Origin of the sequence: Yoonia sp. (genome assembly GCF_036770585.1) — a bacterium.
Taxonomy (GTDB): Bacteria; Pseudomonadota; Alphaproteobacteria; order Rhodobacterales; family Rhodobacteraceae; genus Yoonia.
Window position 1 is genome coordinate 1 of record NZ_DAIPIW010000001.1, and the last position, 57,671, is coordinate 57,671.

The 57,671-nt window shown below is 62.3% G+C and carries 49 protein-coding genes, 1 tRNA gene and 2 pseudogenes (1 of these 52 running past the window's edge); 34 read left to right on the top strand and 18 right to left on the bottom strand.

Annotated elements, in window-relative coordinates; translation table 11 throughout:
• Positions 1–653, top strand: a pseudogene (locus tag V7N12_RS00005) (DUF932 domain-containing protein); the annotation flags it as partial.
• A gap of 188 nt (positions 654–841) precedes the next feature.
• Positions 842–1,583: pseudogene (locus V7N12_RS00010) on the top strand (IS5 family transposase).
• An 18-nt stretch (positions 1,584–1,601) separates the two neighbouring features.
• Here the strand turns inward: V7N12_RS00010 and V7N12_RS00015 are convergent.
• Genes V7N12_RS00015 through V7N12_RS00025 form a run of 3 tightly spaced genes read right to left on the bottom strand, consistent with a single transcriptional unit; the run spans position 1,602 to position 5,339 of the window.
• A complete protein-coding gene (locus V7N12_RS00015; protein ID WP_333711794.1) occupies positions 1,602–2,498 on the bottom strand; it encodes a glycosyltransferase family 2 protein in 897 nt (298 codons plus the stop codon).
• A 22-nt stretch (positions 2,499–2,520) separates the two neighbouring features.
• Positions 2,521–3,453 (bottom strand): alpha/beta hydrolase family protein, encoded by a 933-nt coding sequence (locus V7N12_RS00020; protein ID WP_333711795.1) that lies wholly within the window; start codon positions 3,451–3,453, stop codon positions 2,521–2,523.
• Positions 3,450–5,339: a glycosyltransferase 61 family protein gene (locus V7N12_RS00025; RefSeq protein WP_333711796.1), complete on the bottom strand. Its 1,890-nt coding sequence runs from the start codon at positions 5,337–5,339 to the stop codon at positions 3,450–3,452. The genes V7N12_RS00020 and V7N12_RS00025 overlap by 4 nt, the downstream gene beginning before the upstream one ends.
• Positions 5,340–5,529: 190 nt before the next feature.
• On the opposite strand from V7N12_RS00025, the gene V7N12_RS00030 reads away from it, so the two are divergent.
• From V7N12_RS00030 to V7N12_RS00040, 3 genes are read left to right on the top strand one after another with little or no spacing between them, the layout of a single operon-like run.
• Complete coding sequence (locus tag V7N12_RS00030) at positions 5,530–7,242, top strand: hypothetical protein (protein WP_333711797.1); 1,713 nt, start codon at positions 5,530–5,532, stop codon at positions 7,240–7,242.
• Positions 7,239–8,759, top strand: coding sequence for a glycosyltransferase family 32 protein (locus V7N12_RS00035; RefSeq protein ID WP_333711798.1), 1,521 nt, complete (start codon positions 7,239–7,241; stop codon positions 8,757–8,759). The genes V7N12_RS00030 and V7N12_RS00035 overlap by 4 nt, the downstream gene beginning before the upstream one ends.
• Positions 8,756–9,550: an alpha/beta hydrolase gene (locus V7N12_RS00040; protein ID WP_333711799.1), complete on the top strand. Its 795-nt coding sequence runs from the start codon at positions 8,756–8,758 to the stop codon at positions 9,548–9,550. The genes V7N12_RS00035 and V7N12_RS00040 overlap by 4 nt, the downstream gene beginning before the upstream one ends.
• Here V7N12_RS00040 and V7N12_RS00045 read toward each other — a convergent pair.
• The 6 genes from V7N12_RS00045 to V7N12_RS00070 all read right to left on the bottom strand — a co-directional run bounded on the left by V7N12_RS00045 (position 9,547) and on the right by V7N12_RS00070 (position 17,587).
• Complete coding sequence (locus tag V7N12_RS00045; protein ID WP_333711800.1) at positions 9,547–10,254, bottom strand: FkbM family methyltransferase; 708 nt, start codon at positions 10,252–10,254, stop codon at positions 9,547–9,549. The genes V7N12_RS00040 and V7N12_RS00045 overlap by 4 nt on opposite strands.
• Positions 10,247–11,056: a hypothetical protein gene (locus V7N12_RS00050; protein ID WP_333711801.1), complete on the bottom strand. Its 810-nt coding sequence runs from the start codon at positions 11,054–11,056 to the stop codon at positions 10,247–10,249. Before V7N12_RS00050 ends, V7N12_RS00045 begins: the two co-directional genes overlap by 8 nt.
• Positions 11,057–11,126: 70 nt before the next feature.
• The gene (locus tag V7N12_RS00055; protein WP_333711802.1) at positions 11,127–13,427 is read right to left on the bottom strand and encodes a sulfatase-like hydrolase/transferase; all 2,301 of its coding nucleotides are present in this window, start codon (positions 13,425–13,427) and stop codon (positions 11,127–11,129) included.
• A 4-nt stretch (positions 13,428–13,431) separates the two neighbouring features.
• Positions 13,432–14,217, bottom strand: coding sequence for a hypothetical protein (locus V7N12_RS00060; RefSeq protein WP_333711803.1), 786 nt, complete (start codon positions 14,215–14,217; stop codon positions 13,432–13,434).
• On the bottom strand, positions 14,210–15,697 hold the full coding sequence (locus tag V7N12_RS00065) for a hypothetical protein (protein WP_333711804.1): 1,488 nt from the start codon (positions 15,695–15,697) through the stop codon (positions 14,210–14,212). Before V7N12_RS00065 ends, V7N12_RS00060 begins: the two co-directional genes overlap by 8 nt.
• Positions 15,698–15,778: 81 nt before the next feature.
• Positions 15,779–17,587: a glycosyltransferase family 2 protein gene (locus tag V7N12_RS00070; protein ID WP_333711805.1), complete on the bottom strand. Its 1,809-nt coding sequence runs from the start codon at positions 17,585–17,587 to the stop codon at positions 15,779–15,781.
• A gap of 251 nt (positions 17,588–17,838) precedes the next feature.
• Between V7N12_RS00070 and V7N12_RS00075 the strand changes: the two genes are divergently transcribed.
• On the top strand, positions 17,839–18,972 hold the full coding sequence (locus tag V7N12_RS00075) for a glycosyltransferase family 2 protein (RefSeq protein ID WP_333711806.1): 1,134 nt from the start codon (positions 17,839–17,841) through the stop codon (positions 18,970–18,972).
• A gap of 225 nt (positions 18,973–19,197) precedes the next feature.
• Here V7N12_RS00075 and V7N12_RS00080 read toward each other — a convergent pair whose 3' ends face one another.
• Positions 19,198–19,509, bottom strand: coding sequence for a hypothetical protein (locus V7N12_RS00080; RefSeq protein WP_333711807.1), 312 nt, complete (start codon positions 19,507–19,509; stop codon positions 19,198–19,200).
• Between the two features lie 520 nt (positions 19,510–20,029).
• Between V7N12_RS00080 and V7N12_RS00085 the strand changes: the two genes are divergently transcribed.
• The 6 genes from V7N12_RS00085 (at position 20,030) to V7N12_RS00110 (ending at position 27,062) form a co-directional block, all read left to right on the top strand.
• Positions 20,030–20,947, top strand: a complete 918-nt coding sequence (locus tag V7N12_RS00085; protein WP_333711808.1) for an AAA family ATPase — start codon at positions 20,030–20,032, stop codon at positions 20,945–20,947.
• Positions 20,947–22,158, top strand: a complete 1,212-nt coding sequence (locus V7N12_RS00090; RefSeq protein ID WP_333711809.1) for a vWA domain-containing protein — start codon at positions 20,947–20,949, stop codon at positions 22,156–22,158. The genes V7N12_RS00085 and V7N12_RS00090 overlap by 1 nt, the downstream gene beginning before the upstream one ends.
• A 96-nt stretch (positions 22,159–22,254) precedes the next feature.
• Positions 22,255–23,169: a GAF domain-containing protein gene (locus tag V7N12_RS00095; protein ID WP_333711810.1), complete on the top strand. Its 915-nt coding sequence runs from the start codon at positions 22,255–22,257 to the stop codon at positions 23,167–23,169.
• A gap of 215 nt (positions 23,170–23,384) precedes the next feature.
• Positions 23,385–23,882 carry a (2Fe-2S)-binding protein gene (locus V7N12_RS00100; RefSeq protein ID WP_333711811.1) on the top strand — a complete coding sequence of 166 codons (498 nt, stop codon included), beginning with the start codon at positions 23,385–23,387 and terminating at the stop codon, positions 23,880–23,882.
• 10 nt (positions 23,883–23,892) lie between these two features.
• Entirely contained in the window at positions 23,893–26,253 is a 2,361-nt protein-coding gene (locus V7N12_RS00105; protein WP_333711812.1) for a xanthine dehydrogenase family protein molybdopterin-binding subunit, read from the top strand.
• An 11-nt stretch (positions 26,254–26,264) separates the two neighbouring features.
• Positions 26,265–27,062, top strand: coding sequence for an FAD binding domain-containing protein (locus V7N12_RS00110; protein ID WP_333711813.1), 798 nt, complete (start codon positions 26,265–26,267; stop codon positions 27,060–27,062).
• A 130-nt stretch (positions 27,063–27,192) separates the two neighbouring features.
• Here the strand turns inward: V7N12_RS00110 and V7N12_RS00115 are convergent.
• Positions 27,193–27,279, bottom strand: a tRNA-Leu gene (locus tag V7N12_RS00115).
• Between the two features lie 155 nt (positions 27,280–27,434).
• On the opposite strand from V7N12_RS00115, the gene V7N12_RS00120 reads away from it, so the two are divergent.
• Positions 27,435–28,415 carry a complex I NDUFA9 subunit family protein gene (locus tag V7N12_RS00120; protein ID WP_333711814.1) on the top strand — a complete coding sequence of 327 codons (981 nt, stop codon included), beginning with the start codon at positions 27,435–27,437 and terminating at the stop codon, positions 28,413–28,415.
• A gap of 2 nt (positions 28,416–28,417) precedes the next feature.
• On the opposite strand, the gene V7N12_RS00125 is transcribed toward V7N12_RS00120, so the two are convergent.
• The gene (locus V7N12_RS00125; RefSeq protein ID WP_333711815.1) at positions 28,418–29,764 is read right to left on the bottom strand and encodes a hypothetical protein; all 1,347 of its coding nucleotides are present in this window, start codon (positions 29,762–29,764) and stop codon (positions 28,418–28,420) included.
• 190 nt (positions 29,765–29,954) lie between these two features.
• Here V7N12_RS00125 and V7N12_RS00130 point away from each other — a divergent pair, with 190 nt between their 5' ends.
• Complete coding sequence (locus V7N12_RS00130; RefSeq protein ID WP_333711816.1) at positions 29,955–30,461, top strand: CAP domain-containing protein; 507 nt, start codon at positions 29,955–29,957, stop codon at positions 30,459–30,461.
• On the opposite strand, the gene V7N12_RS00135 is transcribed toward V7N12_RS00130, so the two are convergent.
• Positions 30,458–31,261 (bottom strand): undecaprenyl-diphosphate phosphatase, encoded by an 804-nt coding sequence (locus V7N12_RS00135; protein WP_333711817.1) that lies wholly within the window; start codon positions 31,259–31,261, stop codon positions 30,458–30,460. The two genes, V7N12_RS00130 and V7N12_RS00135, sit on opposite strands and share 4 nt — an antisense overlap.
• A gap of 216 nt (positions 31,262–31,477) precedes the next feature.
• On the opposite strand from V7N12_RS00135, the gene V7N12_RS00140 reads away from it, so the two are divergent.
• The 8 genes from V7N12_RS00140 to V7N12_RS00175 all read left to right on the top strand — a co-directional run bounded on the left by V7N12_RS00140 (position 31,478) and on the right by V7N12_RS00175 (position 43,039).
• Complete coding sequence (locus V7N12_RS00140; protein ID WP_333711818.1) at positions 31,478–32,905, top strand: NAD(P)-dependent oxidoreductase; 1,428 nt, start codon at positions 31,478–31,480, stop codon at positions 32,903–32,905.
• 98 nt (positions 32,906–33,003) lie between these two features.
• A complete protein-coding gene (locus V7N12_RS00145; protein WP_333711819.1) occupies positions 33,004–33,675 on the top strand; it encodes a hypothetical protein in 672 nt (223 codons plus the stop codon).
• A 58-nt stretch (positions 33,676–33,733) separates the two neighbouring features.
• Complete coding sequence (gene gltB, locus V7N12_RS00150) at positions 33,734–38,266, top strand: glutamate synthase large subunit (protein WP_333711820.1); 4,533 nt, start codon at positions 33,734–33,736, stop codon at positions 38,264–38,266.
• 73 nt (positions 38,267–38,339) lie between these two features.
• Entirely contained in the window at positions 38,340–39,107 is a 768-nt protein-coding gene (gene mtgA, locus V7N12_RS00155) for a monofunctional biosynthetic peptidoglycan transglycosylase (protein WP_333711821.1), read from the top strand.
• Positions 39,108–39,172: 65 nt separating this feature from the next.
• A complete protein-coding gene (gene fzlA / locus V7N12_RS00160; protein WP_333711822.1) occupies positions 39,173–39,838 on the top strand; it encodes an FtsZ-binding protein FzlA in 666 nt (221 codons plus the stop codon).
• Positions 39,839–39,869: 31 nt separating this feature from the next.
• The gene (queG, locus tag V7N12_RS00165) at positions 39,870–40,907 is read left to right on the top strand and encodes a tRNA epoxyqueuosine(34) reductase QueG (RefSeq protein WP_333711823.1); all 1,038 of its coding nucleotides are present in this window, start codon (positions 39,870–39,872) and stop codon (positions 40,905–40,907) included.
• Between the two features lie 3 nt (positions 40,908–40,910).
• A complete protein-coding gene (locus V7N12_RS00170) occupies positions 40,911–42,065 on the top strand; it encodes a PQQ-dependent sugar dehydrogenase (protein ID WP_333711824.1) in 1,155 nt (384 codons plus the stop codon).
• Between the two features lie 53 nt (positions 42,066–42,118).
• On the top strand, positions 42,119–43,039 hold the full coding sequence (locus V7N12_RS00175) for a DMT family transporter (protein WP_333711825.1): 921 nt from the start codon (positions 42,119–42,121) through the stop codon (positions 43,037–43,039).
• Here the strand turns inward: V7N12_RS00175 and V7N12_RS00180 are convergent.
• Positions 43,036–43,659, bottom strand: a complete 624-nt coding sequence (locus tag V7N12_RS00180) for a hypothetical protein (RefSeq protein ID WP_333711826.1) — start codon at positions 43,657–43,659, stop codon at positions 43,036–43,038. The two genes, V7N12_RS00175 and V7N12_RS00180, sit on opposite strands and share 4 nt — an antisense overlap.
• 214 nt (positions 43,660–43,873) lie before the next feature.
• Here V7N12_RS00180 and V7N12_RS00185 point away from each other — a divergent pair, with 214 nt between their 5' ends.
• Complete coding sequence (locus tag V7N12_RS00185; protein WP_333711827.1) at positions 43,874–44,059, top strand: hypothetical protein; 186 nt, start codon at positions 43,874–43,876, stop codon at positions 44,057–44,059.
• A gap of 57 nt (positions 44,060–44,116) precedes the next feature.
• Here the strand turns inward: V7N12_RS00185 and V7N12_RS00190 are convergent, their stop codons facing one another.
• Positions 44,117–44,986: a branched-chain amino acid aminotransferase gene (locus tag V7N12_RS00190; RefSeq protein ID WP_333711828.1), complete on the bottom strand. Its 870-nt coding sequence runs from the start codon at positions 44,984–44,986 to the stop codon at positions 44,117–44,119.
• A gap of 150 nt (positions 44,987–45,136) precedes the next feature.
• On the opposite strand from V7N12_RS00190, the gene V7N12_RS00195 reads away from it, so the two are divergent.
• From V7N12_RS00195 to V7N12_RS00225, 7 genes are all read left to right on the top strand, one after another.
• The gene (locus V7N12_RS00195) at positions 45,137–45,643 is read left to right on the top strand and encodes a MarR family winged helix-turn-helix transcriptional regulator (protein ID WP_333711829.1); all 507 of its coding nucleotides are present in this window, start codon (positions 45,137–45,139) and stop codon (positions 45,641–45,643) included.
• Positions 45,640–46,341: a response regulator gene (locus V7N12_RS00200; protein WP_333711830.1), complete on the top strand. Its 702-nt coding sequence runs from the start codon at positions 45,640–45,642 to the stop codon at positions 46,339–46,341. Before V7N12_RS00195 ends, V7N12_RS00200 begins: the two co-directional genes overlap by 4 nt.
• Before the next feature lie 47 nt (positions 46,342–46,388).
• Complete coding sequence (locus tag V7N12_RS00205; RefSeq protein ID WP_333711832.1) at positions 46,389–47,312, top strand: histone deacetylase family protein; 924 nt, start codon at positions 46,389–46,391, stop codon at positions 47,310–47,312.
• Positions 47,309–47,542 (top strand): exodeoxyribonuclease VII small subunit, encoded by a 234-nt coding sequence (locus V7N12_RS00210; protein WP_333711833.1) that lies wholly within the window; start codon positions 47,309–47,311, stop codon positions 47,540–47,542. Before V7N12_RS00205 ends, V7N12_RS00210 begins: the two co-directional genes overlap by 4 nt.
• Positions 47,535–48,437, top strand: a complete 903-nt coding sequence (locus tag V7N12_RS00215; protein ID WP_333711834.1) for a polyprenyl synthetase family protein — start codon at positions 47,535–47,537, stop codon at positions 48,435–48,437. The genes V7N12_RS00210 and V7N12_RS00215 overlap by 8 nt, the downstream gene beginning before the upstream one ends.
• 11 nt (positions 48,438–48,448) lie before the next feature.
• On the top strand, positions 48,449–50,362 hold the full coding sequence (dxs, locus tag V7N12_RS00220) for a 1-deoxy-D-xylulose-5-phosphate synthase (RefSeq protein ID WP_333711836.1): 1,914 nt from the start codon (positions 48,449–48,451) through the stop codon (positions 50,360–50,362).
• Between the two features lie 160 nt (positions 50,363–50,522).
• Positions 50,523–51,374, top strand: coding sequence for a sterol desaturase family protein (locus V7N12_RS00225; RefSeq protein ID WP_333711837.1), 852 nt, complete (start codon positions 50,523–50,525; stop codon positions 51,372–51,374).
• Here the strand turns inward: V7N12_RS00225 and V7N12_RS00230 are convergent, their stop codons facing one another.
• Positions 51,375–52,148, bottom strand: a complete 774-nt coding sequence (locus V7N12_RS00230) for an ion transporter (protein ID WP_333711839.1) — start codon at positions 52,146–52,148, stop codon at positions 51,375–51,377.
• 134 nt (positions 52,149–52,282) lie between these two features.
• Between V7N12_RS00230 and V7N12_RS00235 the strand changes: the two genes are divergently transcribed.
• Positions 52,283–52,939, top strand: coding sequence for a hypothetical protein (locus tag V7N12_RS00235; RefSeq protein ID WP_333711841.1), 657 nt, complete (start codon positions 52,283–52,285; stop codon positions 52,937–52,939).
• Here V7N12_RS00235 and V7N12_RS00240 read toward each other — a convergent pair.
• Positions 52,905–53,765 carry an SDR family oxidoreductase gene (locus V7N12_RS00240; RefSeq protein ID WP_333711842.1) on the bottom strand — a complete coding sequence of 287 codons (861 nt, stop codon included), beginning with the start codon at positions 53,763–53,765 and terminating at the stop codon, positions 52,905–52,907. The two genes, V7N12_RS00235 and V7N12_RS00240, sit on opposite strands and share 35 nt — an antisense overlap.
• Positions 53,766–54,042: 277 nt before the next feature.
• Positions 54,043–54,792 carry a class II aldolase and adducin N-terminal domain-containing protein gene (locus V7N12_RS00245; RefSeq protein WP_333711843.1) on the bottom strand — a complete coding sequence of 250 codons (750 nt, stop codon included), beginning with the start codon at positions 54,790–54,792 and terminating at the stop codon, positions 54,043–54,045.
• Positions 54,793–54,863: 71 nt separating this feature from the next.
• Between V7N12_RS00245 and araD the strand changes: the two genes are divergently transcribed.
• The 3 genes in view from araD to V7N12_RS00260 are tightly spaced (at most 16 nt apart) and all read left to right on the top strand, a layout consistent with a single transcriptional unit that may run on beyond the window.
• A complete protein-coding gene (araD, locus tag V7N12_RS00250; RefSeq protein WP_333711844.1) occupies positions 54,864–56,621 on the top strand; it encodes an L-arabinonate dehydratase in 1,758 nt (585 codons plus the stop codon).
• Positions 56,621–57,532, top strand: coding sequence for a Gfo/Idh/MocA family protein (locus V7N12_RS00255; protein WP_333711845.1), 912 nt, complete (start codon positions 56,621–56,623; stop codon positions 57,530–57,532). Before araD ends, V7N12_RS00255 begins: the two co-directional genes overlap by 1 nt.
• 16 nt (positions 57,533–57,548) lie before the next feature.
• A protein-coding gene (locus V7N12_RS00260; RefSeq protein ID WP_333711846.1) for an NAD(P)/FAD-dependent oxidoreductase crosses the window boundary here: on the top strand, positions 57,549–57,671 show its beginning. 1,032 nt of this gene lie beyond the right edge of the window; 123 of the gene's 1,155 nt are visible here — the first part of the coding sequence; it begins with the start codon at positions 57,549–57,551; the stop codon falls past the right edge of the window.

Below are 57,671 nucleotides of genomic sequence, written 5' to 3' on the forward strand. Positions count from 1 at the left end.
GCTGGAAGGTGCCGGGCGTGCTCGACTGGTCGACCGGGGTCTACAACCCCGATGTTGAGATCAGCCGCGACACAACCACGCTCTATGCCTCGGACCGCGACGTGTTTCTGTTCCTGGTCGATGATCGCAACCCGATCGAAGCGGGCAAGCTGCCGGATGGCTCGCCCGATCTCTACTTCCGGGGCTTCTACTGCTGGAACTCCGAGGTTGGCGCGAAGACCCTCGGCATGGCGAGCTTCTACCTGCGGGCGGTGTGCCAGAACCGGAACCTCTGGGGCGTCGAGGATTTCCAGGAGATCACAATCCGGCACTCGAAATACGCGGCCTCCCGCTTTGCCCATGAGGCGACACCGGCGCTGACGCGATTCGCCAATTCCTCGCCGCAGGGCTTCGTGAACGGCATCAAGGCGGCGCGGCAGCAGATCGTGGCGCGCAGCGACGAGGATCGCGCGGATTTCCTGAGGAAGCGGGGCTTCTCGAAAGCCGAGTCCGGCAAGATCATCGAGAAGGTGCTGATGGAAGAAGGCCGCCCGCCCGAGAGCATCTTCGACTTCGTGCAGGGCATCACGCGGCTTGCGCGCGACAAGACCCAGCAGGATGCCCGCCTCGACATGGAAGGGCGCGCCAAGAAGCTCCTCGACCGGGTCGGCTGAATTGGAGGCCAAGTGCAAACATTTGCACTTGGTCTAATTCTCCAAGCTGCCCGCTTCAACTATTTACTGCGCGCAACCCTTCGATGAGCGGGTGCTCCATGTCCAGTCCCAAGATGCTCTTTCTAGGGTCAGGACCCATTGAATTCAGTTCCTGAGCGTGATTCACCGCCCGAAAGCGGAGCGGTGATCTGTCTGATCTTTTCTGGCTGACTGATGCACAGATGGCGCGTCTGGCGCCCTATTTCCCAAACTACCACGGTAAGCCATGTGTGCATGACCGGTGCGTGTTGAGCGGGATTATCTTCATCAATCGCAATGGTTTACGATGGCGTGATGCGCCCAAGGAGTATGGCCCGCACAAGACGCTCTATAACCGTTGGAAACGGTGGAGTGAGAAGGGCATCTTTGCGCAGATGATGGTTGGCCTCGCAGCCGGACACGGCGAAGAGAAAACCGTGATGATCGACGCGACATATCTCAAGGCACACCGAACGGCGACCAGCATGGGCGTGAAAAAGGGGGGGCGGATGTCTGATTGGGCGCACGAAGGGCGGCATGAATACCAAGCTTCACGCCATCTGCGACAGCCATGGACGGCCCCTGCACCTGTTCGTCACGGCCGGGCAGGTCAGCGACTATATCGGCGCAGGGGCTCTCTTCGGCAGCTTGCCTAAAGTCGGCTGGCTGCTTGGGGATCGCGGCTACGACGCTGACTGGTTCCGAGAAGCGTTGCAAGACAAAGGGATACGCGCCTGCATGCCAGGGCGGAAAAAGCGAACGACAAGCGCCGCTATAAACGCCGCAACCGGATCGAGATCATGTTCGGCAGGCTTAAGGATTGGCACCGCGTGGCCACACGGATACGACAGGTGCCCGAAGGTCTTTCTGTCAGCCATCGCCTTTGCCGCTCTCGTCATCGACTGGCTTTGAAAGTCAATGAGTCGAGGCCTAGAAAACACCGCTAAACCGCTCTGGCAATTGATAGTTTTCGGGTGGGCGGCCGCCGCCCATCAGGGTGAAAGGGGGTCGCAGGATGCGGTCGTCCAGCATCGATTGCCGAAAGGCCGGGTGGTCGATGGTTTCCGCGACGGGGTGCTGTTTCGACAGGGCCTCGAAGGTCTTGTCGACGCTCGCCCAGCCCCATTGTCCGCTTTTCATCTGCGCCTGTTCCTCGGCCGATTTGCCTTCAAGCCGCCGCTTCAGGCTCTTTTCGAAACGGCCCATGCAATAGTCGTAATCCACGAAACGCAGATGGAAATTGTAAAGATGGGGGTCGATGTAGATTTCATCGTGGTTGCCGCCATGGCCACCGGCCTTGAATTCGATCGGGCGGTTCACGATGCAGGGTTTGGCATAGTTCGCGTTCAGCCGGTAGATGCGGCGCGGCCCGAGAATGGGCTGGCCCGGGATGATCGGATCGGGTTCCAGCGCGGGGACATGCACCATCTCGATGGCGAATGCCGTGATGGCGGGCGGCACATGCGGGCGGGCCGCGATTTCGGACAGGTAGCCCGGCAGATCGTCCGAAACCGCAGGGTCCAGCACGACGAATTCGTCGATATCATTGCAGATGACCCAGTCGTAAGACTGCGTCAGGCCCGAGGTGAAGAGCGACAGGATCTGCCACCGCCTTTGGTTCACGCTTTTCTTCAGCCTGTCGTAGGGCAGCGTGATTTCATTGCAGCCGCGGACCAGTTCCGAGACCTGTGCATCCGCGCCGTGGTTGATGACGTAGATATGGTCGTCCGGCAGGAAACGTCGCCAGTAGGACAGCCAGCGTTCGAGGAAAAAATCCTCGGTATGGACCATCGTCAGGGCCGCGATCGGGGCTTTGGGGGCTGGCAAGAGGTGTCTCCGGTGATCCGCCCTAGTGTTCGCCCAATTCGGGCCGCGCCTCAAGCAGTTCGCGGCGGGCCTGTATGGCGAAAAGGTAGTTCTTAGAGGCGATCAGCCGGTCATAGGCGCGCAAGGCCAGCGTCGTGTGATGCGAGGCGGCCAGATTATCGACAAGCGCCCGCGCCCATTTGCGCGTCTTGCGCCGCCCCCGCATGGCCAGCCGGAAGCCGGGCCCGAGGCGACCTGTATCGATGAACTCGCGCAGCATGACCTCGAAGGCGCCGGATTTCATCACGGTCCGGACAGCCTCGTGTGTTGCATGGGGCACCGGTGCAAGCTGCACGTTCGGGCCGGACAGGCGCATGGCATGGGCCTTGTCCGCATGGTCGAAGGGGTCGAAGACGACGGTTGCCTGCGGGATATCCGGCATCGCATCGGCGGCATCGAGAAACCGCGGATGGGTCCAGTCGCTATTGCGCACGGCCCATGGAAAGCGGTTCTCGAAAGGGGCGATGCGCCTGTTCATCGTCGATTGCGGCGAGAGCGCAAGAACCGTCGCGCGCGGCACCAAAGGGGCATAGTTGATCGCCCCGAACCCGCCCATCGAGGCGCCGACAAAGACGATCCTCTCGAAGCCGTCGAAAAAGCCCTTGTCTCGCAGCGCGGTCAGAAGCGCGGGCACATCGGTGCCCCGAAACCAGTCCTTGCGCTGACTTTGCACACCCAAGAACGCATGGCCCATCTGGCGCAGGTGGCGGGCCACCCAAGGCTGGCGGGGATAGGGATGGTCAAGTGTGGCAAGGTTGTCGAAGGGAACGACAAGGGTGGATGACCCCGGTTCATACCAAAGATAGGATGTCTCGCCGATGATCCGGAACGGGCGGTTTGGTGTCGCATCCGACATTTCCTGAACCGGCGGCGCTTGGGGTGTCTGGGTAAGCGTTGCTGACGTGGGTTCGGTCATTTTCGACTGAATGGGACTAGTGTTGGCGCCTCATCGGGACGGGCATTCAGAATTTCTTCAATTTGGTCATCAGAGATCGCGGAAATTTCGCCATCCGGCTCGCAGAATCCAGCCATGGCCAGTTCCCGTTTCACCTGCTTGAAGTCCAGACGCCCAAAAGAGCTATAGTCGATGCGCCTGCTTTGCTCATGCACCCACATTTCCTTGATTGCATCAATCACAGTCACTTCCGCCCCGCAAAAGCGATGAACATGGCGCGCCATATCGTCAGGCAGATCGGAGATCCGGCGCTTGATGATGGCCACTTTCGCACTGCCCTGCGCCGCGAATGCAGCGAAATGGAGCGGCGAACCGTCAAGCGAAACGATCAGCTTTGCAGCCGCGTAACGCGCGAGTTGCACTTCAGCAGGATACCGCTGCGGATGGAAAATCTCGTATCCCTGCTTTGAGAGAAAGTCTTCAAGATACTCTTCGCCGATGACGCCACCCCGCTTGTAACCAAGCCCCGTGCGCGAGATATAAAGCCGCTCTGGGCCATCAGGCACAATCTTCTCGGCCACCTTTTCACGCACAAACCGGATGTATTCCGGGCTTCCCTGCATCCTGGCGCGATGACCGAAGCCGGGTTCAGGAACGATCAGACGCTCGACAATGGCGGGTCGGTTCTGCGGGATGACCGGGGTTTCATCCGCAAGCAATCGCAGGATCGGCGCATAGGTCTTGCGGGTCCGCCAGATGGTTTTCGGCCCATATGGAATATAGAGGATGCCGTCAATTTCGCCGTCGTAAGCATTCAGCCCCCAAAGGCGCGCTGTCGATTCTGCAAGAAAATGCCCAAAATGAGGGTGAAGCCATCCACCGTAAAGATATGTTCCGGAAAGCTGCTGAAACTCTTCGTCGTGCCTTTCGAACTCTGGTGCCGGCATCCGGCGCTTTACCCATCTGTACTCGGCCGAGTGCGCGCAGAAGCGACCGATTTCATCAGTGACACCACAGGAATTTGTCTCGGGGTGAAGCGGGAAGACTTTTGCCTTCTCGATCACTTCGATGCGGTCATTCAGGATGTTCTGATTGTAGCCAGGCAGCCTCGTTGCAGGCAGCTTCATCGGAGACAGCATTTCGTCGGGTCTTGTCGCCTGTTCGACCTCCCATTTGAGAGCACCGGTTTCAGGCACCCTGGTAGCCCGAACGACCAGCGTGCGGTGCCGGTGACGGGCAATGCGGATTTCCCCTTCTTTAGCGACTGGAAGTGGCAAGTGGGTTTCGTCGTAGCGCGCTTGTGACTGTTTGGATTTGATTTGCAGTTCCGGCGCTTCTGCGAACATCGGATTGCGAAGGGCATAGACGTTCAGGTCCGGCATCGCGAAAGCGTAGCGGACATCGATCCCCGTATCTCGGTTGAATGCCTTTTTCAGTTCGCTGCGATATCGTGTCCGACCTTTCTCGGACATGATCAGGATTGCCATGGCAGAGATCATCGATGAAAGGCGCAGGTAGTGGTCGTCAAAGACCTCGGCGAGCGCCAATCCCTGATAGGCATTCAAACCAAATCTAGCCTTGTTTTCGACAGTGTCCGGAAGACAACCCAGTTGGCTGTTGGCCAAATAGATGACATCGGCACCTTCTGGAGGATCGGGAAGGATGCAATCGTCCCAAAGAAGTTCCTGGTCATCTTCGAATATCAGAAATGGACAGGCCTTTACTGTGTCGAATGCGTTTGCGTGGGCTGCCGCGACGTTTTTCTTCTTTCCAAACCTTGTAACACCGGGGACGAAGTCATGCGGCATGCCCAGTCTCGAAAACAATCCGGTCATGTAGTCGCGTCGGTGTTTATCCTCTGGCAGATTCACGATCACCGATGGAACATCGCGTAGATCCAATGCCATACTGATTTCCTTTGGCGGCGCCACTCGAACTTGACTCGGACCAGGAAGGGCGGTCCCTCTCCCGTCTGACCAGTCATATTTGGCTTGCTGCCGGTATTCAACGCGATTGATTTTTCAGGTCCCCGTGCTGCCGGCGTTTGCAACGCGCCCGACTGTTTGAAATAAGTGCAAGAAGCCAAAGGAAGACCGGATGATGCCCAGCCTGACACTCTATTTCATCATCCAGCCGCCGCAGTATCTTTATATGGCCTGTCATCTTGCGGCATCGATCCGGACGCATTTCCCGCCGGAGGTCGAGGTGATCGGCTATTGCCCGGCACCCTACCATGACCAGATGGACAAAGCCCCGCTGGAGGTCCTGCGCCGCCTGCGGGTGCGGGTCGAGCGGCTAGAGACAGACGGTTTCTTCGACCCCGATTATCCTCACGGAAACAAGCTGATCGCCCTTCTTGCGCCGAAATCGACGGACTATGCCGCCTTTCTGGACTCGGACATGGCGTTCCTGCGGCCCTGCACGGTCGAGGAACTTGCCGCACCCGGGCAAGTCGGCATGGTGCCTGCCACGTCAATGCGCTGGGCGGACCAGTCAATCTGGGACGACATCTATGGTGTCTTCGACATGCCTGTCCCGTCCGAGCGCATCACGATGACCCGCGACCAGCGGCTTGACGTCGTGCCCTACTTCAATGCCGGTCTGATCGTCACGGACGAGAATTTCCGCACCCCCGATGGCAAGCGCTTTGCCGAGGTCCTGATGGAGACCGCCCAGACAATCGACCGGCACAGCTTCATTCCGCACAAGCGCCCCTACCTTGACCAGATGGCCCTGCCGGTGGCGACGCTGCGGGCGGGGATGACATGGAACATCCTGCACGAGCGGTATAACTACAGCATCGGGGGGATCCTGCGCGGCAAGAAGCTGCCGCATGATGCCGATGTGACCCTGCTGCATTACCGCAACCGCGATGTGCTGGGGGATGCGGGACGCAAGAAAGACCTCGACAGGATGCTGAACCAGCAGATCGGAACCCGACTGGTCCGCTGGGTCTTCGATGTGCCAGAGGAACTGGCATTGCCGCTTCACTACCAGCCGGAAGAGGCGGCAAGCATCACAGCGCCGGACCCTTCGCCGATTGCCGTCCCCGATCCCTCGAAGGCGCCGATGGCGGTGGTGACGGTCGCTGACGGCGATGTCGCGAAACTGGGCCGGTGGCGGCGCTACTATGGCGCGGTCTTCGGGGAAAGCAGCCTCTATATCCTGAACCCGGGCAATGACCCTGATGTGGCCAAGGCCGCCGAAGGGGCCAATCTGATCCCCGTGCCCGAGGGCATCAGTGAGGCGGCGATCCTCGCCTCGGTGTGCAGTTTCGCCTCGGGGCTGACGCTCTATTTCAACTGGGTCGCCTGCGTGGCGGTGGACGAATTCCTTGTGGTCGATCCGCTGCGCGCCAAGGACCTTGGGGACTACCTGTCGCAGCTGACGGCACGGGGACGCGTGCCGGCTGTGTCCATGCCGCTGACGCTGCACCTGACCGCACTGCCGGATCAGGGGCCGCTTTATGTGCGACTGGACGAAGATCACCAGAAGGCTTGCATCACCCGTGGGCGCATTGCCTTTACGGACGCAGGGAAGGCCTGCAACGTAAAGGGCTTTGCCGTCGATCCGCACCTTTGCCTGATCCGGTTCTGCGACGCGAAAGGTGCCGCCGCCTCCGATGATCCTGTGACCGCGCCCGAAACGATGGACCTGCCCGAGGTCCGCAAGGCCCTTGCCGCTGCCAAGGTGGAAACGGACGATGGGTTCTGGCGCGTCGCGGCCACCGGTCAGGGGCGGCTCTATCGTCTTCCCGCCCGGATGCGCGATGTCCTGCTGGGCATTCAGGCCGGAAAGACCGCGACATGAGCGCCATTCCCAAACGTCTGGGCCATATCTGGATCGGGCCCAAGCCCGCACCCGTCAAGTGGATGCGGACATGGCCCGAAAAGCACCCCGATTGGGAATACACCGTCTATGACAACGACTTTCTTGTCGGCTTCCCGTTCCGGCTGCGCCGACAGATCAACGACTACTTCTGGCGCGGGCTTTATGCCGGTGTGCAGGACATGATGCGGTATGAGATCCTCTTCCATTTCGGCGGGTTCATGGCGGACGCCGATGCGATTTGCCTGCATGCCGTAGATGAACTGTTGGACAAGCCGCGCGCCTATACCGTCTACGATCGCCCCGAGACCGACCCGTTCCGCGGTGTTTGCCCGTTCCTTGCCTGCGAACCGGGCAATCCCTTCATCGGCAGGATCATTGACACCCTCGCCGAGACCCCGCCCGAGGCCCTGCGCAAGGCGGAAGTCTCGACCGGCAACCGGTTTCTGATGGGGCGGATCAGGGAATGGCAACCGGACGAGGACGTGTTGAAGATCTGGCCGACACATTACTTCGTCCCATGGCAAAAGAGCGACCCGAGCGCCTATTACGACGGCCCCGACAAGGTCTATGCCGAACAGAAGTGGGCGACCTCTACCTATGCCTACAACCGCGCGGACGGCCCGGGCGAAGAGGTCTTGTCGCCCCCTGAACTGGAAGCGCGCCGGACCGAGGTGCTGGACCGTCTGGCGGCCGGCGTGGGGCGGCGGTTATCGCCTGAACGCGCTGACGATCATGCGCTCATGGCGCGCGTGACTGAATTGGCGGGCAAGGTAGAGGCGGTTCTGGAAGCGCCTGAATGCCGCAAGGACTTTGCCGATCTGAACCGTCAGTTGACCAAGGCCGTGCAGCAGACCGGCCGCGAAGACCAAGCGATCCACGGTCTGCATTTCTACCGCCATATGCAAAACACCCCCCTGACCGGTAGCAAGTTGCGGACGCGATCCAACGGGATCCGGGCAAGGCTTGCCGGGTGGTTGGCGCAAGCGAATAGAGCATTGATTGCCGGCTTTGACACCGGGCATTTGCCTGCATTGGCGATGCACCTGAACCCGTCGTTGCAGCTTGTCGCTATGGACAGTGCCAGATGGCGGCGTGACAAGGACCGGAATCCCCCTGCCACCCAAGCCTATGTTCCTGCTGCCGCAGCATGGCTGAACGCGCGTTTCAATGGTAATGCTGTTGCCGAGGTCTCGCAGGAAGTGGACGCAATGAAACGACTTGCCGAAACAGCATCCAATCTCGGTGCCTTCGATCTTTTGATGATGCCCGCCAGCGACGACATGAGTCTGGGTATTCTGAAGGCTGCGCTGCCGCTCTTGTCAGAGGATGCAATCGTTGTGTGCGCAAGCGCGGAACATCCGACCGGCGCAATGCAGGCCAACCGCTTTGAGATGCAGGACCTTGCCTATGTCCCGCTGGAACTTGAAGACTATGGCACGCAGAACGGGTCACTCTGCGCGTTCCGGCCAAGACACAAAAGCCGCGACGGCGGATGAGCAACTTTCCCGAAACGCTCGTTTATCGCCCGCCGCATCTTGGTCTGGACCTTTGGCGGCCTTCAGGTGATCCGAAGGGGCTTGTGGTCCATGCACATGGTGGCGGGTTCGTGCACGGGTCACGCAATGACCGCATCGCACGGCACTTCGGCCCGCTGTTGGCCGAAATGGGGCTTGCATTTGCAAGCATCAGCTATCGCAAAGCCGGTGCCCCCCGAAGAGCTTTCGGTCCCGACATGCTAGAGCGCATCCATGCAGCCGCGGCACAAAGTACCGCATTCTACCAGACGATCAGGCCTTCCCTGCTTGGCCCCGCGCTTTATCGAGCTGCGGTCGACTATGCCGATGCCGCGCGTTTTCTGTTGAGAGATGATCGAACCGGACTGGCGAACCTCCCATGGATAGCCATGGGAAATTCGTCAGGGGGTCTGGCAGCGATATCCGTCGCACACGGGCTTTCGGACTGGACGCGGCCTGCTGATCTGCCCGCGCCACGCAAGAGTATTGCGATTGCTGGTGTCGTGCCTCAGCCATGGGTGGTGGATGCGAATGGGCCTGATGTCGCGCTCTTGTGTGCCCGCGGCGACGAAGTCCTCCCGATGGGCGAGGTTGCCAAGTTACAGGCATTCACAGAACAACACGGTCTCCCCGTTTCGATCCAAAAAATCCCCTACGGAAAACATACAAGACCAATCAAGGAAATCCTGCCGTCCAAGGACTCGTCCACAGGCAAATGGTGCGATTGGTTTCTGGATGAAATTGCCGCCACGTTCATGATCGGCGCCCGCTAGATCCAGTCCAGGTTCACATGTTCGGGCTTGTATTTGGCTGCGAAGTCACGGCGCAGCGCGGCAAATTCGTTTCTGAGGTCCCTGAACTTCTTTTCGTGGGTCTCGACCACCGTGCACCGGATGTGCGGGAACAGATCGGCGGCCTCCATCGCACGCAAGAGATCCAGTTCCGCACCCTCGATGTCGATCTTGAGAAAGGCGATCTCGCCGCGTTCGGCGATGCAGTCCCGCAGGAAAGCGACAAAGTCGATGACGCGCACGTCGACGGCGCTGCCGGCCTCGTAGTCGATCATGCGGCCACCGCCGACAATCGTGCTTTTGACCGAGGCGTTCTTTTCGTTGTCGTCGAAATTGCCCGCGCGATAAAGCCGGATGGTGCCTTCGGCGGTGCCGACTGCCGCATTGTGCAGGGTAAAGCGCGTCTCGCCCTTGAAGCGGTCGGTCAGCTTTTCGACCGCCCAAGGTTCGGGGTCAAAGGCGATGACATCCGCACCGCTTGCCAGCAATCTTGCCGAGACGTCGCCGACATTCGCGCCGCAATCGATTGCGAGGTCTTCGGGTTTCAGCATCCCGCAGACCGCTGTCAGAAACCCTTTCGCCCATGCGGCGCGTTCATTGCGCTGCTGCCTACGCCGCAATCGGTCAAGCTTGCGTTGAAGCACGTCTTGGGGGCTTTCGGGCTGGTCCTGCATGCCGTCAGCCAAGCGCCAATCCGGGGTCGATCCCGACCTCCTGACACATCCGCCAGGCATAGGAATTCTTCAGCGGCTTGTGCTTGCGCCACCAAGGCTTGGTCCCGTTCGTGTAAAGATGCACCGAGACCGTGGCATCCGTGAACCACCCCTCGACCCGTCCGTGCGGGTCATAGAAGATGTCGTTCAACTGGAACGGGACGGGGTAAAGAACATCCGGCGTCATCGCCTTGTCGAAGTCGCCGGTTTCTTTCGCGAAATGGGTAAAGGCCTGCGGGCCAAAGGCCGTCCGCTCGGTCTTGTAGATCTTGACCGCGTGGGAGTCGTTGCCCTTCATCTTGTCCATTTTCCGGCGTTGGTTGGCATTCCACCACGCGGGGTAATCCGGCAGGTTGTCGTAGTAGTCGATCAACCGGTCGATCAGTTCGCATTGTTGCGGCAGGCCGACGACGCCGCAATTCAACGCGCCGCGCATCCCGTGACCGGCATAGATCCATTCCCATTCATCGGGGAAGGGCTTGTGGCAGAAGGCGTCGCAGTCGATCCAGATTGCATCGGTCTTGCGGATCATCTTGTAGCGGAACACGTTCGACAGAAACGAAGCCGAGGTCGCCTCGACGATATCCATCGGCACATCCATGATCTCGGAGGCGGGCCGGATCTCGACCCCTTCGGGCGCGTTGGTGACCTTGTCGGTGCAATAGAGCGTGACCGGATGCCCGTGCCGCAGATGTGATTTCAGGCAAAGCTGGTTGAGATACTGAAGCGTCTCTCCGATCCAGAGAGAGGCAACAGGGCGGCGGTCGAGTGTCATGGGCGGGCCTTGATCCGAAAGAGTGCAAGCCGGCGGACTATCGGCGATTCACACGACGAGTGCAAAGGGATTAGCCGCGCGTCTCGATCTGGTCGCGCAGTCTTTGCGCATCCGTGACGCCTGATATCTCGACAATCGACAGACCGCAGCGCAGGCGGGTCTGTCCGTCCGGATAATGCGTGATCGTTGGCAAATCGGGCCAATCGCTGAGGTCGTAGGTTTGATCGGCGCTCCAGCCGCGGATGATGGTGATCCCGCCATAGCGGATGCGGAATGTCACGGCGCCTGATCCGGGGTCGATCTGGTTGATGCCGGTGCCCACGATCACCTCGTCATCGCCGTGGCTCAGCGTCACGATGTTCTGCCCGGGTCCGGTATCCACGAATGAAGATCCGTCGCCGTCATGGATCTGGTCGTTGCCATGCCCGCCATAAAGCCTGTTGTTCCCGCGCCGCCCATGGATCACGTCGTCGCCCGTGCCGCCGTCCAGCAGGTCGTTCCCCGGTCCGCCCGACAGATAGTCGTTTCCCGCCTCGCCGTAGAAAAAGTGTCGTGCGTTGTCCATCGTGGCTTTGGCGATCAACTGGTCGTTGCCCGCCCCGCCATAGAAGGTCGCGCCCCCGTATTTCGGGCCAAACATGATGTCGTCCTTGCTGGACCCCGTGACATCGACAGTGACGCGTTCAGAGGTCTCGAATTCGATGGGGCTGTCGGGATGCGCGACGATCTGGATCGTTTTGCCGGTGCTCCCGTCCGCCTCTTTGCGAGAGACGACGGTGGCGATGCGGATCTTCTCGACGTTGGCAGGGCAGTGCAGGACATAGTCGTCGGGTCCCGCCATGTACCACAGCGTATCGGTGCCGCCGTCCTTTTCCTCGCGGATCTTCTCGGCGTCGCTGCCATAGGCCCAATAGTGGTTGTCGCCACCGCCACCGGCCAGAACGACGCTGCCATCGACGGCCATCATCGCGTTGACGCCCTTGGCGGGGTTTTCGAACCCGCGCAGGTCAAGGCCGAGGTCAAGCGCGCCGTTCACCAATTCGCTTCGCAGAAAATCCATCGGCGCGGTATCGACCAGATTGGTCGTCTCGCCGGGGTCGCCCACGATGTCGTAGACGTGTTCCTCGCCGTTGGGATAGCGGAAATAGCGCAGGTGTTCGTAACCTTCGACGGAAGGTCGCACCGAAAGCGTGCCGAAAACGCAGGTCACAGGGGATTTGCTGCGGTCGAAGGTCCCGAAAGCGGGGTCGATCAAGGGCAGCAGGCTCTGCCCGCTGGTCCAGTCTGGGCGCGGCGGCAGGCCCGCAAGCTGCATGATGGTCTTGGGGATGTTGTGCAAGGATACCGGAAGGTCGATCTCTTGCCCGCCCTCCATGCCGGCATGCCAGATGCCAAGCGGGATATGCGCGGCACTGTCCCACTGGCTCATCTTGTGGAAACTGTCGTGATTGCCGAGGTTGAAGCCGTTGTCCGACAGGAAAACCACGGTCGTATTCTGCCCGACAGGCGAGGCGCGCAGGGCATCCAGAAAACGCCCGATCTCGTGGTCCACATGGCTGATCGCGGCGAAATAGGCGCGGACGACCTGCCGCCATGCCTCGTCCCCCGATTTTTCCGGTGTCCAGCGGCCGTTGGCGATATAGGCGGCCTCGTAGACGGCAAAACCGGGTTGCGGGCCGTGATAGTCCTCTTCGGCTGCGATGGCGGGCCAGGTGATGCCGCGCACGTCATACTGCTGATAAAAGCGGTCGGGACAGTCGAGGTTGTAATGCGGATGCTTGAAGCCAAGCTGGATCAGGTTGCGGCGGGTTGGATCGACGCGGGACAGAAAGTCGATGGCATTCTGGGCGACCTGAAAGTCGTAGAACTTGTCGTCCTGTGAACCATCGTCATTGGGGTGGTTCACCCCGCGAATACCGGGGCCGCGCCCCAGATAGTCGTGCACGCCGTCTCGGTTGGAATTGTCGACCGCGCGCATATCCTGATGAAACAGGATGCGCCGGTATTCTTCGGGCATGGGGCGGTAGTTGCTGTCCACCTTGCCGGTGGTGAAGTTGTAGAACCCCGCGCGGCGCAGGTCATAGGCCCATGCCTTTTCCGGCGGAAAGACGTCGCGCCAGAACCGGTTGAGATCGACCAGCCCGCTGCGGAACGGGGAAATCCCCGTCGCCAGCTCGGCACGGCAAGGCGCGCAAAGAGGGACCGTCGCATAGGCATTGGTGAACCGCACGCCTTCGGCCATGAACCGGTCGAGGTGCGGCGTCTGGATCGTGATCCCGAAGGTGTCGCGCCATGTGAAGACGTCGATCATGTCATCGACCCAGATCGCGCAGATGTTCCCGCCCTTTACGCTGTCGGCATTGAAGGCCATGGCGTCAATACTCCCAAAGGAAGTAGCGTTTGAGATCGAGATAGGCGGCGGTGTCCTCGGCCCCGCGCGGGGTCAGAAGCGCGTGTTTCGGCCAGAATAGCACCTCAAGGATCGTGGCGCCGCCAAGGGTCTTCTTCAGCCCGCTGCGGTGACTGCGGCAGCCGATGAAGAGGTCGGCACCGGTCCGCATACCGGCATCCGCGCCTTCCGCGATCGTCGGGGGCGCGAGGTTCTCGGCCACGGCCAGCCTGTTACCGCAAAGCGTGACAACCGCCATGCGCAGACCATCGGGTGAGGACGTGACGGGGGCCACGACCTCGACCGCGCCGCGGGTGTCTTTCACGGTAAAGAAGTCGCCTGCGTCCGAGAGGTAAAGATAATTGCTGTCCGCATCCGTGCCGCCTGTGTAGCCGGTGTTGACGGTCAGCAGGGTCTTGGCCTGATCTTCGGCCGGGGGATGATAGATGACGGCCATCGAAAACGTGCCGGCACTTTCGGTGACCTTTTCGGCGACAAGACCGCAGTTGACCTCGGGCACGCAGCGCAGGCCCGAATAGGGGCCGACTTCCGCCAGCAGCCCGTGCCCCTCATTGGGGTTTGCGGGGGTGGCTTTGGCATTGCCGTCGGCACTGCGCCATTCCTTGATCGCGCCAGAGGCATTGTCGATCTCGAAAGCGTCCCAGTCGCCGCGAAACCAGATCGCGCCGGTTCTGGCAATGGCCTCGGCAAAGGCTGCACGTTCGGACCCGATCAGCGCGCCTTCGGGCAGGGTGGCGTCAAGTTCAAGCATCGCCACCCCCCGCTTGCAGCGGCAGAAGACATGGCAGCGCCCAGCGGTTCAGCACACGGCCCGTGGCGCTTTCAAGCTGCCAGCTATCGCGGACCGCACCGCAGTTGGCGGGGAAGCTGCCCGCGCGCGGCGCGGCGCCATGGGCATAGGCGACCTTGACGGCGTCGCCTGTCGGAGCGGCCGACAGTGTCAGCAGGATTGCGTTGCTATCCGCAGGATCGACGGTGACCGATGTGATCTCGACTGCGTTTTCCGCAGCCAGAACCCGAAAGCCTGCCGCCGGTCCGGCCTCGAAAGGGTCATAGGCGTCGACGACCAGATCGGTCGGGGCGCGGGCGGTGATACGGATGACCTTGGGGTCCCTGGTGCGCTCGGCCAGGTAGAAGGTCGGGCATTGCCAGCCCTCGGGGTCGGTGACGGCGGCGGCTGTCATCTCGGCCATTTCGCGCCGTGCCTGCGGTGTCGGACGCTCGAACCTGTCGTGGGCGAACATGTAGGATGGCGCGGAATAGAGGAACCGGTGCGCGCCATGGTTCCAGCCAAGCTCCCATTGGCCCTCTATTGCGGCGGCATCGGTGATCTCGGCGGTGCCGCTTTCCATGCGGGCAACGAACAACGGGTTCTCGAAGCCCAGCTTGAACAGCGCGTCTTCCGCACGGGCCATCAGCGCCAGCATCCCGTCGCGATAGGCGGTCGGATCGCCCGAGGTATCTTCCAGACTGTAGTCGAGCTGCACGCACATCAGCTTGGGCTTCTTGCCCATGCGTCTGGCGGCCAGTGCCAGATTGCTGGCGGCGGTGATCATGTTGCCGAAGGCCTTGCCGCCCGCGAGGTCTGCGGCGGTGGCCGAACTATCGGTTTCGATCCGCGTCATGAACAGGGGGAAGGCCTCGTGTTTTTCCATCTGCCAGCGGATGAAGGTTTCGGCCACCAGCGCCTCATGCGTGACCTCGCGCAGATGTTCGAGGCTGTCGCATGGCTTGGCATCCTCGACGCCTGCGTGACCGACGGCACCTATATCATCGGCAGGGGCAAGGATATGTTGCGGATACTTCGACGTCTCGCGCGTGGCGATGGCGGCGCGCGGTCCGCCGATCCCGAGAATCCCATAAAGCGGACCGGGCGCGTCGCCAAGGATCGCGCCGCCCGCCACCAGCCGCCGGAAGCCGCGCACGCCCTGATCGCCGGGCAGGTTCGCGGAAAAGAACAGCCATTCGCCCTCTTGTCGCAGGTCCCAGGCATCGACACCTTCGAGGTGGTCGTGCGGGTCGGCCCGCTGGATAGGCGAGGTCGCGGTTTCACCACCGGAGGCGGTCAGGTTCAGTTTGCCCGACAGGCGCAGCGCGATATCGTCGATCACCTTGTCCGACAGGCGCATGACCAGACCGCTGGGATCATAGCGGATCACGTCGCCATTGCGGGCAACAACGATCACCCCATGACCGGGTGTCTTGTCGGTCTCCCTGGATTTGCGTGCCAAGCGGGTGCCCCTTGTTCTTGTGGTGTTTCCCTGTCGCGCCTCATCTGAAACGAACGTCGCGGACAAGGCAAGCCGTTCGCCCTATTCCAGCCTGTCGAACTGGAGCGAGCCTGCGGCATCGCGGCCTTCGACCTCGTGCAGCCCTGCCTTGGCAAGCAGGGGTCCATAGGCGGCGCGATAGGTGTCGCGGGCGGAATTGTCGTGAAACGGGATGATCACGCGGCGGACATGGCGCAGGTCGGCCTTGGCCAGAACATTCGGCGGCAGATCGGGCGCAGACCCAAGACGCAGCGCATCGGGCCGGAAATCCCGCAGGTAGGCCGCAAGCCCGCTTGCCGCCCCGTCCTTGTCGGCGGGGAAGACCAGATCGGCGTCAGAGAATTTCAGCCGGGCCGTGTCGCCGATCCCGTTTCGCAAGGCGATGTCCTTGGCCATCCTGATCAATGCCTTGCGGCCATCCTGTGCCATCACGACAAGGCCCTCGGTATCGCGCACGGCCTTGATCGCAAGGAAGCCGACACCGGTGCCGATTTCCAGCAAGCGGTTCATCCCTTCGAGATATCCGCCGATATTACGCGCGTTCTTGCGGTCGAAGCGGCCCGACAGGACGGCATTCAGCGCCTCGGGGTTGAAGATGCGCGGATCGGCGGGCAGGGCGATATCGTGGTTCGGCACCCAATCGACCGGGATATCGCCCGAGAGGTCGATCGTTTCGGTCACATAGTGATAACCCCCGGCGTGCCCCCAGCCCTCGATAGTCTCGTGGCGGCGGTCTTCTTTCGGTTGGTCGGCGACGCTCTGTTCCACGCGGCTCATCAGGGCGGCGATCTTGGCGGGATCGCGGGCGACGGGGGGCTTGGCGACGACTTGCGTGATGGGCACCTCGCCCGCAGCGATCAGGCTGTCACGCAAGGCGCGATAGCTTTCGGTTTGCTTGTATTCGGCCAGCCGCGCCTCGATCCGGTCGAGTGCCTTGTGGTGAAGGTGGTTCAGGACGGGATCCTTCAGCAATTCGTCCATGATCGCACGCCGTCTCTTTGCATGGCGCAGGATGACGCGGTCCTCGACCTCGTTGCGGTCCTGCAAGGACCAATAGTCTGCGTTGTATTTGTCTTTCTTGTTGTTCACGTTGCCGCGGAACTTGCGCAGGGCGTAGGCATCGACCGATTTGACCGCGTAATGGTTCATCTGCGCCCAATCATAGCCCAGCGTGCGCCGGATCGACCGCCAGCCGCGAAATTTGAAGTAATCCTCCATCGGCTGGCCGGACCCGTTGAGCCATTTCACGGTCTCGGGGAAATCCGTCTGCAGCCAGCGGTTCTTGATCGCAGGGCGGTGGATGCCAAGCTTCCAGTAGTCGGGATCGAACTTGAACAGCGTCTTGACGCCCCACCCCTTGTTCCAGAGCGGGGGTGCCGCGCGCAGGTATTGCTCGGTCACCGGTGCGCGGGACCAGTCGGTGATACCGCCTGATCCGAAGATGCGCCACGTGATCACAATGCCGTTCGCGCCCTCTGCCACGGCATCGGTGATCATGCCGTCCACGGTGCCTGACGGATGGCTGATCGCCAGAAATTCGTCCGCATCGAACAGGATCACCCAGTCGGCATTGCGGACCAAGGGCTCGGCCTGCGCGTGCTTGATGGCGGATGGCTGGGGCTTGACGCCTTCGGGAATGTCGTTGGGGCGGTGATAGCCCAGCCCCAGCTCTTCGAGCCGTTCCAGCATCTCGACCGTGCCGTCGGTGCAGTCGTTGGTATAGACCAGAATATCCGAGAAACCGACCGCCAGATGATGCGCGAACCATTCCAGCAGGAACGGCGCTTCGTCCTTCATCATGGAAACCGCCATGACGGTCCCATGCGGGCTGGTGTGTTTGAGGTGGTGCATCGCAGGCCGAGTTTCCTTGCCCTTTGGTAGGCCAGTGCCCAGCAAGATGGTAGCCCTTCTTCCTCGCAATTCCTTGATAGACCCATCGCCGACCCTTACTGTCGCGTCGCTGAGGTCTTTCCAATCTGCCGATTGCAGAGATCCTTTCCCTGGACAGTAGGGCGCCCAGCAGGGTTAGCGAAAAACGGCAATTGATCGCGGCAGGTTGAATCCCTCACAGTTTCGATCCAAACAATCACCAAAGGTGCAAAATGCAGACAAACAGGAATTATCGATGGGATTGGCCGATAAGCCTTGTTGCAGATAGCCTGCCCGAAGATGTGTGGCGGCAACGCCAACGCTGCATTCTTCTGGCCATCATGAAGAATGAAGCACCCTATATTGTCGAATGGGCGACATATCACTACGCGCTCGGATTTCGGGAAATTATTGTGTTCTCGAATTTCAGCGATGACTACACAGATGAGATCCTAGATCGTCTCGATGACCTTGGCATCGTTAGACACCGTCCTCATCCGATCAATGCGTTCTCCTCGGTCGGTCAGTTCAACATCGCTGCGCTCAGGTTTGCGAAGCACTTTGCCAATTATCAGGCAAGCGACTTTATGATGATGATTGATGCCGATGAGTTTCTGGAAGTCGGTGCAGGGCAATATGACCTCAACGCATTCTTTGATCTGAACGGAGAATTCGAAGTGGCATCCTTTCTTATGCGAGGCATGCGTGGGAAGGATGAAAGACTCATCAAAGACGGGCAGTTGCTTGACCGCTTCCGGCAAGCAACTTGGAGACGCGGCCCTGTCGAAGGCGAACGAACAATCGTTGGCGGTTCTGTAAAGTCCTTGGCGCGGACGAAGTTCAAGAACGGGTTCCACCGCAACCATAGACCGATGAACAGGCGGTTCTCGAAGATGGGACTGCGTTGGATCGATGGTGGTGGTGCCGCGTTCGGACCGGAATTCACAGACAGGCGCGTGTCTTCTGTCAAACGGGATCGGGCCTCTCAGGTTGGGGTGGTCAACCACTACGCGCTGCGGTCACTAGAAGGCTTTATGGTGAAGATTGGGCGAGGCGCGGCTGCCGCGGCAGATCGAAAAACGATGAACGAGACTGCGCAGCGGAAATGGTGTGCATATTGGAACAACCGAAACAAATCGCCAACCACCGATGAGCCACAACAGTTTCTTCCGCCACTCTTCAACGACATCTTCAATCTCATCTCGTCCGACCCGATCATTTCCGAGCTTCAGCAAGCGGCACTTGCCTCTCATCGCAAGCGTGCAAAGGAGATGGCCGAGACCGCGTTCGGTCAGTCAATCCTTGAAGGCATAGGAATGTCGGGTGAAGCCTTGGAAGATCGCAGAACACAACTGTCGTCTGAGTGATGCCAGCCTATCCTGCGCAACAGTCTAGTTGGCTGAACGACGCAAAGCCGTGCTTGCACAGATCACAGGACGTTTCCCGACGGCCCTTGAAATTTTTCCCGTGCGTCAAGATTGCGGTTTGACGGTAAAGGTCAAAAGCAAAGACCGGCAGGCATGCGCAAGATCTGGAACACAGAGGATCTTCGGCGCCCAGCCGGACCTTGCGGACTGGGATATCGAAGTCTTTCAACGATCCCGAAACCCTGCGGCCCCGTGATGCGCAGTAACACCGAAGAGGCGCTGAATGACCACGACTACCGACCCAATATCGATCCGGTCAACTAAAACCGGAGGCTGACCAAGAATATCGGGATCGTCGTTCCTTTGCTGGTGGCCCCGTATTTCACCAAGATCGCTCGCAACTTCAAGCAACCCTGTAATGGTGCCGGAGACCGCTTTTGCGCAGGCAGGCCACAATGGGAGGACGCGGGTGCCACCCTGACGGATGAACTTCACCTCTACGAGACCACGATAGTCCGAATGCTGAACGCCGGTCATCAGGTCTTGTCCAATGTGGGCGAGCTTCTGTTGTTGCCGACGATTGCTGCCTTTATGGCCTATCCCGCCATGGCGGATTCGTCCTGCCGAACCTGCGTGATGCCCTGAAGTCGGAAGGTGCCATTGAAGGTCTGGGCATGATCGAGGCGCTCTGGGCGCGGATGACTGCGGGTACGTACGCGTGAGGACAGAAGTGAGATTGCGGCCAACGATCCTCATCGGGACGTGTTGACCGCCTGCGCGGCGGATGCCAAAGCCGACCCTCGTGTCTGGCTGAAACAACACAGGATACATGGAAACCTTCGCGAGAATGCCCGCTTTGCTGCCGCATTCGCCGCGAAGCTGTGGCAGGAGGCGGATCAGGGATGCCGCGCGGCGACGGATCAGGTGATACGCCGCTGTTGGCCGGACCGCCGCTGGCATGATTGTCAACAACGTCAGAAAACCTATACTTGACCAACGCGAGATGCGTCGCGGGAAGGCGTTTGCCGTATGCGTGACAACATAATCCGGAGGCCGCGTGGTTCAGGACATTCCAAGCTCGATCACTGCAACGATCGACCTTCTTTCACGCCAAAACTACGTTTGTGGCCGCGACCTCGGGACGGTGGCCTATCTTGCGCTGCGTCTTGGCAAGCCTCTTTTCCTTGAAGGCGAGGCGGGGGTCGGCAAGACCGAAATCGCCAAGGCGCTGGCCGGTGCCCTGGGTCGGCCCCTGATCCGGTTACAGTGCTACGAGGGGCTCGATGCCTCTTCTGCCATCTACGAATGGAATTTCGCCGCGCAGATGATCGCCATCCGTGCCGCCGAAGTCGCCGGTGACACCGACCGGACGGCCTTGCAGACGCAGCTTTTCTCGGATGCGTTCCTGATCCGCCGCCCGCTTTTGCAGGCGCTTGAGCCGCACCCATCCGGTGCGCCGGTGCTTCTGATCGACGAGATCGACCGGACCGACGAACCTTTCGAGGCTTTCCTGCTGGAACTGCTGTCCGACTATCAGGTCACGATCCCCGAGATCGGAACCATCACGGCCGAGACCCCGCCGATCGTCATCCTGACCTCGAACCGGACGCGGGAAGTGCACGATGCCCTCAAGCGGCGCTGTCTCTATCATTGGGTGGACTACCCCAGTTTCGCGCGCGAACTCGAGATCGTCAGCAACCGTGTGCCTCAGGCCTCGGCGCGGCTTTCGGCCGAGGTGGTGGCCTTTGTGCAGGGGTTGCGTGATCAGGATCTTTTCAAGGCACCGGGGATTGCCGAAAGCATCGACTGGGCGCGTTGCCTTGTGGCGCTGGATGCGGTGGCGCTGTCGCCCGATGTGGTCAACGACACGCTGGGGGCCTTGCTGAAGTATCAAGACGACATCGCCCGTATCGCCGGCGCCGAGACAACGCGCCTGCTGGACGAGGCAAAGGGCCGTCTGGCCGCCGTCGGGTGATGCAAGCGCCATCCGATGCCGACGGACGGTTGGTCGACAACATCGTCCATTTCGCGCAGGCGCTTCGAAAAGCCGGTATTCGTGTGGGTAGCGGTCAGGTCGAGGTCGCCATTCAGGCGGTCTGCGTCACCGGTTTTTCGGGAAAGCCCGACTTTTACCATACGCTGCGGGCGACGCTGGTCACGCGGGCTGACGACCTCGAGGTCTTTCATCAGGTCTTCGACCTGTTCTGGCGCGATCCCGGCTTTCTGGATGCGATCATGCATATGCTGTCGCCCCAGCTGCGCGACGATGCGGCGCCTGCACCGGCTTCGCCCGCCGACCGCCGTGCGCGCGAGGCGCTGGGCGATGGTGAAGAACGCAAACCGCCAACCCAAGAGCGTGACGAAATCGTAGAATATGCAGCGTTCACATGGTCGGCCGCCGAGATCCTCAAGGCCAAGGATTTCGAGCAGATGACCACTGCCGAACTGACCGAGGCAGAGCAGGCCGTCCGGCAACTGGACCTGCCTGTGAAACCCTTGCGCACCCGGCGGTTTCGGCCCACGCCTGCCGGTTCGCGCCCGGACGCGCGGGCCACTCTGCGCGCCGCCGTTCGCAGGGCGGGCGAGATCGACCGGATCGCGAAGAAAGACACCGTGCCGCGCCCGCCGGATCTTGTGGCGCTGTGTGATATCTCCGGTTCGATGGCGGTGTATTCACGGATTTTGCTGCGCTACCTGCACGCGCTGTCCCATGCGCGGGTGCGGTCGTGGGGGCGGGTGCATGGCTTCACCTTCGGAACTCAGCTGACCAACATCAGCCGTTCGCTTGCTCTGCGCGACCCCGATGCGGCGCTTGCCGCCGTGGGGCAAGAGGCACGGGACTGGGAAGGCGGCACCCAGATCGGCGCCGCGATCGAGACCTTCAACAAGCAATGGGCGCGCAGGGTCCTGTCGCGGGGGGCGGTGGTGCTTTTGATCACGGATGGGTTGGAACGGGGGGACCTTGGGCTGTTCGAACGCGAGGTTGCGCGCCTGACCCGACAGGCGCGGCACGTCATCTGGCTGAACCCGCTGCTCCGCTGGGAGGGGTTCGAGCCCCGGGCCAGCGGCATCAGGATCCTTCAGGACCATGTGGACAGCGTGCATGCCTGCCATTCTCTCGACAGCCTCGGCGCGCTTTCAGAGGTGCTGAGCAGAACGACATCACGAAGAAGACATCGCGCCTGAATTGACACGAATCCATCTGCGGACGAAGCTGTGTGTGGGGAGGAGCGCATGGGGTTGAACCGGTCGGAAACGGGCGCGCATTTGCAAAAGATACAAATGGCCGTCGAAGGCAATGCGGTCGGCCGCTCGCCGATCGTCGCGTCCTGGCGTCGGTGCCTCTTGCACCACGGGGTTCCCGCGGAACGCAATCAGAAGGCCCATGTCCTGACCAGCGGCGAACTGACCGATGCGCGGTTGCGACAGGATCGCCTGCTCTATGTCGCGCGCCCCTTGCTGGAGGATTTGTTCCGGTCTGTGGGGCTGTCCGGCTTCACCGTGGTCCTTAGCGACAGGAACGGCGTTCTGCTGGACCAGATCTCGAACGACTACGACGAACCCGACTTTCATCAGGCAGGCCTGCGGCCCGGATCGGTCTGGGCGGAAAGCCATCAGGGCACGAACGCCATCGGCACGGTGGCTGTCGACGCGCTGCCGATGATCGTTTTCAAGGACCAGCATTACATGTGCGCGGTGACGCAACTGACCTGCGTGGGCGCGCCGATCTTCGACCCCGCAGGCGAGGTGATCGGGGTGCTCGACGTCACCAGCGCGCGCCATGATACCGAAGCCCAGACGGCGCAATTCCTGTTGCCGATCATTACCAACACCGCCAACCGGATCGAGACCGAGTATTTCCGCGCCTGTTTCGACAATGCGAACATCTTCGTGGCGAACGGCTATTCCAAGATCGGAACGCCGCTTCTGGCCGCCGATGACGATGACCTGATCATCGGGGCGAACCGCGCGGCGAGACGGTTGCTGGATATCAAGCAGGACCTGAATGCGGCACCTATTCCCCGCAGGGACCTGCTGGATCGCGGCGCGCAGCCGCGGGGGTTGAAGGCGGCTGAACGCAGCACCATCAAACGTGCCATCGCCCGCAACAACGGCAACATGTCGAAGGCGGCAAGGGACCTCGGCGTCAGCCGTGCCACCTTTTACCGGATGCTGGACCGGCATGGCCTGAATTAGGAACTGTCTCAGCCATGAGACAAGTCGACGAGGCATTTTGGGTCGCAAGCCGCCTGCCAAATTGACTCCTTTGCCTTTGCTTTGCTCTACTCTGCCCCATGATGGGGAGGAAACGTGATGGGCGTCTTTGGCCGGGGAGGGCCGAAGAGCCGTAGCGGGTCTTCCCTTGGCGGTTGCCAAAAGAACGGCACGGCTTCGTGATCAGGGAGGAAAGAATGACGCAAATCTCAATGACGGTGAACGGTAAGGCTGCAAGTGCAGACGTGCCGGACAACACACTTCTGTCCGACTTCTTGCGCGAAGGTCTGCGACTGACCGGAACGCATGTAGGCTGCGACACCAGCCAATGCGGCGCATGTGTTGTCCATGTGGACGGGCGCGCGGTCAAATCCTGCACGGTTCTGGCGGTGTCGCTTGCCGGTGCAGAGGTGACAACGATCGAAGGTGTCGCCCATGGCAAGGACCTGCACCCGATGCAGGCCGCCTTCAAAGAGCATCACGGGTTGCAATGCGGCTTCTGCACGCCGGGGATGATCATGTCGGGGATCGACATGGTCAATCGCTATGGTGCCGAGGGCAAGACGCTCGATGCCGCCGCGATCCGGCACGAACTGGAAGGCAATATCTGCCGGTGCACCGGTTACCACAACATCGTCAAGGCAATCGAAGACGCCGCCGGCAAGATGTCCGGTATGGCGCAGGCTGCGGAATAGGGAGGTTCACATGAGCGAAGGAATTGGTGCGCGCGTCGCGCGGAAGGAAGACAGACGTTTCATCACCGGCAAGGGCAAGTATACGGACGATGTCCGCGTGGACAATCAGGCCTATGCGGCCTTCGTCCGTTGTCCGGTGGCCCATGCCAAGATCAACGGGATCGACGCATCCGCAGCGCTTGCGATGGAGGGTGTGATCGCGGTCCATACAGGGCCGGAAATGAAGGAAGACGGTATCGGGGACATCATCACCGGCTGGGCCATCACCTCGAAGGATGGCAGCCCGATGCAATGCGGTGTCTGGAACCCGATGGTGACGACCCATGGCCGCTACGTGGGTGACGCCATTGCCGTCGTCATCGCGGAATCGCAAGAGATCGCCCGTCGCGCGGCCGAGGCCGTCGAACTCGATCTCGACGAACTGCCCGCGACGGTCGGTGTCGAAGCGGCGATCAAGGATGGTGCCGCGCAGGTGCATCAGAATGTGCCCGGCAACATGATCTATGACTGGGAAATCGGTGACGAGGCGGCGGTGAATGCCGCGCTGGAAAGCGCGCATCATGTGACCCAAATGAAGATCGTCAACAACCGCCTCAGCCCCAACGCGATGGAACCGCGCTCGGCCGTGGCGATTTTCGATGAAGCGGAAGACCACTACACGCTTTACACAACCAGCCAGAACCCGCATGTCGCGCGGCTGGTGCTGTCGGCCTTCTACAATGTCGCCCCCGAGCACAAGCTGCGGGTCATTGCGCCGGACGTCGGCGGCGGTTTCGGATCGAAGATCTACATCTATCCCGAAGAAATCGCCTGCCTCTGGGCCTCGATGAAGACGGGGCGCTCGGTCAAGTGGACATCCGACCGGTCCGAGGCCTTCCTGACCGACGCCCATGGCCGCGATCATGTGACGACCGCGACGATGGGTTTCGATGCGAACGGCAAGATCGTCGGGTTCAAGACCGACACGCTGGCCAATCTTGGCGCCTATGTCTCGCTTTTCGCGACGGTGACGCCGACCTATCTGCACGGCACCTTGCTGTCGGGCTGCTATGACATGCCTGCGATCTACGGCAACGTGAAGGCGATCCATACCAACACGGCACCTGTCGACGCCTATCGCGGGGCCGGTCGCCCCGAGGCCACCTATACCATCGAACGCATGATGGAGACGGCGGCACGCGAGATGGGCATGGCCCCCGCCGAGTTGCGCCGCAAGAACTTCATCACCGAGTTCCCCTACCAGACACAGGTGATCCTGCAGTACGACTCGGGCGATTATCACAAGACGCTGGATATGGCCGAAAAGATCGCGGATGTCGCAGGGTTTCCGGCTCGCAAGGCGGAATCCGCGGCGCGCGGCAAGCTGCGCGGTTTGGGCTATTCCACCTTCGTGGAAGCCTGCGGGATTGCCCCTTCGGCGGCGGTAGGCTCGCTTGGGTCCGCTGTCGGGCTTTGGGAAAGTGCCGAAGTCAGGGTCAATCCCGTCGGGACCCTCGAAATCCTGACCGGCAGCCACAGCCATGGTCAAGGGCACGAAACCACCTTTGCACAGGTCGCGGCGGATCGTCTGGGCATCCCGATCGACAACGTCCAGATCGTGCATGGCGACACCGACAAGGTGCAGTTCGGCATGGGCACCTATGGATCGCGTTCGGGTCCTGTGGGCATGTCGGCCATCGTCAAGGCGCTGGAGAAAGTCGAGGCGAAGGCCAAGAAGATCGCGGCCCATACGCTTGAGGCATCCGAGGATGACATCGTGATCGAGAACGGCGAGGTCAAAGTCGCCGGCACCGACAAGAAGATGGCCTGGCACGAGATCGGTCTGGCGGCCTATATCGCGCACAACCTGCCCGAAGGGATGGAGCCCGGCCTGAAGGAAACCGCCTTTTATGATCCGGTGAACTTCTCTTTCCCGGCGGGCGCGCTGATCTGCGAGGTCGAGGTCGATCCCGATACCGGCGTCACCACCATCGAAAAGTTCACCGCGGTGGATGATTTCGGCACCATCATCAACCCCAACATTGTCGAAGGTCAGGTGCATGGCGGTGTCACCCAAGGGATCGGGCAGGCGATGCTGGAACAGGTCGTCTATGACGAAAGCGGTCAGCTGATCACGGGGTCCTACATGGACTACTGCATGCCGCGTGCCGACGACGTGCCGTCCTACACGCTGGATCACAACGCAACGCCCTCGCCGCTGAACCCGCTTGGGGTCAAGGGCTGCGGCGAGGCGGGGGCCATCGGCTCGCCGCCTGCGGTGATCAACGCGATCACGGATGCCATCGGCACCAATGATCTGCAAATGCCAGCCACGCCGCTGGCGGTCTGGACGGCGCTGCAAGCTGTCAAAACCCCGATGGCCGCGGAATAAGGAGAGATCGGATGTACCAGATAAGATATCACAAGCCGGCAGCGATCGACGCGGCGCTGGCCGCGATGGAAGCCGCCGAAGAAGGCAAGCTGCTGGGTGGTGGGCAAACGCTTTTGCCGACGATGAAGCAGCGCCTTGCCGCGCCAAGCGACCTTGTCGACGTGCGGGGCATTTCCGGGATGCAGGACATCTCGGTCTCGGGCGGTGTGGTCACCATCGGGGCCGGTTCAAAGCATGCCGATGTGGCCGGAAACGCCGATGTCAGGGCGCAAATTCCCGCGCTTGCCGCTCTGGCGGGTGGCATTGGCGACCCTGCCGTCAGGGCCATGGGAACGATCGGTGGTTCGGTCGCCAATAACGACCCCGCCGCCGATTACCCCGCCGCCGTTCTGGCCCTTGGCGCAACCGTTGTCACCGACCGTCGCGAGATTGCGGCGGATGATTTCTTTGCCGGCATGTTCGCCACGGCGCTGGGTGATCACGAGATCATCACCGCGATCAAGTTCCCGGTGCCGCGCAAGGCCGGTTATGCCAAGTTCCACAACCCGGCGTCCCGCTATGCCCTGGTCGGTGTCTTTGTGGCTGATACCGGCGCGGGTGTGCGCGTTGCCGTGACCGGCGCGGCCGAGGATGGCGTTTTCCGGTCCACCGCGATCGAGACCGCGCTGGCCGCCGATTTCTCGGCCGGGGCGCTTGATCAGGTCAGTCTGGATGCGGATGGCATGCTGTCGGATATTCACGCGACGGCCGCCTATCGCGCGCATCTGGTGACCGTGATGGCCAAGCGCGCCGTGACCAAGGCAGGCTAGCCCGCGACGATCCGCAAACACGCGCCAGCCTGACCTTCGGGTTCGGCTGGCGGCGCGCATTGGCAAGCCTCTGACGGCACGGGCCATGGCCGCGCCATGCGCCTGATCATCATGTCAAATGTAGGGGGAATGGTGCCCAGGAGAGGACTCGAACCTCCACGTCCATACAGACACCAGCACCTGAAGCTGGCGCGTCTACCAATTCCGCCACCTGGGCACAGGGTCGGTGAGGGGCGATTTACGCCGCTGCCTTGGGGCTGTCAACGCGATTCGACGACAAAAAGGCGCGGTCGTATCAAATCCCGCGTTTGCGCCTTGTCGTAGCGCTGGACGGTCGATAAACCCGAACACGATCAGACAAGAGGCCCAGCGATGTCCAAGCTTGTAACCATCTTCGGCGGTTCCGGTTTTGTCGGGCGATATATTGCCCGTCGGCTGGCAAAAGAAGGCTGGCGCGTCCGCGTGGCGGTGCGCAACGTCAACGAGGCGATGTTCGTCCGCCCTTACGGTGTCGTCGGTCAGGTCGAGCCGGTGTTCTGCAATATCCGCGACGATGCCTCGGTCGCCGCTGTCACCACCGGGGCCGATGTCGTCGTCAACTGCGTCGGCGTGCTGGACGAGATCGGCAAGAATACCTTCGACGCCGTGCAGGCCGAAGGTGCCGGGCGCATCGCCCGCATCGCCGCCGAGATGGGCGTTGCGCGCATGGTCCATGTCTCGGCCATCGGGGCGAGCGCCGATTCTGCCAGCGCCTATGCCCGCACCAAGGCCGCAGGCGAGGCCGCCGTGCTGGCCGCGATGCCCGAGGCCGTGATCCTGCGCCCCTCGATCATTTTCGGCCCCGAGGACCAGTTCTTCAACCGTTTCGCAGGGATGAGCAGGCTTGGCCCCATCCTGCCCGTTGTCGGTGCCGAAACGAAGTTCCAGCCGGTCTATGTCGACGATGTGGCCGCTGCCGCGACCAACGCCGTCTTGGGCAAGGTGCCCGCAGGCACCTACGAGCTTGGCGGCCCCGGTGTGCACAGCTTCCGCGACCTCATGCAGATCATGCTGCGCGTGATCCACCGTCGCCGTCTGGTGCTGAATATTCCGTTCTGGGCCGCGAATGTGATGGCAAGGGGTTTCGGCCTTGTGCGGTTCCTGTCTGCCGGTCTGGTCAAGCCCCCGATCACCCGTGATCAGGTGGTCAACCTGCGCGCGGACAATGTCGTGTCCGAAGATGCCAGGGGTTTCGCAGACCTCGACATGCGCCCCACCGCGCTTGAGGCGGTCCTGCCCGACTATCTGTGGCGCTTCCGGCCCTCGGGCCAATACGACGCGATCAAGGACTCGGCCAAGAACCTCAAGACCTGATCTCAGAACGTCGAGGCGATGCCGAACCGGATGCCCAGGGCATCGGTCGTGAATTCTTCGGCGGTCGATGTGGTTGTCCGGCCAAGCACCATGATCTGCGGCGCAAAGCCCCAATAGGAAAGGTCGGCCAGCGTGGCGGTGATGCTGACCGCGGCAAAGCGGTCACGGCGACCGTCGAGGGTTGTGGTGAATGTGGGATAGTCGCGCAGCCCGAAGGTGATGTCACCTGACCAGAGCGCGTTCCAGACCGGTTCCGGCCATACCACGCCGCCGCCGATCCGGTATTCGTCATAGACATTCTCGAAACCGCCGTCGCTGTGGGTATAGCCCCCGACGACGTTCCATCCGCCCGCAGTCTCGTAGCGTGCTTCCAGATCATGTCGTCGCACGCTTGCATCCCGTCTGATTGCCTCTTGCCGTGTGTCGGCAAAGCGAAGCGTCAGGCGGCTGTTTTCATCCACCACGAACCCCTGTTGCAGGCTGACGGTCCGGTAATTCCATGTCGGGTCGCCGCCATACCAGATCCGCCCGGCGCCAAGGGTAAGGCTGCTGGGCCCAAGGCCTGCGCCGAAGTTGCGGTCATGGGTAAAGGACATCTCGGCGATGCCCACCGCAAAGTCGCCGCCGTCAAGCTCGGGTGCGATTCCTTCCGCCTTGGATGACAGGGAATAGGTCTGCCCCAAGAGGTAGGCCCCGACGCTGGTCCGCTGTCGGGCGGATTGCGAAAGCCGGTAATTGATCCGTGCTTCCGCCCCATACTCGATCCCCGAAAGCGCCCTGCGCGCGGCGGGCAGGACAAAGTCGAAGGGCAGACCTTCAAGCTGGAAATAGGGGTCCTCTGACCCGTCGTTGATATTGTCCGAGGGCGCGGCCCATGCGCCAAGGGCGATGGTCAGCGGGTTGGTCTGCTGTGCCCGCCTGAAATCGGCGGCGAGGCTTGTGGCCTCTGCGGTGGTGCCGGTGTGGTTTGCGGCGCGGCGGAACCAGAATTCGGACCGCGCGAAGGCGCCTGCGTTGTAATGCGCACGCCCCGCCAGTCTGGCCGCCTCGAACCTGTCGGGTTCGGTCTGCGCAAGGGCGTAGGCCTGCGCGGCGAAGCTGGCGGCGGTCGCGGGATCGCCGTTTTCGAAAGCTGCCAGCGCGCGCAGAAAGGCTGCATCCGCGTCAGCGGGGTTGTCGGCCTGCATCCGGCTGGCAATCGTCGCGACGCGCGCCCAGTCGGCCGTTGCGAGGGCGGTTTCTAGCGCGGGGTCGTTGGATTGTCCCATGGCCTGTGACGCGCCGAGACCGACCAGTGCAGCCGCCAGCATCGCCGATGTCAGTTTGCTGTGCAGGACACTTTCTCCCATTGCTTGCGGGGACCTGCGGGCGGTTCCGCTGCGTCGATGCCGCAAGTCTTACCGCATACCGCATGATCCTGCCAATTGGCGGAAATTGTTCGCGGATCGGCAAAGTCTTGCCCTGAAAATGCCATGAGATGGACGGTACTTTAATGAAAGCGGAGGCGTGGCTACCGGGAATCAAAAAGGAAGTCTGAAGATGAAATGGGTCCTGCCAGTGATCGCGATGCTGATGTTGCCCGCCTGCATGGGCGGAGGCGGGACCAGTGTGTCAGCTACGCCGCCGCCTTTGCCACCGACACAGCCTGTTTCAGCGGGTTTTGGGACAATTCTGAATCAGGCGCGGTCCGATCACGGTGCAGGGGCGCTTACCCAAGATCCAAGATTGATGTTGGCCGCGCAGAACCACTCCAACGATCAGTATATGATGGGGAAAATGACGCATGAGGGCAGCGATGGGTCTAAACTTCGCGATCGCCTGGGCCGCGTGAATTATCCCTTCACCTTGGCAGCCGAGAATGTCGCGCGGGGACAGCAGAGTGAACAACAGGTCTTTGATGACTGGATGGATTCAACCGGCCATAGAAGAAACAACCTGAACCCCCTCTTCGAAGACTACGGAATCGCGAAGGCGGGCTCTGGCAGCAACCGATACTGGACACTCGTCTTCGGTCGCACCAGCCCCGTGCCACCAGGCACTTTCTAACTATACGCAATCCACAACAGCACTACCCCCAACCCGATCCGGTAGATCACGTAAGGTGTAAAGCTGACCGACCTCAGCAGCCGCATCATGATCGTCAGCGCGAACAATGCCGCTGCGAAGGACATCGCGATAACCAGCCCGATATCGCGCAAGGCGCCTGCGTCCGCCGTGCCGATCACGTCGAGGCCCAGCAGCGCGGCCGAGGCCATGATCGTCGGGATCGACATCAGCATCGCGATCCGTGCCGCGTCGCTGCGCCCGTAGCCCAGCATCCGCCCCGCCGTGATCGTGATACCGGACCGCGAGGTGCCGGGGATCAGGGCGACCGCCTGCCAGAGACCCATCTGGAAGGCGTGCTTCAGGGTCCAGCCCTCGGTCGTTCGTTCTTCGGTGCCGGTCTGGTCCGCCCAGTAAAGCAGCACGCCGAAGATGATCATCGCCCAGCCGATGACCGCGATCCCCCGCATCATGTCCGACAGGCCGGTCAGTTTCAGGATCAGCCCGGCGATAACCACCGGAACGGTGGCGATGATCAGGCAGAGCGCAAGGAAGGCGCCGCGCGTGTCGATCTTGCCGCGCATCAGCCGCCCCAGACCGCCCAGCGCCAGCCGGACATCCCCCCAGAAGTAGAGGATGACCGCCCCCAGCGTGCCCAGATGGGCGGCGACGTCGATGACCTGCCCCTGATCCGCCATACCGGTCAGATTGGGCAAAAGGATCAGATGCCCCGAGGAAGAGACCGGCAGAAATTCGGTCAGACCCTGGATCAGGGCGATCAGTAGCAGGTTGAAGGTTGTCATGTGCAGGGCTTTTGATTCGGTCTCCTCAAACTAACCGTCTAGAAATCAGGGGAAAGAGTCCAAATAGGTCACAAATCGGTCCTAATTTTCGCCCATGAGACCAGAAAAACTGTCTGGCCGCGCCAGAATTGCGAATATAGGTCAGCAGTATTGCCTTTTCATTTTGATGCAACCGATTTACAAGGCGGTTCGCTTGGGATTTGGGGAGGGTGGCTTATGGCTGGCCAGAAGATGTTGAAGTTCACGCAGGTCGCGCGCGAGATGCCCGAGAAGCGTGCGCCAAATCTTCGCCGTGAAGACTTCAACGAAATTTACGCCGACTACGCCCGCGCGAAGGCTGAAGAGCAGTCCGCCCGTTGCAGCCAGTGCGGCGTGCCCTATTGCCAGACCCATTGCCCGCTGCACAACAATATCCCCGACTGGCTGCGCCTGACCGCCGAGGGTCGCCTGCAGGAAGCCTACGAGATCAGTCAGGCCACCAATACCTTCCCTGAAATCTGCGGCCGCATCTGCCCGCAGGACCGTCTGTGCGAGGGCAACTGTGTCATCGAACAATCGGGCCATGGCACGGTGACCATCGGCGCGGTCGAGAAATACATCACGGATACCGCCTTCGAGGAAGGCTGGGTCAAGCCGATCCGCCCCGCAATGGAACGCAGCGAAAGTGTCGGCATCATCGGCGCCGGCCCCGGCGGTCTGGCGGCAGCCGACATGCTGCGCCGTCAGGGTGTGCAGGTCACCGTTTATGACCGCTATGATCGCGGCGGCGGTTTGCTGACCTATGGCATCCCCGGCTTCAAGCTGGAGAAAGATGTCGTCATGCAGCGCATGGCGCAGCTCGAGGATGGCGGCGTCCAGTTCGTTTTGAACTGCAACGTGGGCGAGGACCTCTCGTTCGATGCAATCCGTGGAAAACACGATGCGATTCTGATCGCCACAGGCGTCTACAAGACCCGCGACCTGCCGGATTCGGGGGCCGAGGGGATCGTCACGGCGATCGACTATCTGACCGCCAGCAACCGCAAGAGCTTTGGCGACGATGTGCCGGAATTCGACAGCGGCGAGCTGAACGCGGCTGGCAAGCGCGTCGTCGTCATCGGCGGTGGCGACACGGCGATGGACTGCGTGCGCACGGCGATCCGGCAGGGCGCGACAAGCGTCAAATGTCTCTACCGTCGCGACCGCGAGAATATGCCGGGGTCCCAACGCGAGGTGCAGAACGCCGAAGAGGAAGGCGTGGAATTCGTCTGGCTGGCCGCCCCTGACGGCTTTGTCGGTGATCCGGTCACGGGCGTGAAAGTGCAGCGGATGCGCCTTGGTGCGCCTGACGCCACGGGTCGCCGCGTGCCCGAGGTGATCGCCGGTGCAGATTACGTCGAAGAGGCCGATCTGGTGATCAAGGCGCTGGGTTTCGAGCCCGAGGACCTGCCCGCCCTCTGGGGTGTCGAAGGGCTGGAGGTGACCCGCTGGGGCACCATCAAGGCCGCCTTCACCACCGGCCAGACATCGCTGGAAGGCGTCTATGCGGCAGGTGATATCGTGCGTGGCGCCTCGCTTGTGGTCTGGGCGATCCGTGATGGCCGCGATTGCGCCGAGGCCATTCTGGACTACCTCGGACAGGTGGAAACCGTTGCCGCAGAATGATGTCTGCAACACGTCGGCGCAACGTCGGCAAAACGTCGGGCATGATTGCACGTTGCTCTGCGCAATACGTCAAAGGCACTGACCTGAAGGGTAAAGATATGATGAAACCACTCGCCTTTGTCGCTGCCGTTGTCGCGGCCACCCCCGTGGTCGCGCAGCAAAGCTTTGCGGCGCCCGAGGGTTGCCAAGGCACCCTGACCGTCCAGCACAAGGGCTGTGTCGTGATCAATATCTGGCAGTGCGAGGCCGATACCCCCGGTGACCAGTGGATCGCGCTTTTCGGTCTGGGGGGTCTGTTCAGCGTTCAGCGCGTCGATCGCGAATTCCAGTGGATCGAGGCCTTCAAGATCACGGGCGACGAATCCCTGATCCAGCCTGCGGATGATCCCGCGTCTCTGGACGAATTGTTCGCGACCCAGATCGACACCTGGGATTTCACGCTGCAGACCGAAACAGGACCAGAGCGTCATGTGGGCTATGACCTGCTGACCGGTGAAACCGTGGTGATCGACGGCGAGGAATTGCTGCGCACCGAATTTCAGGGCCGCACGCTGGATGCCGACGGCAACGAGATCGAGGCCGGTGCGGGCCGTCAATACGTCAGCGAAAAGCACCGCATGTTCTTTCTTGGCGAGACATGGGACGCCGACAGCCCCGAGGACATCATCGACATGTCGCCGGTCGAGTTCATCTATCCCGGCGAGACCGGCTTCTTCACGTCCCAGCCGATTTACGAATGCAACCAGATCGACGCAGGCTTTCGCCCCTGACCCGACAAAGACAAAGCCCATCCCGACAGGATGGCCCCGCCCGTGAAAGGACAGACCGATGACAACATATGACGCTACCTGGGTCGCCGCCGAGCAAGCCAAGCGCAAGTGGATGGCGGAGAACAGCCTTTACAAGGCGGATGACGAGCACGCCTCTTGCGGTGTGGGTCTTGTGGTCTCGATCAGCGGCACGCCCTCGCGGGATGTGGTCGAAAAGGGGATCAACGCGCTGAAGGCGGTCTGGCACCGTGGTGCCGTCGATGCCGATGGCAAGACCGGCGATGGCGCGGGCATCCATGTGCAGATCCCGGTTCCGTTCTTTTATGACCAGATCGAACGGACGGGCCACGCCCCCGACAATGGCAAGCTGATCGCCGTTGGCCAGATCTTTCTGCCGCGCACCGATTTCGGCGCGCAGGAACGCTGCCGCACCATCGTCGAGACCGAGGTGCTGCGTCTGGGGCACTATATCTATGGCTGGCGCCATGTGCCGGTGAACACCGAGGTGCTGGGCGACAAGGCCAATGCCACCCGCCCCGAGATCGAGCAGATCCTGATCCGCAACGAAAAGGGTCTGGATGAGGAACAGTTCGAGCGCGAGCTTTACATCATCCGCCGCCGGATCGAGAAAGCCGCCGCTGCTGCGGGCATCGCGGGGATGTATGTCTGCTCGCTGTCCTGCCGGTCGATCATCTACAAGGGCATGATGCTGGCCGAACAGGTGGCCGAATTCTATCCCGACCTGATGGATGCCCGGTTCGAGAGCGCTTTCGCGATCTATCACCAGCGCTATTCCACCAATACCTTCCCGCAGTGGTCGCTGGCCCAGCCCTTCCGGATGCTGGCCCATAACGGCGAGATCAACACGCTGAAGGGCAACATCAACTGGATGAAGAGCCACGAAATCCGCATGGCATCCAGCGCCTTCGGTGACAAGGCCGAGGATATCAAACCGATCATCCCGTCGGGGGCATCGGATTCTGCGGCGCTCGATTCCGTGTTCGAGGTGCTGGTCCGTGCAGGCCGCAACGCGCCGATGGCCAAGACGATGCTGGTGCCCGAAGCCTGGTCGCAGCAGGCGATCGAGATGCCGCAGGCTTGGCGCGACATGTATGGCTATTGCAACGCCGTGATGGAACCATGGGATGGTCCCGCCGCCCTTGCCATGACCGATGGCCGCTGGGTCTGTGGCGGTCTGGACCGCAACGGCTTGCGCCCCTTGCGCTATGTCGTCACCGGCGACGGTCTGCTGGTGGCGGGCTCCGAGGTGGGGATGGTCACCGTCAACGAGGCCACGGTCGTCGAAAAGGGCGCTCTGGGCCCCGGCCAGATGATCGCGGTCGATATGGCCGAGGGTCGGCTTTATCGCGACGAAGAGCTGAAGGACAAGCTGGCCGCCGCACAGCCCTTTGGTGAATGGGTCGAGAAAGTCGTCGATCTCAACAGCATGATGCGCGACGTGCCCGAAAAGGCGCTGTTCGAGGGTGACCAGTTGCGCAAGCGGCAGGTGGCCGCCGGTTACAGCATCGAAGAACTGGAACAGGTGCTGGCCCCGATGGCCGAGGACGGCAAAGAGATGATCGCCTCGATGGGTGACGACACGCCCTCGGCGGTGCTGTCCAAGACCTATCGCCCGCTGTCGCATTTCTTCCGGCAGAACTTCAGCCAGGTGACGAACCCGCCGATTGACTCACTTCGTGAAACCCGGGTGATGAGCCTGAAAACGCGGTTCGGGAACCTCAAGAACGTGCTGGACGAGGATTCCTCGCAGACGGAAATCCTGCTGCTGGAAAGCCCCTTCGTGGCCAATGCCGAATTCGATGAGATGATGCGCCAGTTCGGTGACAGCGTCGCCGTGATCGACTGCACCTTCGCGGCGGGGCGCGGGGCGCTGAATGCAGGATTGCAGCGCATCCGTGACGAGGCAGAGGATGCCGTGCGGTCCGGCGCGGGGCATATCGTGCTGACAGACCAGCATCAGGATGAAACGCGGGTCGGGATGCCGATGATCCTTGCGACTTCGGCGGTCCATTCGGGGCTGACCAAGAAGGGCCTGCGCACCTTCTGTTCGCTCAACGTGCGCTCTGCCGAATGTATCGACCCGCATTACTTCGCCGTGCTGATCGGCTGCGGTGCGACCACGGTGAACGCCTATCTGGCGCAGGATTCGATTGCGGACCGTGTGCGCCGGGGCCTGATCGAGGGATCCCTGACCGAGGCCGTCGTGCGCTACCGTGCGGCGATCGACGCGGGCCTGCTGAAGATCATGTCGAAGATGGGGATTTCGGTTCTGTCGTCCTATCGCGGCGGTCTGAACTTCGAGGCCGTGGGCCTGTCGCGCGCGATGTGTGCGGAATACTTCCCCGGGATGCACAGCCGCATCTCGGGCATCGGCACCAACGGGATCCAGACCAAGCTGGAAGAGGTCCACACCAAGGGCTGGAAGGGCGGCACCGATGTTCTGCCCATCGGCGGCTTCTACAAGGCCCGCCGGTCCGGTGAAAAGCATGCCTGGGAAGCGCAGACGATGCATATGCTGCAGGCCGCCTGCAACAAGGCGTCCTATGCGCTGTGGCAGCAGTATTCCAAGGCGATGCAGGCCAACCCGCCGATCCATCTGCGGGACCTTCTGGCGATCAAGCCTCTGGGTGCGCCGGTGCCCATCGAAGAGGTGGAAAGCATCACCGCGATCCGCAAGCGGTTCGTCACTCCGGGGATGTCTTTGGGCGCGCTATCGCCCGAGGCGCACAAGACCCTGAACGTCGCCATGAACCGCATCGGTGCCAAGTCCGACAGCGGCGAGGGCGGCGAGGATCCCGCGCATTTCCACCCTGAACCCAACGGCGACAACCCTTCGGCGAAGATCAAGCAGGTGGCATCCGGTCGTTTCGGGGTCACCGCGGAATATCTGAACGCCTGTGAAGAGTTGGAAATCAAGGTCGCGCAGGGTGCCAAGCCCGGCGAGGGCGGCCAGTTGCCCGGCATGAAGGTGACCGAGCTGATCGCCCGTCTGCGCCATTCCACCAAGGGGGTGACGCTGATTTCGCCTCCGCCGCACCATGATATCTACAGTATCGAGGATCTGGCGCAGCTGATCTATGACCTCAAGCAGATCAACCCGCGCGCCAAGGTGACGGTCAAGCTGGTGTCGTCGTCCGGTGTCGGCACGATTGCCGCCGGTGTGGCCAAGGCCAAGGCCGATGTGATCCTGATTTCGGGGCACAACGGCGGCACGGGTGCCTCGCCCGCCACATCCATCAAATACGCCGGTCTGCCGTGGGAAATGGGCCTGACCGAGGCGCATCAGGTGCTGGCGATGAACAACCTGCGCGAACGCATCACGCTGCGCACCGATGGCGGCCTGCGCACGGGCCGCGACATCGTCATGGCCGCGATGATGGGGGCCGAGGAATACGGCATCGGCACCGCCGCGCTGATCGCGATGGGCTGTATCATGGTGCGCCAGTGCCAGTCGAACACCTGCCCTGTCGGTGTCTGCACGCAGGACGAGGCCCTGCGCGCCAAGTTCACCGGCAATGCCGAGAAGGTCGTCAACCTGATCACCTTCTATGCCACCGAGGTGCGGGAAATCCTTGCATCCATCGGGGCGCGGTCGCTTGACGACATCATCGGCCGTGCGGACCTGCTGACGCAGGTGTCGCGTGGCTCGGCGCATCTGGATGATCTGGACCTGAACCCGCTCTTGATCACCGTCGATGGCGCGAACAAGATCAAATACGACCGCAAGCGTCCGCGCAATCCGGTCGATGATACGCTGGATGCGCAGATCGTGCAGGATGCCGCGCGCTTCCTGAACGATGGTGAGAAGATGCAGCTGGATTACGCGGTGCAGAACACGCTGCGGACCATCGGCACGCGCACCAGCAGCCATATCGTGCAGCAGTTCGGGATGCGCAACGCGCTGCAGCCCGATCACCTGACGGTCAAGCTGCGCGGCTCCGCCGGTCAGTCGCTGGGGGCCTTCGCGGCACCGGGGCTGAAGCTGGAGGTCTCGGGCGATGCCAACGACTATGTCGGCAAGGGTCTGTCGGGCGGCACCATTGTCGTGCGTCCGCCCATGGTCAGCCCGCTGGTGGCATCCGAGAACACGATCATCGGCAACACGGTGCTTTACGGGGCGACGGACGGCTACCTTTTCGCCGCCGGTCGCGCGGGCGAGCGGTTCGCGGTGCGCAACTCGGGCGCCAAGGTGGTGATCGAGGGCTGCGGGTCCAACGGCTGTGAATACATGACCGGCGGTGTCGCGGTGATCCTTGGCGAGATCGGCGCGAACTTCGGGGCGGGGATGACGGGCGGGATGGCCTATCTCTATGATCCGAAGGGTGCCGCACCTGCGCTGATGAACATGGAAACGCTGGTGACCTGCGCTGTCACGGTGCAGCATTGGGAAGACCAGTTGAAGGGTCTGATCATGCGTCACGCCGCCGAGACCGGCAGCGTGAAGGCGGCCGAGATCCTGCAACATTGGGAGGCCGAGAAGGCGCACTTCCTGCAGGTCTGCCCGAAAGAGATGCTGATCCATCTGCCCCATCCGCTGAGCATCGAAGAAGCCGCGATCCCTGCGGAGTAAAGAACACGCCCCCGCGGCAATCCTGTTGCGGGGGCGTTGACCTCTGGGTATCGCGCGTGGCTTATGGTGGCTGATGGCAGAGCAGAGCAAGACGCGGGCGAAGGCTGCCAAGAAGCCGGCCCCGAGAAAGAAAACCGCCAAGAAGACAGATGACCAGCCCGGGCTGCTGGCGCGGGTGCGCGTCCGTCTGCGGCGTGTGCTTGTCTGGTCGGTGCTGGGCGTCGTGGGGCTCGTTCTGCTCTGGACCAGTGTTTATGCGCTGATCAATCCGCCGACGACGTCTTACATGCTGTCCGAAAGCCGCCGCCTTGGCGGGGTGCAGCATGACTGGGTCGCGATCGACGACATCGCCCCGATCATGGCGCGCGCGGTCGTCGCCGCCGAGGATGCGGATTTCTGCCTGCATTGGGGGCTGGATGTGAACGCGATCCAGCGCGCGGCGGATACGGGTATCGGCGGGGCCTCGACGATCTCGCAGCAGGTGGTGAAGAATGTGTTCCTCTGGCAAAAGCGGTCATGGCTGCGCAAGGCGGTCGAGGCTCTCTGGACGCCGGTGGCAGAGGCGCTTTGGTCCAAGCGGCGGATCGTCGAGATTTATCTGAACGTGGCCGAGTTCGACGAAGGCGTGTTCGGCGTGCAGGCGGCGGCGCGGCATTATTTCGGTGTCGATGCATCCGATCTGAACCGCACGCAGGCCGCGCGGCTGGCGGCGATCCTGCCCGCGCCCAAAAGCCGGTCCGCCAGCAACCCCGGCAATTTTACCCGCAACCGTGCCGCCTCGATCCTGTCCGGTGCCGATACGATAGCGGCGGATGGGCGCGCGGATTGCTTTGAGAACTGACCTGCGGATTGATCTACCGCCCGCCATGCGGCATTGAAGAGAGGTCCGGTTTTTACGAGCACATCATGAATACGCTTTATCATTACGCCCTTTCCCCATTCTGCCGCAAAGTCCGCCTGTCGCTGGCGGAGAAGAAGATCGAGGTCGGGCTGGTGGAAGTGCGTTACTGGGAACAGGACCCGGACTTTCTGCGCCGCAATCCGGCGGGCAAGGTGCCGGTGCTGAAGATCGACGGCATGATGATGTCCGAAAGTGCGGCCATCTGCGAATATCTCGAAGAGGCCTATCCGACCCCCGCCCTGCTGCCGCGCGATCCCAAGGCGCGCGCCGAGGCTCGGCGGCTGGTGGGCTGGTTCGACGACAAGTTCCATCACGAGGTGACCGTCAAGCTGACCGGCGAGCGGGTCAACCGCAAGGTCATGGGGTTGGGCTATCCCGACAGCACCAGGGTCAAGGAAGGCGCGCGGGCGATCAAGTATCACCTCGACTATATGACCTATCTGCTCGAAGACCGCCGCTGGCTGGCGGGCAATGACATGACGCTGGCGGATTTCGCCGCTGCCGCGCAATTGTCATGTCTCGATTACACCAGCGACGTGGACTGGAACCGCAGCGAGGCGGTCAAGGACTGGTATGCCAAGATCAAGTCGCGGCCTGCCTTCCGGTCCGTTCTGGCGGACGAGGTGCCGGGGTTCACGCCTGCGGCGCATTATGCGGACCTCGATTTCTGAGCGGCGCAAGAGCCGCAGGGGCAACCCGACGATGGATGATCTGAAAACCCGCCTGAAGGACCATGCGCGCAAGGCGGGGTTTGCCGGGATGGGCGTGTGCCGTCCTGATGCGGTGCCCGAACTGCCCGCGCGGTTGCAGGCTTTCGTCGATGCGGGGATGCATGGGCAGATGGGGTGGATGGCGGACCGGATGCACTGGCGCGCCGATCCGGCGGCGCTCTGGCCCGAGGCGCGGTCGGTGATCATGCTGGCCGAGGTCTATACCCCCGATCATGATCCTTTGGCGGTGCTGGGCCAAAAGGACCGCGCGGCGATCAGTGTCTATGCGCAGAACAAGGATTACCACGATGTGGTGAAAAAGCGGCTCAAGTCCCTGGGCCGCTGGTTGATCGATCAGGTCGCGGGGGCCGAGATCAAGGTTTTCGTCGATACCGCGCCGGTGATGGAAAAGCCACTGGCGCAGGCGGCGGGCCTTGGCTGGCAGGGCAAGCATACCAATCTGTTAAGCCGCGATCTGGGCAACTGGTTCTTTCTGGGCGCGATTTTCACGACGGTGGACCTGGAGCCCGACGCGGCAGAGGTCAGCCATTGCGGGTCCTGCACCGCCTGTCTGGACATCTGCCCGACCGCTGCCTTCCCCGCCCCTTACCGTCTGGATGCGCGGCGCTGCATTTCCTATCTGACGATCGAGCATAAGGGACCGGTGGACAAGGACCTGCGCCCGCTGATGGGAAACCGCATCTATGGGTGCGACGACTGTCTGGCGGTTTGCCCGTGGAACAAGTTTGCCGTCGCAGGGCGCGATGTGCGGTTGGCGGCGCGGGATGATCTGATCGCACCGCCCTTGGCGGACCTCGCCGCGCTGGATGATGCGGGGTTCCGCGCGCGGTTCGCAGGCTCGCCCATCAAGCGCATCGGCCGTGACCGCTTTGTCCGCAATGTGGCCTATGCGATCGGCAATTCCGGTGACCCTGCGCTTGCCCCTGCCGTTTCACCTTTGCTTGAGGACGCCGACGCGGCGGTCGCCGATGCGGCGGCTTGGGCTATGTCGTCCATAAAGGAGGACTGACCCATGCTTTTGCGTACGCTCGCCCTTGTGATCTTTCCCGCTGCCGCTGCCGCACAGGTGGCGCAGGGACCGGCCAATGCCGATTTCACGCCCGCATTCGAGAACCAGACCCGCGCGCCCGCCTTGCCAGAAACGCCCGTGCGGACCGAAGTTTTCGCCACGGGGCTGGACGGGCCTTGGGGGATCGACGCCTTGCCCTCGGGCCAGTTTCTGGTGACCGAGATCGGCGGCGATATGCGGATCATCAATGCCGATGGCAGCGTGACGCGGCCCCTGTCCGGCCTGCCGGAGGTGGCTGTCGGCGGTCAGGGCGGATTGCTGGATGTGAATGTCTCGCCCGATTTCGCCAATGACCGAATGGTGTTCTGGACCTATGCCAAGGATGTGCGCGGCGGTGCGGTCACGGCTGCTGCCAGTGGTGCATTGCAGGCCGACGGTAGCCTGACGGATGTGCGCGACATCTTCGTGCAGGACCCTGCCGTGCGCGGCGGGCGGCATTTCGGCAGCCGTGTCGTGCCGCTGGCGGATGGGTCCGTCTTTGTCACCACGGGCGACCGTGGCGAGGGTGACCGCGGCGATCTGGTGCAGGACATGGCCTCGACCGTGGGCAAGGTCGTGCGGGTGACGCGTGATGGCACGCCTTTTGCGGGCAATCCCTTTATCGGGCGTGACGGTCATGATCTGATCTGGTCGTCGGGACACCGTAACGTGCAGGGTGCGGCGCTGGATGCGCAAGGCAACCTCTGGACGGTCGAACACGGGCCGCGCGGCGGGGACGAGCTGAACCGGCCAGAGGCGGGCGTCAACTATGGCTGGCCGGTGGTCAGCTATGGCATCAACTATCGCGGATCGGATGTGGGCCAAGGGATGCCGCGCGCGAGCGGCTTTGCCGAGCCGGTCTATTACTGGGACCCTGTGATCGCGCCATCGGGGATGGCCTTCTATGACGGGTCATATGCCCTGTGGCGGGGGGACTTGCTGATTGCCTCGCTCAACCCCGGGGGGCTGGTCCGGCTGAAGCTGGAGAATGGCCGTGTGGTGGGTGAGGAACGGATCCAGACAGAGCTTGGCCGCCTGCGCGATGTCGAGGTGCTGCCAGACGGGTCGGTTCTGGTGATCGGTGATGCAGGGGATGCAACGCGGATCATCCCGCAGTAGGGGTTTTCCATCCCGCAACGCAGGCCTAGGGTGCGTCCTGAAAGGGGCACATCATGCAACCGTTGCGCGGCATTCTGTTCAAGGTCCTGTCGGTTTGCGTCTTCATGGCGATGGCCAGCCTGATCAAGGCGTCGTCGGACGTGGTCCCGCCCGGGCAGGCGGTCTTCTTCCGGTCGTTCTTTGCCTTGCCGATCATCGTCGGCTGGCTGGCCGTCCGGCGCGAGTTGCGCCACGGCTGGAAGACGCAGAACCCGATCTCGCATGTCTGGCGCGGGCTGGTGGGCACCACCGCGATGGGCCTTGGCTTTATGGGGCTGGGCCTGCTGCCGCTGCCCGAGGTGACGGCGATCGGCTATGCCGCGCCCCTGCTGGTGGTCATTTTCGCCGCGATGTTTCTGGGCGAGGACGTGCGCGCTTTTCGCCTGACCGCCGTGGCGCTGGGCATGGTCGGCGTGCTGATCGTGCTGACGCCGCGCCTGTCGGTCGGGGCGGCGCTGAACACATCCGAGACCTTGGGCGCGATCGTCGTGCTGATGGGGGCGGTCATGGCCGCGCTGGCGCAGGTCTTTGTCCGCAAGATGGTCGCGACGGAAACGACAGCCGCGATTGTTTTCTGGTTCACCATCACATCCTCGGTCATGGCGCTGTTCACCCTGCCATGGGGCTGGGCCGTGCCTAGCTGGCAGGTTGCGCTGATGCTGGTCATGGCGGGCTTGCTGGGCGGGATCGGGCAGATATTGCTGACGTCGAGCTATCGCTATGCCGATGCCTCGCTGGTGGCGCCGTTCGATTATACCTCGATGCTGCTGGCCCTCGTGATCGGCTATTTCATCTTCGACGAGGTGCCGACCCTGACCATGCTGCTGGGCGCGGCAATCGTGATCTTTGCCGGCGTGCTGATCATCTGGCGCGAGCGTCAGTTGGGCTTGCAACGCGCGCAACAGCGCAAGGCGACGGGGAACGTCGGCGGCTAGGGGTTGAAGCGGAACTTGCGGATGATGCCCCTGACGCCTTCGAGGGTCCGCCGGATCCCGGGCGGGCTGTCCGGCACCTGAAGGCCGAGATCGGCATAGAGCGACCAGATATCCCGCACATCCTCGGGCGAGAAGCGGGCGGGCACCTGTGCGGTCTGGCCGCCTTTGGGGCGCTGCAACTGGGGCGGGATCCGGAACGGCAGACCGGCGGCTTCATGCACCAGCAGTTTTTGATTCAGCCGCGCGATCAGGCGGGGATGGGCGTCTTGCGGTTCGACCCTCAGTTTGTGATTGCGGAATGATCCGGTGTCCCAGTTGAACAGGACAACCGCAAAGAGATTGTCGGGCCCCGGCCGCGCGGGCAGGGGCTGCGGATTTTCGACGTGCTGGGCAGGGTTCGTGCGGTAGAACGCATGGGCGGCGACCGCAAAGTCGCACTGCGGCTGGCTGAGCATCCAGTAGATCAGCCCGTTGTGGGCATCGCCGCGGGTGCGCCGGATGGTGTCGAGCCAGAGGTCCTGGGGCGCCTCTTTCAGCAGCCGCCGGAGCTGGAACTCGCTATCGGAAATGCGCGCCCTGTTGGGGTTCTGCGGGGCATTTTGGTTGGCGGAAGGGACCATGATACAACTTACACTACGAAGTGCCCGATAGATGCCGCTGAAAACAGACGGAAGTTTGGCGAGGGCTGCCTTGATCGAAAATTTGTTGTTTTCCAGAACGAGTCAATGATGTTTTCGAAGGCGCGATTATCCGCCGATCAGAGACAATTTCAGAAGAGTTGACGGATTTCCGCCGATCGGTGTTATGATCGGGGCCCGAAGAACGGAGGAAAGCATGACCAAGCATATTCTGGATCACGGCCGTTCGAAGCGTGAATCGGCCGTCGCGAAAGCGGTCGCTGCGCTGGAGAAAGATCAGCCGAAGCCGGCCACGCTGGCGCTGCAACGCCGCCGGCGGTCGCGTGACGAAAGCCAGCGATCCGCGCAATTTCTGCGGCTTGCCCGGGCGCGGGTCGAATAGGTCGCAATGAAAAGGGGCGCCACGGCGCCCCTTGTTCCGACCGGATGCAGCGCAGGTCTAGCTGCGCACCAGCTTTTCGTAATCCTGCGCGATTTCGCGCGTGATCGCGCCGACCTCGAAGTTGTAGTCGCCGATCTGGCCGACGGGGGTGACCTCGGCTGCGGTGCCGGTCAGCCAGCACTGCTCGAAGCCTTCCAGTTCCTCGGGCATGATGTGCCGTTCATGCACGGTCAGCCCCTTGTCCTTCAGCATCCCGATGACGGTTTGACGGGTCAGACCGTTGAGGAAGGCATCGGGCGTCGGGGTGTGGATCTCGCCGTCCTTGACGAAAAAGATGTTGGCGCCCGTCGCCTCGGCCACGTAGCCGCGATAGTCGAACATCATCGCGTCCGAGCAGCCCTTTGCCTCGGCTGTGTGTTTGGACATGGTGGCGATCATGTAAAGACCGGCGGCCTTGGCCTGTGACGGGGCGGTTTCGGGGCTGGGGCGTTTCCATTTCGCGATATCCAGCTTGGCGCCCTTCATCTTGGCGTCGCCGTAGTAGTTGCCCCATTCCCAGACCGCGACGGCCATGTGCACGGGGTTGCGGGCGGATGCGACACCCATGTCGGGGCCTGCACCGCGCCATGCAAGCGCACGGACATAGGCGTCTTTCAGGCCGTTTGCGTCGAGGGCGGCCTGTTTGGCGGCCTCGATCTGGTCCACGGTATAGGGGATCTCGAAGTCGATCAGCCTGCCCGAGTTCAACAGACGCTCGGAATGTTCGCGCGATTTGAAGATCTTGCCGCCATAGCAACGCTCGCCCTCGAACACGGACGAGGCATAGTGCAGCGCATGGGTCAGGATGTGCACTTTCGCGTCGCGCCATTCGACCAACTGGCCGTCCATCCAGATTTTGCCGTCTCTATCGTCATATGCGCCAGCCATCGCTGCCTCCATCCCGTTTTGCATTTGTTACGTAGATAAGTCCGTTTCGGACATAATGTTGCGTAGTTTCTGCGTTTCGCTACCAGTTGATTCTTGGAATGTCAACAAAGCTGACGTATTGTCGCCCCAAGATCAAAGGAGACGATACCCATGAGCCAGGGACTGCCGCCACAGATGGGGCAAAGCCTGCTGTTCCTGACGGATGAACAGCTGCGCAAAGGGATCGAGGCGATGTTCTTTGCCTATCGCGGTTTCACCGCCGATCCGGATCGTATCCTCGAAGAACTGGGCTATGGCCGCGCGCATCATCGCGCGATCCATTTCATCAACCGCAGCCCGGGAACGACCGTCAACAACCTTCTGTCGATCCTTGGTGTGACAAAGCAATCGCTCAATCGTGTCTTGCGTACGCTGATCGAAGACGGTTTGGTCAAAAGCACCGTAGGCCGCCGCGACAAGCGCGAGCGTCATTTGCACCTGACAGAGGACGGCGCAACGCTGGAACGGGCGCTGTCGGATGCGCAACGCGACCGGATGCGGGCGGCCTACCGTGCCGCAGGACCCGAGGCGGTTGCCGGTTTCCGGCAGGTGCTGGAGGCGATGATGGATGAGGATGCGCGCCGGCATTACGAGGCGATGAAGGACTTTGTGGAATGAGTAGCGACGACGCCCATTTGTTGATTGTCGATGATGACGAACGGATCCGTGGGCTGTTGCAGAAGTTCCTGATCCGGTCGGGCTTTCTGGTCTCCACTGCCCGCGATGCCGCCCACGCTCGCCGCATCCTGTCGGGGCTGGAATTCGATCTGATCGTGCTTGACGTGATGATGCCGGGCGAAGACGGGGTCTCGCTTTGTCGGGATCTGCGCCGAACGATCCCGACGCCGGTCATGCTGCTGACCGCCAAGGGCGACACCGATGACCGGATCACCGGACTGGAGGCAGGGGCGGACGACTATCTTGCCAAACCCTTCGAGCCGAAAGAGCTGCTGTTGCGGATCAACGCGATCCTGCGCCGTGTCCCCGCGGCAGAGCCTGCGATCGTCCTGCCCAAGGTGCTGAACCTCGGCCCGATCCGCTATGACATCGAGCGCGGCGAGATGTGGCACGGCGAAAAGCTGGTGCGGCTGACGGCGACCGAAAGCCAGTTGATGAAGATCTTCTCGGGTTGCCCCGGCGAGGCGGTGACACGGACAAGGCTGGTCGAGGAACTCAGCCGGTCGGGCGGGCAGACGCAGGAGCGCGCGGTCGACGTGCAGATCACCCGCCTGCGCCGCAAGATCGAGATGGACCCCAAGCAGCCGCGCTATCTGCAGACCGTGCGCGGCGCGGGATACATGTTGTCGCCGGAATAGGCCAAATCGCTCTTGAGTGTCGGGGCTGAAACGGGTCTTTTGTCGCCATGACGACTGCGCTGATCACCCATGATGACTGCTACGGCCATGTCACCCCGCCCGGGCACCCCGAACAGGTGGCGCGGCTGGATGCGGTGCTCGGCGCGCTGGAAGGGATGGACCTGACCCGCGTGAAGGCGCCGCTTGCCGCCGATGACGATCTACTGCGCGTGCATCCCAAATCCTACATCGACATGGTGCGGGCGGCGGCACCCGATACAGGCTGGCGTTCGCTGGATGGCGATACGCATATGTCCGCGGGCACGCTGGCGGCGGCCTATCGCGCGGCGGGCGGTGTCGTCCGTGCCGTCGATCTGGTGCTGGGCGGCGAGGTGCACAACGCCTTTGCCGCCGTGCGCCCGCCGGGACATCATGCCGAACGCGAGACCGCCATGGGCTTTTGCTTTTTCGGCAATGTCGTGGTCGGTGCCCGTCACGCGCTGGACCATCACGGCCTGTCTCGCGTCGCGATCGTGGATTTCGACGTGCACCATGGCAACGGCACGCAGGATCTGGTCGAGGATGATCCGCGCATCCTTTTCGTCTCGTCGCATCAATGGCCGCTCTATCCCGGCACGGGGGCCGCGCATGAGACGGGCTGCGGCAACATCGTGAATCTGCCCCTGCCCGAAGGCACGGAATCGGCGGGATTTCGGGCGGCCTACGAACGGCAGGTCTTCCCCCGGATCGACACATTCAAGCCGCAGTTGCTGATTATTTCGGCGGGGTTCGATGCGCATCGCGCGGACCCGCTGGCGGGGCTGGAACTCGAGGCTGCGGATTTCGCCTGGGTGACGGAACGCCTCTGCGATCTGGCGGACAAGCATTGCGGCGGACGGGTGGTGTCCAGCCTCGAAGGGGGCTACGACCTAGAGGCATTGGGCGCATCCGCTGCGGCCCATGTGCGTGTTCTGGAGGAAAGAGGCCGATGAGCGATATTGACGCGATGACCTTTGAAGAGGCGATAAAAGAGCTGGAGAAAGTCGTCGGCCAGCTTGAACGCGGCGATGTGGCGCTGGACGACAGCATCGCGCTTTATGAACGCGGGGCGAAGCTGAAGGCGCGTTGCGAGGCCAAGCTGAAAGAGGCCGAGGAAAAGGTCGCCAAGATCACCCTGGGTGCCGATGGCACACCGGCTGGCACGGCGCCTCTCGATGACTGAGGGCGGGTTTCGCCTTGCGGCGCTGGAACGCCGCCCGCTGAAGGACGCGATGGCGCAAGCGGCAAAGGTGGCGCAAGCGCGGGTCGGCTTTGCGCTGAGCACGCAAGAGGGCGATCTGCCTGCCGCGATGCTCTATGCCGTGACCGGCGGCAAGGCGCTGCGGGCGTTTCTGGCGCTGGAAAGCGCGCGGTTGCACCAGATCAATCCGGTGGCGGTCGCCGGTGCGGCGGCGGCGATCGAGTGTATCCACGCCTATTCGCTGGTGCATGACGACCTGCCCTGCATGGACGACGACGAGACCCGTCGTGGCCAGCCCACCGTTCACCGCAAATGGGACGAGGCGACGGCGGTGCTGGCAGGCGACGCCCTGCAGGCGCTGGCGTTCGAACTGCTGGTGCAGACGGACTGTTCGCCGCGCGCCAAGATGAACCTTGTCGTCTCGCTGGCCCATGCCGCCGGTGTGCGCGGCATGGTCGGCGGTCAGGCGGCGGATATCGCGGCCGAAACGGCGGGCGCGCCGCTGGACCTTGACCGGATCATGGCCTTGCAGGCGGGCAAGACCGGCGCGCTGATCACATGGTCCGCTCTTGTCGGTCCGCGCATGGCCGAGGCCGAGCGGGAACCCATGACCATCTATGGCGAGGCCTTGGGACAGGCCTTTCAGATCGCCGACGACATTCTGGACGAGACCGGCGATGCGGCGGTTGTCGGCAAGGCCGTCGGCAAGGATGCGGCGGCTGGTAAAGCGACTTTCGTTTCGCTATTGGGCCTCGATGGGGCAAAGCGCCGCGCAGCCGATCTGGTTGATGCGGCCTGCGATGCGCTATCTCCTTACGGCGAAGACGCCGAAACATTGAAAGAGGCCGCGCGGTTCGTGATCGCGCGCACGCATTAAGAAGGGTCGCCATGTCAGACCGCCCGCATACGCCCGTTCTGGATCGGGTCAAGACACCTGCCGACATGAAGGGACTGTCCGACGCCGAGTTGCGGCGCCTGGCGGATGACCTGCGGGCCGAGACGATCTCGGCTGTGTCGGAAACGGGCGGGCATCTGGGCGCGGGGCTTGGCGTGGTCGAACTGACGGTGGCCCTGCACGCGGTCTTCGATGCGCCCAAGGACAAGATCATCTGGGACGTGTCCCACCAGTCTTACCCGCACAAGATCCTGACGGGGCGGCGCGACCGGATCAGGACCCTGCGGCAGGAAGGCGGGCTGTCCGGTTTCACCAAACGGTCCGAAAGCCCCTATGACCCGTTCGGTGCGGCCCATTCCAGCACCTCGATTTCGGCGGCACTTGGCTTTGCGGTGGCGCGCGATCTGGGCGGTGAGGGCGGTGACGCCATTGCCGTGATCGGCGACGGGGCGATGTCGGCGGGCATGGCCTATGAGGCGATGAACAACGCAGGCCATCTGGGCAAGCGGCTGATCGTGATCCTCAACGACAACGAGATGTCCATCGCGCCCCCGACAGGGGCGATGTCGGCCTATCTGTCTCGCCTCTATGCGGGCGAGCCGTTTCAGGAATTCAAGGCGGCGGCCAAGGGGGCGGTGTCCCTGCTGCCCGAACCCTTCCGCGAGGGGGCCAAGCGCGCCAAGGACATGCTGAAACATATGACGGTGGGCGGCACCCTCTTTGAAGAATTGGGGTTTGACTATCTCGGCCCGATCGACGGGCACGACATGGAGCAGCTCTTGTCGGTCTTGCGGACGGTCAAGGTGCGGGCGGATGGGCCGATCCTGATCCATGCGATCACCAGGAAGGGCAAGGGCTATGCCCCTGCCGAAGGTGCCAGCGACAAGGGCCATGCGACGGCCAAGTTCGATGTGGTCACGGGCAAGCAGACCAAGGCGCCGAGCAATGCGCCCAGTTATACGGCAGTCTTTGCCGAGACATTGTGCAAACTGGCCGCCGACGACCGCAAGATCTGTGCGGTGACCGCCGCGATGCCGGATGGCACGGGCCTGTCGCGGTTCATGCAGCGCTATACCAGCCGCTGTTTCGATGTGGGCATCGCCGAACAGCATGCGGTGACCTTCAGCGCGGGGCTGGCTGCGGGCGGGATGCGGCCCTTCTGCGCGCTTTACTCGACCTTCCTGCAGCGTGGTTACGATCAGGTCGTGCATGACGTGGCCATCCAGCGCCTGCCTGTGCGTTTTGCCATCGACCGCGCGGGGCTGGTCGGTGCCGATGGGGCGACCCACGCAGGGTCTTTCGACGTGGCCTATCTGGCGAACCTGCCCGGCTTTGTCGTGATGGCTGCGGCGGATGAGGCGGAACTGGTGCGCATGGTCGCAACGGCCGCTGTCCATGACGAAGGCCCGATTGCCTTCCGCTTTCCGCGCGGCGAAGGGGTGGGCGTCGAGATGCCCGAAAACCCCCAACTGCTCGAAATCGGCAAGGGCCGGATGATCCGCGAAGGCGCGCGCGTGGCGATCCTGTCCTTCGGGACGCGCCTGCAAGAGGCCGTGAAAGCCTGCGAGGCGCTGGAGGCCAAGGGGATCACCCCGACGCTGGCCGATGCGCGTTTCGCCAAGCCGCTGGACCGTGATCTGATCCTGCAATTGGCCACCACCCACGAGGCGCTGATCACCGTCGAAGAGGGTGCCGTGGGTGGGTTCGGATCGCATGTCGCGCAGTTGCTGGCGGATGAGGGCGTGTTCGATCACGGGCTGAAGTTCCGGTCGATGGTGCTGCCCGATATCTTCATCGATCAGGCAAGCCCCAAGGCGATGTATGATGTCGCGGGCATGAATGCCGAACATATCGCGGCCAAGGTGCTGGATGCGCTGGGCGTCGCAGTGATCGAAAAGCGGGCCTGAGGCATCGCCGGAATGGTCGTGATGCCTTAGGGTTGCCGCATTTCGTGGGCATTGATGGCGCGTTTACACGGTCCGCGCCCCATTGTGCGGGTCCGTGGCGCTTTGATGGAATCGCGTCGCGTGGTGTGCGTCGTCTAAGTTGGCCAATGGGATTTGTGCGATGGACTGGTTCGACAAGTTTCTGAATCTCGGTTTCGGGACCCAGATCATCATCGCGCTTGTGGCGAAATACCTGCTGTATCTCTGCTATCGCAAGGCGTCAGAGATCAGCCGCCATGCGGATGAAAACATGCTGACATCGATCGCGGTCTCGTCGTTCAACCTGATCGCGGTGATCGTGTTTGTCGCTGACATCAACAATTGGCTGCAAGCACAATATGACGCGCTGGGCATCCCGACGCTTGACCCCGGCATCTGGACCGGTCTGCCCTTGTGGCTGGTCTGTGTGATCGGGATCGTCACTAAGGATTTCGCCGATTACTGGAGCTACCGCGTGATGCATACCCGCTGGGGTTGGCCCACCCATGCCGCGCATCATTCGGACACCCATGTGAATGGCTTTACCGGCCTGCGCGTGCATTTTCTGGAATCGATCCTGATGACGATCTCCGCGGTTCTGCTGCTGACATGGATGCAGATCCCGCAGGTCATTCCCATCGTCGCGCTGTTCTACATGGTCCAGGGCGTCTACATCCATCTGGACCTCGATTGGGACCATGGCCCTTTCAAATATCTCTTTGCCTCGCCCCGGTATCACCGCTGGCATCATGCCGACGTGCCCGAGGCCTATGGCAAGAACCTGTCTAGCGTCATCCCGCTGTGGGACGTCCTGTTCGGGACCTACTACAACCCCGGAACCTGCGACAAACCGATGGGGGCACGGGCGACGGGCGTGCCCGACAAGAACCCGATCCTGATCTATATCTATCCCGTTCAGGAATGGGGGCGGTTGATACGCGCCGAGGCAGGGCGGCTGGCGGACAGATTTCGCAACCCGCGGGCCAGGCCCTGATCAATCCCGCCTTTCCAGCTTCATTTCGATCGCGGCCAGTCTTGCCAGCACCTCGTCCCGGTAGCTGTCGGTGGCGGCGTTGCTTTCGGCCGCATGGGCGTCCTGCATCGAGTTCACGATCAGACCGACCAGCAGGTTCACCACCGCGAAGGTCGTCACCATGATGAAGGGCACGAAGAAGACCCAGGCGTAGGGGTAGATTTCCATCACCGGGCGGACGATGCCCATCGACCAGCTTTCCAGCGTCATGATCTGGAACAGCGAATACCCCGACCGGCCCAGCGTGCCGAACCATTCGGGGAAGGCGTCTCCGAAAAGTTTCGTCGCCATCACCGCGCCGATGTAGAAGACGATCCCCATCAGCAGGAAAACCGACCCCATCCCGGGCAGCGCGGTCACGAACCCCTCGACCACGCGGCGCAGCGAGGGCACGACCGAGATCACCCGCAACACCCGCAGGATACGCAGCGCCCGCAGCACCGACAGACCGCCATTGCCGGGGACCAGCGAGACGCCGACGATGACGAAGTCAAAGAGATTCCAGCCGGACCGGAAGAAGCTGGTGCGATAGGCGAAGAGTTTCAGCAAAAGCTCGATCACGAAGACCGCAAGGCAGAGACGGTCCAGCATGAGGATCAACGGACCCGCCGCTGCCATGATGGTTTGAGAGGTCTCCATGCCCAGAATGACCGCGTTGAAGATGATCACCCCGACGATGACATTCCGGGTCAGGTCGGTTTCAAGAAATGCTGTGGTTCTCTGGCGTAGCGACATGGGACACCCGTGATCAGAATTGGCCTTCATATGGCGTGGCGCGCGCGCGCCGACAAGCATAATGCGCGACGCAGGGTTTCACTGGACGCAGATGCGCGCTAATTGGCAGCCTATGCCCGGAAAGTGAGCCGCCCATGACCCTGCACCCCCGCCTGATCTTCCGCTGGATCGCGTTTCTGCTGGCAGCGGGGTATTGCATCCGGACGTTGATATTCGGTGGATGGGATGACCTTGGCGGCCCGTTCCGGTTCCTGACGGTCTGGGCGCTTTTCTTTTCGTTCTTCTGCTTCAGCCGCATGATGGCGATCGAAGAGGGCCGCAGCGACAAGCGATGGGACGGCTTCGTGGCGATGACGGCGGTGATCAACACGATGGTGGTGATCCTTTACTGGCGGCTTTATTTCGCCGATCCGGCATCCGTCACCCGCGATGGCGAACTGGCGGGCTGGCATCTGGAACTTTACTATCATCTGGTCGGACCCGCCGTGCAGGTGATCGATGCGATTTTCGTCCACAAGAGCTTTCGCCGTCTGCTGCCCGCGATCGCGTGGCTCTTCGGGGTGATCGCCGCGTTTCTGGCTTTGGCCGAACTGGTGTGGCAGCCGCTCAATTCCGCGCCGGCGGGGACGGTCACCAGCGGCCTGCCCTATCCGTTTCTCAACAATCTGGAATTCGCGGATCGGGCGGTCTTCTATGCCTCCAATTTCGTCTCGGCGCTGGTGATCCTGTTGATCTATGCCGGTATCGCCTGGGCGGTCAGGCGCCGATTTCCTGCGCCAGTAACGCCCTGAGGCCGGATTTGTAATCAGGGTAGAGCAATTCGACCCCCAGCTCGTCCTTGATCCGGTCGTTCCGGACCTTCTTGCTTTCGGCGTAAAAGCTGCGGGCCATGGGCGACATATTTGCGGTTTCGAAATCCTCGGCAGGCGGGATCGGCAGGCCGAGCAGTTCGGCGGCATAGGCGATCACATCCTCGGGCGGGGCGGGGTCATCGTCGCAGACGTTGTAGGCAGCGCCGGGGTTGGGTCTGGCGATGGAGGCGGCCAGCACGCGGGCGATATCGGCGACATGGGTGCGGCTGAAGACCTGACCCGGCTTGATGATCCGCCGCGCCGTGCCCTCGCGCACCTTGGCGAATGGGCCGCGCCCGGGGCCGTAGATGCCCGCCAGCCTGAAGATATGCAGCGGCAGGCCGGGGATGCTGGCCCAGTCGGCCTCGGCCTTGACGCGCGCGATGCCGCGTCTGGTGGCGGGGGTGAGGTGGGTGTTTTCGTCGACCCAGTCGCCATTGTGATCGCCGTAGACGCCCGTGGTGGACAGATAGCCGACCCATGCATATTGGCCCGCCCGCGCGGCAATCGCGTCGCGCAGGTCCGCAAGCACCGGATCGCCGTTGTCATCAGGGGCGGCCGAGATCAGGATATGTGTCGCGGTTTTCAGCGCCGGTATCATGTCGGCCCCCGGCCAGAGGCGCGGCTCGACGCCTTCGGCCATCAGGCGCGGGGCCTTGTCTTCGGACCTTGTGGTGCCGATGACGCGCCAGTCTTGCGGCAGAAGGATGCGGGACAGCGCGCGGGCCGAATAGCCGTGGCCGAAGGAAAGCAGTGTCTTGGTCATGATTGTGTGGTGCCGCAACCTGCGTATCTGTGCAAGCCCCAGCGCCTGCCGAAAGCACGGGATGCCTCCGGCGGGGATATTTTCGGCCAAAAGAAGTAAGGATCTCTTGACGATGTCGTTGTAGACCCGAGCTGCGGTACAGGCGGGGACGCCGATGACCGCGCCATGAGAAGCCCCTTTTCATCCAAGGCGGATGGAAGGGGGTCATGGGCTTCTCTTGGCCGAAAATATCCTCGCCGCAGGCAAGAAATTCCTTTTTCCGACCTGTCCGGTCACGCTAAGCGGCGTAGTTCGATCCCTCTTCGTCGAGGATCGCCTTGAGTTCCGCCAGATGCCGCACGTCCTGTTCGGGGTATTGTTCAAGTTCTTGCGCGGTCTTTTCCGCGACCTCATCGGGCAGCACCCGCAGGTCGCGGCCGGTTTGCAGGGCGCGGATATAGTTCTCGGCGGCGCGTTCGAAGTAATACATCCGGTTGAAGGTCTCGGCCACGGTTTCCCCGATCACCAGCACGCCGTGATTGCCCATGATCATCACCCGCTTTTTCGGATCGTCAAAGAGGGCGGCACAGCGTTCGCCCTCTTCCGCGAAGGCGAGGCCGCCATAATTCTCGTCGATGACATAGCGATTGAAGAAGGTGGCGCAGTTCTGGTCGATGGGCGGCAGGCGGCTGTCCTTGAGGGATGCCAGCACGGTGGCATGGATCGAGTGGACATGGATCGCGCAGCGGGCGTGGGGGACGTGCCGGTGGATGCCGCCGTGCAGCCCCCATGCGGTCGGGTCAGGGGCGTTGGGTCCTCGCAGCGTGTCAGGGTCGTTGGCGTCCACCTCGATCAGGTCGCTGGCCTTGATCCGCGCGAAATGCATCTGGTTGGGGTTCATCAGGAACCGCGTGCCATCGTCGTTGATCGCATAGCTGAAGTGGTTGGCGACCCCTTCGTGCAGGTTCAGCCGTGCAGTCCAGCGGAAAGCGGCGGCAAGATCGACGCGAGCGGCCCAATGCGTCATGTTTTTGGTGGGCGAGTTCATGGCGGCTCCTTGGATTTGGCTGGGTTGCGCGGTAAGCATGGCGCTAACACCATCATGAAGGAAGACGCAAAATGGCATTCAAACCCGCCAAATGGCCCCGCAAGCTGAGGTCTCAGGAATGGTTCGGGGGGTCGTCCAAGGACGCGATCTACCACCGCTCTTGGATGAAGAATCAGGGTCTGCCTGCGGATTTGCTGGATGGCCGCCCGGTGATCGGCATCTGCAACACGTGGTCCGAGCTGACGCCCTGCAACGCCCATCTGCGCGATCTGGCCGAGCGGGTGAAGTTCGGTGTTTACGAGGCGGGCGGTTTTCCGGTGGAGTTTCCGGTGTTCTCGCCTGCGGAATCCAGCCTGCGCCCCACCGCGATGATGTTCCGCAACCTTTGCGCGATGGATGTCGAAGAGGCGATCCGCGGTAAGTCGATGGATGGTGTCGTCCTGCTGGCGGGCTGCGACAAGACCACACCTGCCTTGCTGATGGGTGCCGCCTCGGTCGATTTGCCGGCGATCGTCGTCTCGGGCGGGCCGATGCTGAACGGGCATTTCAGGGGCGAGCGTGTCGGGTCCGGCACGCATCTGTGGAAGTTCTCCGAAGCGGTCCGCGCGGGCGAGATGACGGCAGAGGAATTCGTCGAGGCCGAGGCGTCGATGTCGCGGTCCCCGGGGTCCTGCAACACGATGGGCACCGCCAGCACGATGGCGAGCATGGCCGAGGCGCTGGGCATGGCCCTGTCGGGCAATGCCGCGATCCCTGCCGTCGACAGCCGCCGCCGCGTGATGGCGCATCTGACGGGCCGCCGCATCGTGCAGATGGTGAAGGATGATCTGAAACCCTCGGACGTCATGACGAAAGAGGCCTTCGAGAACGCGATCCGCACCAATGCGGCCATCGGCGGGTCCACCAATGCGGTGATCCACCTTTTGGCGATGGCGGGCCGGACCGAGAACGTCACGCTGACGCTGGACGACTGGGACCGTCTGGGCCGCGACGTGCCGACGATCGTGAACCTGATGCCTTCGGGCAAATACCTGATGGAGGAATTCTTCTATGCCGGTGGTCTGCCTGTCGTGATCAAACGGCTGGGCGAGGCGGGGCTGTTGCACAAGGACGCGCTGACCGTGTCCGGCGGGTCGATCTGGGACGAAGTCCGCCACGTGAAGAACTGGAACGAGGATGTGATCCTGCCGGTCGAAAAGGCGCTGACCAAGTCGGGCGGGATTGCCGTGCTGCGCGGCAACCTTGCGCCGCTGGGGGCTGTGCTGAAACCCTCGGCCGCGACGCCGGAGTTGATGCAGCACCGCGGCCGCGCCGTCGTCTTCGAGGATATCGACGACTACAAGGCGCGCATCAATCTTGACGATCTGGATATCGACGAGACCTGCGTGATGGTCCTCAAGAACTGCGGCCCGCGCGGCTATCCCGGCATGGCCGAGGTGGGCAACATGGGCCTGCCGCCGAAGATCCTGAAGAAAGGGATCACCGATATGGTGCGGATTTCGGACGCGCGGATGTCGGGGACGGCCTTCGGCACCGTGGTGCTGCATACCTCGCCCGAGGCGGCGCGGGGTGGCCCGCTGGCCGTTGTGCGCGATGGCGACATGATCGAACTGGATGTCGCGGCGCGCAGGCTGCATCTGGACATCAGCGACGAGGAACTGGCCGCGCGTCTGGCCGACTGGACAGCCGAGGCATCCGGTGCGAACCCGCGTCCCGAAAGCGGCTATGCGATGCTGTATCATGACCGCGTGATGGGGGCCGATACGGGGGCGGATTTCGACTTTCTGACCGGGCACCGTGGCAATGCCGTTGGCAAGGAAGCGCATTGATGGCGCGTCCGATCTGTCTGGTGGGCATCGGCAAGATCGCCGTTGACCAGCATGTGCCCTCGATTGCGGCGAGTGCCGATTGGGACCTGGCGGCGACGGTCAGCCGGTCCGGCACGGTCGATGGCGTGCCTGCCTATACCGATTTCGACAGGATGCTGAACGAGCGGGGGGATATCGCGGTCGTCTCGCTCTGCCTGCCGCCCGTGCCGCGGTATGACTATGCCGCCCGCGCCATTGCGGCGGGCCGTCATGTGATGCTGGAAAAGCCGCCCGGTGCGACATTGGCCGAGGTCGACGCGCTGGGGGCGATGGCCAAGGCGGCGGGTGTGACGCTGTATACCACGTGGCACAGCCGCATGGCGGAAGGTGTCGCCCCCGCCAAGGCGTGGCTTGCGGACAAAGTGGTGAAGGCGGCGCATATCTCCTGGAAAGAGGACGTGCGCCGCTGGCATCCGGGGCAGGACTGGGTTTTCGAACCCGGCGGGATGGGGGTCTTCGATCCGGGCAGCAATGCTTTGTCGATCATGACCGAGATCCTGCCGATGCCGGTGCATCTGCGCACGGCCGAGTTGTTCTTTCCCGCCAACCGCCAGACACCGATTGCGGCGCATCTGGCATGGACAGGCGGGGTGACGGGGGATTTCGACTGGCGGCAGGAAGGTCCGCAAAGCTGGGACATCTCGGTCGAGACGACAGCGGGACGGCTCGACCTGCATGATGGCGGGGCGCGGCTGGTAATCGACGGGCAAGAGGTGATCGCCGGACCGGGGGCCGAGTATCCGGCGCTTTATGCCCGCATGGCGGACCTTGTGGCGACAGGGCAATCGCAGGTCGATGTCTCGCCCATGCTGCATGTCGCTGATGCGCTGACCATCGGGCGCAGGACGGAAGTGGAGGCGTTCCATTTCTAGCGATTTGCATGTCGACGTGATCGTCGTTGGTGCCGGCATGATGGGCAGTGCCGCGGCCCGTCATCTGGCGCTGCTCGGTGCGAAGGTGGCGCTTGTCGGGCCGGAAGAGCCTGCGCAGAAGGCCGCGCATCAGGGCGTC

Bases quoted from the DNA above. Each gene is read 5' to 3' on its own strand.
- V7N12_RS00140 (WP_333711818.1), top strand. From the start codon at position 31,478: ATGGCTGGCCAGAAGATGTTGAAGTTCACGCAGGTCGCGCGCGAGATG.
- mtgA (WP_333711821.1), top strand. From the start codon at position 38,340: ATGGCAGAGCAGAGCAAGACGCGGGCGAAGGCTGCCAAGAAGCCGGCC.
- gltB (WP_333711820.1), top strand. From the start codon at position 33,734: ATGACAACATATGACGCTACCTGGGTCGCCGCCGAGCAAGCCAAGCGC.
- V7N12_RS00050 (WP_333711801.1), bottom strand. From the start codon at position 11,056: ATGACACTCGACCGCCGCCCTGTTGCCTCTCTCTGGATCGGAGAGACG.
- V7N12_RS00195 (WP_333711829.1), top strand. From the start codon at position 45,137: ATGAGCCAGGGACTGCCGCCACAGATGGGGCAAAGCCTGCTGTTCCTG.
- V7N12_RS00145 (WP_333711819.1), top strand. From the start codon at position 33,004: ATGATGAAACCACTCGCCTTTGTCGCTGCCGTTGTCGCGGCCACCCCC.
- V7N12_RS00055 (WP_333711802.1), bottom strand. From the start codon at position 13,427: ATGGCCTTCAATGCCGACAGCGTAAAGGGCGGGAACATCTGCGCGATC.
- V7N12_RS00170 (WP_333711824.1), top strand. From the start codon at position 40,911: ATGCTTTTGCGTACGCTCGCCCTTGTGATCTTTCCCGCTGCCGCTGCC.
- V7N12_RS00105 (WP_333711812.1), top strand. From the start codon at position 23,893: ATGAGCGAAGGAATTGGTGCGCGCGTCGCGCGGAAGGAAGACAGACGT.
- V7N12_RS00235 (WP_333711841.1), top strand. From the start codon at position 52,283: ATGACCCTGCACCCCCGCCTGATCTTCCGCTGGATCGCGTTTCTGCTG.
- V7N12_RS00040 (WP_333711799.1), top strand. From the start codon at position 8,756: ATGAGCAACTTTCCCGAAACGCTCGTTTATCGCCCGCCGCATCTTGGT.
- V7N12_RS00075 (WP_333711806.1), top strand. From the start codon at position 17,839: ATGCAGACAAACAGGAATTATCGATGGGATTGGCCGATAAGCCTTGTT.
- V7N12_RS00200 (WP_333711830.1), top strand. From the start codon at position 45,640: ATGAGTAGCGACGACGCCCATTTGTTGATTGTCGATGATGACGAACGG.
- V7N12_RS00080 (WP_333711807.1), bottom strand. From the start codon at position 19,509: ATGACCGGCGTTCAGCATTCGGACTATCGTGGTCTCGTAGAGGTGAAG.
- V7N12_RS00030 (WP_333711797.1), top strand. From the start codon at position 5,530: ATGATGCCCAGCCTGACACTCTATTTCATCATCCAGCCGCCGCAGTAT.
- V7N12_RS00245 (WP_333711843.1), bottom strand. From the start codon at position 54,792: ATGAACTCGCCCACCAAAAACATGACGCATTGGGCCGCTCGCGTCGAT.
- V7N12_RS00060 (WP_333711803.1), bottom strand. From the start codon at position 14,217: ATGCTTGAACTTGACGCCACCCTGCCCGAAGGCGCGCTGATCGGGTCC.
- fzlA (WP_333711822.1), top strand. From the start codon at position 39,173: ATGAATACGCTTTATCATTACGCCCTTTCCCCATTCTGCCGCAAAGTC.
- V7N12_RS00215 (WP_333711834.1), top strand. From the start codon at position 47,535: ATGACTGAGGGCGGGTTTCGCCTTGCGGCGCTGGAACGCCGCCCGCTG.
- V7N12_RS00180 (WP_333711826.1), bottom strand. From the start codon at position 43,659: ATGGTCCCTTCCGCCAACCAAAATGCCCCGCAGAACCCCAACAGGGCG.
- V7N12_RS00175 (WP_333711825.1), top strand. From the start codon at position 42,119: ATGCAACCGTTGCGCGGCATTCTGTTCAAGGTCCTGTCGGTTTGCGTC.
- V7N12_RS00125 (WP_333711815.1), bottom strand. From the start codon at position 29,764: ATGGGAGAAAGTGTCCTGCACAGCAAACTGACATCGGCGATGCTGGCG.
- V7N12_RS00185 (WP_333711827.1), top strand. From the start codon at position 43,874: ATGACCAAGCATATTCTGGATCACGGCCGTTCGAAGCGTGAATCGGCC.
- V7N12_RS00135 (WP_333711817.1), bottom strand. From the start codon at position 31,261: ATGACAACCTTCAACCTGCTACTGATCGCCCTGATCCAGGGTCTGACC.
- V7N12_RS00090 (WP_333711809.1), top strand. From the start codon at position 20,947: ATGCAAGCGCCATCCGATGCCGACGGACGGTTGGTCGACAACATCGTC.
- V7N12_RS00025 (WP_333711796.1), bottom strand. From the start codon at position 5,339: ATGGCATTGGATCTACGCGATGTTCCATCGGTGATCGTGAATCTGCCA.
- V7N12_RS00190 (WP_333711828.1), bottom strand. From the start codon at position 44,986: ATGGCTGGCGCATATGACGATAGAGACGGCAAAATCTGGATGGACGGC.
- V7N12_RS00120 (WP_333711814.1), top strand. From the start codon at position 27,435: ATGTCCAAGCTTGTAACCATCTTCGGCGGTTCCGGTTTTGTCGGGCGA.
- V7N12_RS00225 (WP_333711837.1), top strand. From the start codon at position 50,523: ATGGACTGGTTCGACAAGTTTCTGAATCTCGGTTTCGGGACCCAGATC.
- V7N12_RS00095 (WP_333711810.1), top strand. From the start codon at position 22,255: ATGGCCGTCGAAGGCAATGCGGTCGGCCGCTCGCCGATCGTCGCGTCC.
- V7N12_RS00070 (WP_333711805.1), bottom strand. From the start codon at position 17,587: ATGCACCACCTCAAACACACCAGCCCGCATGGGACCGTCATGGCGGTT.
- V7N12_RS00100 (WP_333711811.1), top strand. From the start codon at position 23,385: ATGACGCAAATCTCAATGACGGTGAACGGTAAGGCTGCAAGTGCAGAC.
- V7N12_RS00035 (WP_333711798.1), top strand. From the start codon at position 7,239: ATGAGCGCCATTCCCAAACGTCTGGGCCATATCTGGATCGGGCCCAAG.
- V7N12_RS00240 (WP_333711842.1), bottom strand. From the start codon at position 53,765: ATGACCAAGACACTGCTTTCCTTCGGCCACGGCTATTCGGCCCGCGCG.
- V7N12_RS00130 (WP_333711816.1), top strand. From the start codon at position 29,955: ATGAAATGGGTCCTGCCAGTGATCGCGATGCTGATGTTGCCCGCCTGC.
- V7N12_RS00205 (WP_333711832.1), top strand. From the start codon at position 46,389: ATGACGACTGCGCTGATCACCCATGATGACTGCTACGGCCATGTCACC.
- V7N12_RS00110 (WP_333711813.1), top strand. From the start codon at position 26,265: ATGTACCAGATAAGATATCACAAGCCGGCAGCGATCGACGCGGCGCTG.
- araD (WP_333711844.1), top strand. From the start codon at position 54,864: ATGGCATTCAAACCCGCCAAATGGCCCCGCAAGCTGAGGTCTCAGGAA.
- V7N12_RS00020 (WP_333711795.1), bottom strand. From the start codon at position 3,453: ATGACCGAACCCACGTCAGCAACGCTTACCCAGACACCCCAAGCGCCG.
- queG (WP_333711823.1), top strand. From the start codon at position 39,870: ATGGATGATCTGAAAACCCGCCTGAAGGACCATGCGCGCAAGGCGGGG.
- dxs (WP_333711836.1), top strand. From the start codon at position 48,449: ATGTCAGACCGCCCGCATACGCCCGTTCTGGATCGGGTCAAGACACCT.
- V7N12_RS00230 (WP_333711839.1), bottom strand. From the start codon at position 52,148: ATGTCGCTACGCCAGAGAACCACAGCATTTCTTGAAACCGACCTGACC.
- V7N12_RS00210 (WP_333711833.1), top strand. From the start codon at position 47,309: ATGAGCGATATTGACGCGATGACCTTTGAAGAGGCGATAAAAGAGCTG.
- V7N12_RS00255 (WP_333711845.1), top strand. From the start codon at position 56,621: ATGGCGCGTCCGATCTGTCTGGTGGGCATCGGCAAGATCGCCGTTGAC.